This is a genomic window from Chelatococcus caeni, assembly GCF_014196925.1.
Lineage (GTDB): Bacteria > Pseudomonadota > Alphaproteobacteria > Rhizobiales > Beijerinckiaceae > Chelatococcus_A > Chelatococcus_A caeni.
Map to the genome: position 1 here is coordinate 56,049 of NZ_JACIEN010000001.1, position 56,544 is coordinate 112,592.

Consider the following 56,544-nt stretch of genomic DNA (forward strand, 5'->3'; position numbering starts at 1 on the left):
GTTCCGTGCGTGGTGTCAGAAGCCAGCGCCGATGTTCTGATCGACGAGGTTTCGCTTGCCGAGAATATCGAGCGCGCACCCCTGCATCCGCTCGATCAGTTCCGCGCCTTCCAGGCCATGCGGGAAAAGGGCATGACCGAGGAAGCTATCGCTGCCGCCTTCTTCGTGGATGCCAAGGTGGTGAAGCAGCGCCTGCGTCTGGTTTCTGTCTCACCGGTCTTGCTCGACGTCTATGCCGAGGACGGCATGATGCTGGAGCAGCTCATGGCCTTCAGCGTCAGTTCCGACCATGCCTGGCAGGAGCAGGTCTGGGAAGCGATCAAGGATGGCTGGCAGAAAGAACCCTACCACATTCGCCGCTTGCTGACCGAAACCACGGTCCGCGCCGCCGACAAGCGGGCAGTGTTTGTCGGAATTGCCGCCTATGAGGAAGCAGGCGGTTGCGTGTTGCGCGATCTCTTCCAGCAGGACGATGGCGGCTGGCTGCAAGATCCGGTGCTGCTCGACCGGCTGGTGAGCGAAAAACTCAAGGCCGAGGCCGAAGCCATCGCCGCCGAGGGTTGGAAATGGATCGAGGTCGCCATCACCTTTCCTTACGGTCACGATCATGGCCTTCGCCAGATTGTCGGCACCACGGTCGATTTGAGCGAAGAGGAACGCGCCACCCGGGAGGCATTGCGCGATGAATATGACCGGCTTGAAGCCGAATATGGCGAGGCTGACGAACTGCCGGACGAGATCGACGCCCGCCTGGGGGAGATCGAACAAGCGCTGGAAGCGTTCGAGCGCCGCCCGATGACCTTCGAGCCGGACCAGATCGGCATGGCCGGTGTCTTCATCAGCATCGATGCCGATGGCGCATTGCTGATCGAACGCGGCTATGTTCGCGCCGAGGATGAAACGCCTGCGGAACCAGATGCTGAGATCATTGACCCGGAAACCGGCGAGGTGATCCAGCGGGCAGAACCGGCAAGCAGCCATCAGCGTGCTGTCATTACGCTGGGCGGCCAGGCAGTCGAAACCGAGGAGGAAGACGAGGCCGACACTATCAGGCCGCTGCCCGATCGCCTGGTCAGCGAACTGACCGCGCATCGCACGCTGGCGCTGCGGGATGCGGTGGCCGTGAACCCGCATGTCGCCATGACGGCACTGCTGCACAGGCTGGTCATGGATTGCTTCATGCCGCATTCCAGTCGCGGTTGCCTGGAAGCACAGGTTCGTGAGGTCCATCTGCCCGCACAGGCCGAAGATCTGCGTGATAGCTTGTCCGCCAAGGCCATCGCTGACCGGCACGAACGCTGGGGCGATCATGTCCCGGCAGACGATGCCGCCCTTTGGGATTGGCTGACCGATCTGGACGATGGGTCACGCATGGATCTGCTCGCCCATTGCGTCAGCTTCGGTGTCAACGCGCTCTATGAAAAGCCCAACCCCTATAGCGGCGCGGGCGTCAGTCAGCACGGGCTGGACATCCGCCTGTCGCAGGCTGACCGGCTGGCCCGTTCGACCGGCCTCGACATGGTGGCCGTGGGCTGGCGGCCGACGGTTGGCAATTATCTTGGCCGCGTGACCAAGCCGCGTATCCTTGAAGCCGTGCGCGAAGGCGCCGGCGACCGGGCTGCCGATCTGATCGGGCACCTCAAGAAGGGCGACATGGCCAAGGAGGCCGAACGCCTGCTGGCCGAGACCGGCTGGCTGCCTGAGCCGCTGCGCATGGTGGACGATGGTATCGAAGTCGATCCGGCATCGGGCGCTGCGGCGGAAGCCGACGATCTTCCCGATTTCCTCTCCGGCGATGGTGAGGACGACCCGGCTGACGACGAGGAAGAACAGCATATGGTCGCTGCTGAATAGCACTCAGCGGGGCGGCTTCGGTCGCCCCGTTTATCACCCTTCGCTTCCGCAACTCGCCCGGTCCTTGTGATCGGGCTTTTTCTTTTGAGAGCCGCCATGGTTGCCAGCATCAGCATTGACGAAATCTTCGCCCAGGATCGGGAGAACCATCCGAACGAACGCACGCTGCCTTGGGAAGAAACCCGCGACGGCATCACCGTCGTCGTCGAGCCAAAGCCCCATTGGGCCGAGAACATGCGCGTCTTCCGTCTCGATGCCCGTGAATATTGCCGCTACGCCGAGTGGACTGCCCATGGCGGTCGTGCGCGCTTCTATGCTCATATCGACACATCGGGCGACGATGTGATGATGAAAGCACGTGCGATGATCGCCCACGAAATCGCCGATGGGCTTTGGAGTTGAAGACCCGATCGCAGGGTGTCGCGCGGTGAGGATGGGAGGTCTGCACCGGACAGGGGCAATCCGGCTTGACCATGCAACCCGCCGTCCCCGTCAGGGCAAGCGGCAGCCATCTCTGGCCTGATGAGAACACGATCCTGATGCCAGCATGGTGGCAAGGCTGGCGCGGCAGAGCATCTGCGACGGGTATCCGGCATCCTGTCAGATGCGAAAAACCACCCCCGCTTCCATTCGCAAACCTTGGTCCGATCCGTCTCTTTGGCATTCAACCCCGAAGGGGTCGGCTTACGCGCGCGTGCCGCCCTCGGGGATTCGGAAAAAGTCCGAACGCCCTCGGGTGATTGCAGATCCGGTCAGACACTTCGGGCGCCTGTCGCGCGGGGGATGGTCCCCCGCCTCCCAAGACAGGAGCCGGAACCCATGTCCTATGCAGATGCCACCGCCTTCGCCGCCAGCCTCGCCACCACGCTGATGGTTTCGATCATCGTGTTCCAGGCCGGAGACGGCACCCACGCCGCTTGCCCCGCCGCCGAGTTCGACGGCGACGACGACATGGTGAAGCTGGAGCTGGACCCGTGGGAGTAAGGCGCGCAAGCGCCTCATCCCCGACGGCCCGAGCGCGACACTCGCGATCGGGCCTTCAGCCTTGCGATGATCCCCATCGCCGGCAGCGGAACCGGGAACAAGCCCGGTCAGAGAGGAAGAGTGCGGGCCGTTCGGCCGTGACGGGTTGAGTGTCGGAGAGAGAGGCTCACCGGCGCCCGTCATGGAGTAATCCCGATGACCTTTGCCCGTTCCGAAACCTTCCGTTCCATCGGTCACATTCTGGCTACCGATGTTCTGCCCGCGCTTTATCGGTCGCAAAAGCTGCCGCTGCGCATCTCTTGCCTCGGTGTGGCCAGCTATGACGCCAGTGAGGCGGTGAACAGCTTCGACCGTGTGATACCGCTTGGCGAATGCCCGTCACCGGAAGAGGCCATTCAAGCCGCGGCCTTGCGCCTATCGTGCGGTGATATTTGCACGGGGCCGAATAGCTTTCCGTATTTCCAGCCGCGCATCATGCTCATTCAGGACCGCGATCAGCGTCTGGTCCTGGGCGGCGAAATCCGCGCCGGAATTATCCTCTGGCAACAGCCGGTCACATCCGATGCCGAGGCACGCAGGATTGTGACCGAGGCCAGTCGCCTGCGCGGTATGGCGTTCCGGGCCTTGGATCCCGGGGACGCGAGACGGCTGCGTTACCGCGCCGCTGCGCTGGAGGCTCGGTTGGTTGATCCCTTCTGGCGCGAGACCGCGGCCGATCTGCTCCGCCTGCCACAGGCCGCATGAGCTTCACCCTTTCCATCCCATTCGGCCCGGTGTCACGCCGAGCCATGTCATGCCCGGAGACCGTCATGGCCGACTATTTCACGCACTTTTCTTGCCTGCTTGACGTGGGCACCCCCGAAAACGCTGCCCGCGCACTCGATCTCTACAACGCTCTGGCGGATGACAATGCAGCCGAAGATCCGCCATCAGACGGCTTCCTGCTCTCCATCCAGCCTGAACATGGTGGCACTCAGCTCTGGATACGTGATGACGTCACCGGCGATCCCGAGCATGTCATCCAGTTCGTCAAACGCTGCGCCACCGAGTTCGGTCTGACGGGTCTATGGGGCCTTCAATACGCAAACAGTTGTTCTCGGCCGAGAATCGACGGCTTCGGCGGCGGCGCGCATGTCCTTGATCTTGCTACCGGCGAAACGGTGGACTGGATCTATACCGATGGCTGGCTTTCCACCGTTCTGGAGGGAGGCAATCCCTATGAGTGAGGTCATCGAGATCACTGTCTATCGCCTCGGAGAGCTTTCCGATGCAGCCAGGGACAAAGCCCGAACTTGGTATCGCGAAGGTGGCTTCGACCATGACTGGTACGACGCCGTCTATGAGGATTTCCAGCGCGTCGCCGAAGTCCTCGGATTGAATCTCAAGACCCGAAGCGTCCGGTTGATGGGCGGCGGCACACGGCAAGACCCCTGCATCTGGTTCCGGGGCTTTTCCTCGCAGGGGGACGGTGCCTGCTTTGAATCTTGGTATTCCTACCGGAAGGATGCTCCGCGCCTTATCCGGGAGCACGCACCACAGGACACCGAATTGCATCGCATCGCCGATGCCCTTCAGGCGATCCAGCGTCGAAACTTCTATCAGCTTCGCGCCGAGGCCAGCCATCGCGGCCATTATTATCACGAATACTGCATGTCGATCTCGGTCGAGCGCGACAGCCCGACCTGGCAGGACATGACCGCCGATGCCGAAGAGACGATCATCGAGGCGCTGCGCGATCTGGCCCGCTGGCTCTACCGCCAGCTTGAGCGCGAATATGATTATCTGTCCTCGGACGAAGTGGTCGATGACACCATCGCCGCCAATGAATACACTTTTACCGAAGCCGGTCACCGCTTCGGATGATTCAGAGAAGACACTGACAAGCGCCCCGCCGTCCGGTCGGGGCGCTTTTTTCATGTTGTCTTATTCAGAGTCAGAGAGGGGCCGGGACGGGTTGAGCCCCGGCGGTTGAGAGAGAGCGCCGTCCGGGCTTGTCCCTCCCGCTCTCCGAGGATCCCCGACATGAACATCTCGTCTCAAGTGACCGATCCGGTCACGCCGCTGGCGGCCGCGCCCGCGATCCTGGCTGCCGCCCATCTCATCCTTCCTCATCTCGAACGCGGTCAGCGCGTCGATGCTGCGATCCTTCGCAACGCCATGGAAACCGCTTTCGGCGCATCCGATGCTACCGGCGCCTGGGACTGGAAGCTGGCCTATGAGGCCTGCGAAGTCGCCACCGTTCTCTTCCTGCGCAAATACGGAAAGGCGCTTTTCCGTAAAGCCGCGTCTCCGGCTGCACGGATTTCCGTGCTGGCAAAGATCACGGGGCTGTTGCCCACGCAGACCCGGCGCTCCGAGGAAAGTCAGAACTTCCAGCAGTTCAGCACGCCTTTGCCATTGGGCCTTGCCGCTCTGACCGCGGCTGCGATCACGCCTGATGACAGGGTGCTGGAGCCATCGGCTGGTACCGGCCTTCTGGCGATCCTGGCGCAGACCATCGGCGGTTCGCTGATCCTCAATGAACTCGCCGATACCCGCGCTGATCTGCTGGCCCAGCTCTTTCCGGCCTTCGCCGTCACCCGGTTCGATGCCGCCCAGATCGACGATCATCTGGCCGCAGATGCCGTCCCGTCCGTGGTGCTGATGAACCCGCCATTCTCGGTCATGGCCAATGTCGAGGGACGGATGGCGGATGCAGCGTATCGCCATGTTGCCTCGGCGCTGGCCCGTCTTGCCCCCGGCGGCCGGCTGGTGACGATCACCGGCGCTGGCTTTGGCCCCGAAGCTCCGGCATGGCGGGACGCGTTCATCCGCTTGCAGGCCCGTGGTCGCGTGGTGTTCAGCGCCGCCGTCGATGGCGCGGTCTATGCAAAGCACGGCACCACGATCGACACGCGGCTGACCGTGATCGACAAATTGCCCGCCGAATATCCGGCGAGTTTTCCGACCTCACCGGGAATCGCCCCCGATGTAGCCACGCTGATCGGATGGATCGAGGCGCTGGTCCCGCAGCGCCTGCCGGTATCATTACCGAAGATCGTCTTTCCCGCTTCGACCGCCGCGCCGAAAACCGTGCGGGGCTATCTGGCCCGCGCGACTGCTGCTCGGCCTGTCGCTGCTCCCGCCAAAGATCCCGAGGGCGTCGAACTCGCCTATGAGACCGTGGACTGGACGCCACCCGAAGGCGCTCGCCTGTCCGACGCGATCTATGAGGAATATGCGCTGCAATCGCTGCGCATTGCTGGCGCGCAGCCGCATCCGACCAAACTGGTGCAATCCGCCGCCATGGCCTCGGTCGCACCGCCGAAGCCCTCCTACCGGCCCATGCTGCCCGCTGACATCTGCGCGCGTCTGTCGAACGCCCAGCTTGAAACGGTGATCTATGCCGGTGAAGCCCATGCCGATCATCTCGCCGGCGCATGGACCGTGGACGAGCATTTCGACAATGTGAGCGCTGCGCCCGAGGATGCTGCGGGATCAATCCGCTTTCGCCGGGGCTTCATGCTCGGTGATGGAACCGGCGCTGGCAAGGGACGCCAGTCCGCCGCCATCATTCTCGACAACTGGCTGCGCGGTCGGCGCAAGGCGATCTGGATCTCCAAATCCGATAAGCTGATCGAGGACGCGCAGCGCGACTGGTCGGCGCTCGGCATGGAACGGCTGCTTGTCACGCCTCTGTCACGCTTCCCGCAAGGCAAGCCAATCACGTTGTCGGAAGGCATCCTTTTTACCACCTATGCCACGCTACGCTCCGACGACCGGGGCGAGAAGGTTTCGCGCGTCAAGCAGATCGTCGAATGGTTGGGGTCCGATTTCGATGGAGCCATCATATTCGACGAGAGCCATTCCATGCAGAATGCCGGTGGCGGAAAAGGAGAACGCGGTGATGTCGCCGCCTCGCAGCAAGGACGTGCGGGCCTGCGGCTTCAGCACGCGCTGCCCGACGCCCGCGTGGTTTATGTCTCGGCGACCGGCGCCACCACAGTTCACAATCTCGCCTATGCGCAGCGCCTTGGCCTCTGGGGCGGTGAGGATTTTCCGTTCCAGACCCGCGCCGAGTTCGTTGAGGCGATCGAAGCCGGTGGCGTTGCGGCCATGGAAGTGCTGGCCCGCGATCTGCGATCCCTCGGCCTCTATACCGCCCGCTCGCTCTCCTATGATGGCGTTGAATATGAACTGATCGAGCATCAGCTCACGGATGAACAGCGCCGCATCTATGATGCCTACGCCGGGGCTTTCGCCGTCATTCACAACAATCTGGACGCGGCAATGGAAGCCGCCAACATCACCGGCAGCGAGGGAACGCTGAACCGGCAGGCCAAATCCGCCGCCCGTTCGGCCTTTGAGAGCACCAAACAGCGCTTCTTCGGCCATCTGCTGACTTCCATGAAAACCCCGACCCTGATCCGGTCCATCGAGGCCGATCTGGAAGCGGGCCATGCCGCCGTCATCCAGATCGTCTCGACCGGCGAAGCCCTGATGGAACGGCGGCTTTCCGAGATCCCGACCGAGGAATGGAACGATATTTCCGTCGATGTCACCCCGAGGGAATATGTTGGCTCGTATTTGCAGCATTCCTTCCCGGTACAGCTCTATGAGCCGTTTACCGATGGCGAGGGGAACCTCTCGTCACGCCCCGTCTTCCGCGATGGTCAGCCGGTCGAAAGCCGCGAAGCCGTAGCGCGGCGCGACGAGATGCTGGAGCAGCTGGGTTCGCTTCCCCCCGTGCCGGGGGCGCTCGATCAGATCGTCCAGCGCTTCGGCACGGATATGGTGGCGGAGGTCACGGGCCGCTCGCGCCGGATCGTGCGCAAGGGCGACGGGGCATCGGCGCGTTTGGCGGTCGAGAACCGTGCACCTTCTGCCAATCTTGCCGAGACCTCGGCCTTCATGGATGACCAGAAGCGCATCCTCGTGTTCTCGGATGCGGGTGGCACGGGGCGCAGCTATCACGCCGAACTCTCAGCGAAAAACCAGCGGCTGCGCGTGCATTACCTCCTGGAGCCGGGCTGGAAGGCAGATGCCGCCATTCAGGGGCTGGGCCGCACCAACCGCACCAATCAGGCTCAGCCGCCGCTGTTCAGACCCATCGCCACGGACGTCAAGGCCGAGAAGCGCTTTCTCTCTACCATCGCCCGCCGCCTCGACACGCTGGGCGCGATCACCCGCGGCCAGCGCCAGACCGGCGGTCAGGGGCTGTTCCGGCCCGAGGACAATCTGGAATCCGCCTATGCCCGCGATGCGTTGCGCCAGCTCTATCTGCTGATTGTGCGCGGTAAGGTCGAGGGATGCTCGCTGGAACGGTTTGAATCCGCCACCGGCCTGAAGCTGATGGACAGCAATGGTGTGAAGGACGAACTACCGCCGATCACCACCTTCCTCAATCGCCTGCTGGCGCTGACCATCGAATTGCAGGGCATCCTGTTCTCGGCCTTCGAACAGCTCCTGCAGGCGCGGATCGACGGGGCGATTGCATCCGGCACCTATGACATGGGACTGGAAACGCTGAAGGCGGAAAGCTTCATCGTCACCGACCGGCAGGTGATCCACACCCATCCGGGCACCGGCGCGGAAACGCGGCTCCTGACGCTCACCGAGCGCAAGCGCAATCAGCCGGTCACGCTCGATGCAGCCCTGGCGGAACTGGATGATCCCCGCGCAAGATTGCTCATCAACGAGCGATCCGGTCGCGCCGCCGTGCAGATCCCCACCACCAGCGTCATGCTGGATGATGGCGAGATCGAGCGCCGCGTGCGGTTGATCCGGCCGATGGAAGCGGTGAGCATCCCCATGCGGACAATGGATGAGACCCATTGGAGCGAGGCGGACCAGGCTTCCTTCGCCACGGCCTGGAACGCGGAACTGGCAGAGGTGCCGGAGTTCACCGACAGCATCCTGCATATGGTGACTGGGCTTCTGCTGCCGATCTGGAAGCGCCTGCCGCAGGACTCCTCCCGGGTCTATCGGCTCCAGACCGACGAGGGCGAACGCATCATCGGTCGCCGGGTCTCGCCGGCATGGGCTACCAATGCTTCGACCAGTGGCGTCACCAGCAGCCTGACGCCGGATGCCGCTTATGCCGCGTTGATCGAAGGCTGCACGATCCTTGATCTCACCGAGGGGCTGCAACTGCGACGCGTCCGGGTCATGGGCGCCAACCGGATCGAGCTCACCGGCTTCACCGATACCATGCGCGATCGGCTGCGAACCTATGGTCTCTTCAGCGAGATCATCTCCTGGAAGCTACGATTCTTCGTGCCGGTGGGCGCATTGGGGCCGGAGATCATCGGCAAACTGCTCGACCGCTTCCCCGTCGAGCGCATCTCCGAGCGGGTGGCTGCGTGATGGCGCGTCTCAACGCTTCCGAACTGGCGCAGCGTCTCGGTCGCCAGGCCGAGGCGGTGTGCCGCCACTATCTCTCGAATGGGCGCAAACAGGGCAATTACTGGCAGGTTGGGGATGTACGGAACACTCCCGGCCGTTCAATGTTCGTCCGTCTGACCGGGCCAGAGGCTGGTAAAGGTGCGGCTGGAAAATGGACCGATGCCCAGAGCGGCGAGCATGGCGATCTGCTCGACGTTATCGGCGAAACCCTTGGCCTCACCGACTTCGCCGGCATTGCCCAAGAAGCCCGCCGCTTTCTCAGCCTGCCGCATCCCGAACCGGAGCCAAAGTCCCACCGATCCCGAACACCGCAAGCACCACCCGGATCGTCCGAGGCGGCCCGACGGCTCTGGCGCATGACGCAGCCGCTCACCGGCAGTCTCGCAGAGACGTACTTACGGCAACGCGGCATTACGGATTTACGCGGAACCGCAGATCTGCGTTTTCACCCGACCTGCTATTGGCGCCCCGAGGGCGATGGTCCCACCGAAACCTGGCCCGCCATGATCGCCGCCGTCACCGACCTCGACGGCAAGATCACCGGCGCGCATCGCACCTGGCTCATGCGTGACGGCTCCGGGAAAGCGCCGGTCGATCCGCCGAGGAAGGCAATGGGCGACCTGCTCGGACATGCAGTGCGTTTCGGTTGCGTGAGGGACGTCATGGCGGCGGGGGAAGGTATAGAAACCATCCTGTCGCTGCGTCAGGCTCTGCCCACCATGCCGATGGTCTCCGCACTCTCGGCCGGGCATCTCGCCGCCATCCAGCTCTCCCCGCATCTGCGCAGGCTCTATATCGTCCGCGACAACGATCCGGCAGGCGACGCCGCACGGGACAGTCTGGTGGACCGGGCCATCGAGGCCGGGATCGAGGCCATCACGCTTTCGCCCATGCTGGGAGATTTCAACGACGATCTCGTCAGCTTCGGCCTTGAGGCGCTTCGGGCGCAGATCCGGGTGCAGATTGCCCCTGAGGACGTCAGCCGTTTCATGTCGTGCGCGCCATAGCCAGAGAGGGCCTTGATCGGGGATAACCGATCCCGCCATGGGCAAGGGGTTGGGGCACCTCGGCAAGGGGACCGCGCCTTGGCCTTCTTGAGAGGGCGAGCGGCCCACAAACGCTCCGGCCCGGCAATGGCGGCGCCCGACTGATTTCCGTCGGCGGGCAAGCCCGCCTTTACAGCGCGAAGCAAATCAGCCGGGCTTTGCCATCAAGACCCTCGCAAAGGGCTCGGGCTGCCAGGCCGGAGCGCCCGTGGGCTTGTCGTCGCCATGAAGGCCGCGACGGTCGCGGTCCCGCCGAAGGACACATCCCATGTATGCCCATGACGAATTCGAACCCGATCACAGCACGTCTCCCACCGGCCATGTCATCGAAGAGCTCGAACTCTATGGCTACCGTCCCGCCGAGGGCGAGGCCGACCCCCGGATCACGCCCGAGGACAACGCCATCCAGGGCGCGGTTGCCGACATCTTCGATGCCCTGATCTCCACCATGGCCGACACCAGCCTCGATTTCGACCTAGACGAGATCATGTGGTCCACCGTCAACACCTTCCACCGCGCCGTCGAGCGGATCGAACGCAAACTCGACGATAACGAGCAGGCTCAGAAGCGCCTTCAGCGCGAACAGGACGGAAGCGAGGTGAAATCCGTCCAGTTGGAGACCCTGATCGGCATCGGACAAAACCTGATCGAGCGCCGCGACAGCATGGAGACCTTCCGCGACACCGCCGCCGACCTCTTCCTGCGCACCACCGGCACGCCTTGGTCGCCGCGCTCCGGCTCACGGGTCAACCATCGCCAGATGACCTCGGCCATGATCGACAGCCGTGACTTCATCGCCGCAAAACGCCGGGCCGACAACGAGGTGCTCTTGCCCGCCGGGCCGAAGATTGCCTTCTCGGGCGGGGAGACGACCGACCACCGGCTGATCTGGGACAGGCTCGATCAGGTCCATGCCAAGCACCCCGATATGGTGCTCCTGCATGGCGGATCGCCGAAAGGTGCCGAACGTATCGCCGCCACCTGGGCCGACAATCGCAAGGTGCCGCAGGTCGCCTTCAAGCCAGACTGGGTGAAACATGCCAAGGCCGCGCCCTTCAAGCGCAACGACCGGATGCTCGACACGATGCCGATCGGGGTCATCATCTTCCCCGGCACAGGCATTCAGGACAACCTGGCCGACAAGGCCCGCAAGCTGGGCATCCCGGTCTATCGCTTCGGGACCGGCAGCGCGTGAGCGCTGCCTTCCCATCTCATCATGAGCATGACGACACCGCCCGCCGATCATTACATGTCGCACAGACAGGCATATTCGTGCTATATGTCGCGGTGCGCCATGGTGGTGGTGGAAGGCGCAACCGTCCAACCTTTTGCACGGAGACACCACCATGATCGTTCTTGGAATCCTCGTTTCCATCGCAGCCATCGGCACCATGTGCTGGTTGCTGTTCAATCTCGCCGTATTCGCCCTGCCGTTCTTCATCGGCCTGAACGCAGGCACATGGGCCTATGGCACAGGGGCTGGCTGGCCCGGCGGCATCGTTGTTGCTCTTCTAGCCGCCGGTCTGACACTCGCTATTGGTCAGGGCCTGCTCATGCTGGTCCGCCCGATCTGGGCGCGTCTGCTGATTGCTCTGGCCTTCGTTGCTCCGGCGGGGATGGCCGGGTTTTACGCGACGCTCGGTATCGTAAAGCACATGATGCCGTCCGAGACATGGCAGCTCATCTTCTCGGTGATCGGGGCGGTGGCGGTGGGCGTGACGGCGTTCCTGCGCGTTGCAGGCATGGCGGCAACCGACCAGGCGAACGACGGCTTTGCACGCACCTGAACCACAATGATCCGTTGATGGCGACCAGAAGCGGATGCGGATTATCTTCCATCTTCGTCAGGAAAATGGTGGCAGACAGCGACCAGGCATCGGATCAACTTGAGGCACAGACGCGGTCCATAGGAGCGCAGAACCTTCAGCGCCAGCGTTGTGGACTGACCAGAACTCGGTTGGGGGCAATGCCGGTAGAACAGGCCCGAAAGAGAGATGCGTATGGCCTGGGACGCAGGGCGACAGGCAAGGCCGGTGTTACCCGTCTGGTCATCATGATAGGCCTCAAGATTGCCACGTCTCCGTTCAGCCCCCGTGTCTCGACCGCTCCAAACGGCCTCTTCAATGGCCTGATCTGGCCGAAGAACAGCGCGATGCGCTTCGACCGCTTTAGCGCAACAGCGTCGTCACAACTTTCTTCCCCTGACGGCAAAGCCGCCATTCCGCGCGGAACAAGAAAGTTCCTCCTGTGCTGTCCAGCCCCAAGGGGGGTGCGCCAGCGTTCGTCTCCGGCCGGTCGATCGCCATCGAGGCCGCAATGGTGCGGGCTCGGAAACGGAAAACGGAGACTTAAAATGGCAACCATCGGCACCTTCAAGAAGACCGGCTCGAACGAATTCACCGGCGACATCGTCACCCTCAGCGTCCAGGCCAAGGGTGTGCGCATCATCCCCGACCTGCGCACCAACGGCGAGAACGCCCCCAGCCACCGGGTCCTGGTCGGTCGCGCCGAGATCGGCGCCGCCTGGTCCAAGCGCTCCAACGAGGGCCGCGACTATCTGGGCCTCAAGCTGGACGATCCGAGCTTCAACGCCCCAATCTACGCCAACCTCTTCGATGACGAAGAAGGTGAAACCTTCTCCCTCATCTGGTCCCGCCCCAACGGTCGCCGCGGCGACTGAGGCGCGGCACAAAGGCTCCGACCGCAAGGTCGGGGCCTTTCTCATGCCCACGAGAAAATCGTCACGCCCACTGCAACCGCTACACCCGGTTCTCGACCCGCACGCCAGGCATGTGAACAAACTCCTTCACATTGTTTGTTACCAAGATTGACCCTTCGCTGCGGGCGTGTGTGCCGATCTGTATGTCGTGTGGTCTGCAAAGTGTGCCTGCACGCTCCAACTCGGCGGGGACACGCCCATAATAGATGGCCGCCTCGTCGATGATCGGCAGAACGCCCACTCGGCTTCGAATACTGACACGGGAATGCCGTCAGGGCATCTCCCGTATAATGCCCAACAGTGCTAGTGAGAGATTGTCGAATGAATTTATCGGGTTAAGAGATACACTTATCTCGTTAGACTCGCTACTGCAAAACCATTCGATACCGCAGCCTTTTCAGGCCGGACGTGGCCTTGTGCCGTCCGGCTTTGGGAGGACGCGCCATGCAGAGCATAAATTGGCGTACTCCGTCGGCATATAGACACGTCAAAGACCTTCCTGCCGCCGGTTTCGCCTGGGAATATCTTCGTCGTAACGAAGACTATCGCAAAGATGTCGAGCGCTTCAATCGGACGGGAGCGTTTACGGCAGAAGAGTTGGATACCTTTGCCAGCCGATGGGGGTTGCGATTTCGCACACGACCCCGACGCGCAGCCTGACGGCGCACCGCCTTTCTGGTCGCCGCATTTCAATCCGCGGGCCATTATTCTGTCACCTGCCGAGCAGAGTGATACCGGTAGCGGGCGGCTGTTCGCTCTCGCTCATCTCGATGGCCTGATCCTGCGCCGCGCGCCGGATGGCTGGCACGCAATCTGGCATATCGGTGGGATGGAGCATCAATTCTGGTTGCAACAGGGCGCGATCGATGCGGCAGCTTTCTATGCTGCAATCCTGCCCATGGACGAGTTCATGGAATTACGCGCCCATGCGGCCCGCCGTCTCTGGCGGTGCCTGACAGGCCGCTCTCCGGGGTCGGATATTCGCACCATGCCAGCACAACTTCGGCAATGGCACCTTCTGTCGCTGCGGGCGCTGGACGCACGGCTGCATGGCGAAAGCTATCGCGCCGTTGCCGAAGTCCTGCTCGGTTTCCGTGGCAACAAGGAAGATTTCGAGACTGATCCGCGCAAGAACAAGGCACGTCGTCTTGTTGCCCACGGCATCAGGATGATGCGCGGGGGCTATCGGCTGCTTTTGCATTATCCGGTCAAGCCGATTCCACGATCAAAAGGCGACTGAGGCGATCTCACCGATTCCTGTTTGCCGCAGCCTGTTCCAGTATTTGCCTGTAACCTTCCCGCGACAGCCATTGGGCGCGTTCCAAATGGCTCTGCCAGCATCGCCGGGTGCGCATCTCATCTGATGCCGGATCGCGGTGCAGAACTATTCGCGCCACTTCCTTCCAGTCGGCTTCCTCGGACTTGGCGTCCAGAATACGCAGATAGGTCACAAAGTGCTGCTCGTCATAGGCGGTGATAACATGGCCGGACGGGGCCAGATCATCCACATCGGGGTCAAGTTCGACGGGTGCTTTCACGGTCATTCTCCTTCTTTCAGAAGAGTTTCTGCGGTTCGCCCCCGCAATAAAACTCTCTGACTCCTGGTGATCGGGGAGTTAGTAACCGTGACTAGACGGCCCCATGGCCTTTAGCTGGAAAGCCTGTTGCATACGCCACAGGCTCCCCGACCATAGGGTCAAGGAGTATGGTGCCGTCACGGCCGACACCAACCGCTAGTCAGGGGTTACTACGCCCCCGGAGCAGTGCGTCTGCTCCATCTGTATTCATAGCCGAACTGCGCGCGGATGTCTTGAGCGAATCCGCATCGGCCTCCCTGAGTTGCTGAAATTTCACGTCTTTTCGCGCTGGCATAGCCCCTTTCGGGGGTGCCGTCTGCGCATAGACGCAAATGCGGCACGCTACACGCCGCCGATCACTTCCCATGGTTCGCCATAGCGCGCCGCCGTCTCCGGCAGCCGCATCAACCTGACGAACCGGAGGTGATCTCATGACCGAGCGCCGCAACACGGAAATACCACCGCGCATGCTGCGCACTCAGGAAGCTGCGCGTTTCCTTGGCATATCTCTTCGCACACTGGAAAAGCACCGGACCTACGGGACCGGCCCGACCTATCGCAAAATCGGTGGCCGGGTTCTCTACACGGTCGAGGATCTTCAGGCCTGGGCCGACATCGGCGCACGCAAATCCACCAGTGACAAGGACGCCGGCACGGTCTTTCCGGCGCGCCCCCTGACGCCTGAAGAGCGGAGCAAGCTCTGAATGCGGCGCGTTGATCACCCTGACGCCCTGCGGCGAGAAGGCGGCAGCGAGCGCAACCACCTCGATCCCTTCGTGGTCGCAACCGGCGATGCCAGTCCACGCGATCAGCGCGATCTAATGGAACGGCCTTTCTTCTCGCTGGCGAAGACACCGCGCACGAAGCCCATCCTCTACAAGACCGCCGATGTCGAGGTGCAGGTGTTCGGGATGCCCGAACATGGAATGGCGACGATCTGGGATGCCGATGTGTTGATCTGGGCCGCGAGCCAGATCGTCGCCGCCGAAAACAACGGCATCAAGACATCCCGATTCTTCCGCTTCACGCCCTATCACCTGCTGCGCGCCATCGGGCGCGACACCGGCAACCGGCAATATCTGCTGCTGAAGGCAGCGCTTGCCAGGCTGCAATCTACTGTCGTCGCCACAACGATCCGTAACGGCAAGCATTGGCGCCGCCGCCAGTTCTCCTGGATCAACGAATGGGAAGAGATGACCACGCGCGACGGTCGCGTCGAAGGCATGGAGTTTGTCCTGCCTGAGTGGTTCTACAACAGCGTCCTTGACCGTTCTCTGGTCCTGACCATCGACCCGGATTATTTCCGTCTGACAGGCGGTATCGAGCGCTGGCTCTACCGTGTCGCCCGCAAACATGCCGGACATCAGCCGCATGGCTGGCTGTTCGAGGTTGCCCACCTCCACCAGAAATCCGGCAGTATGGCCCGGCGATCGGACTTTGCGCTGGACCTGCGCCGAATTGCGGCCCGCCAGCCGCTGCCCGGCTACCAGCTCAAGATCCTGCGCGAAAATCGCCGCGAACTGCTGCGAATCCGCCCTGAAAATCCATCCACAGTGCCTGTGGATAACATTGTGCATGCCGTCGGTACATCAGGCGCAAAGGGTATCGGTACATCAGGCGCAGCACTATCGGCACATCAGGCGCACGAACCCCAGTTAAGCCTATGGAACGAAAAGGAGAATCCGACTTCTAACTTAGAATCTAACATAGAATCTAACTTTTCTTCTTTGACGCGCGCGCATGAAAGGCACGGTGCCAGTGCCACTTCCCGCCGACCTGGGCGGGGTACGCCATGATCGTCGCGCTCCTCAATCAGAAGGGCGGCGTTGGCAAGACCACGCTGGCGCTGCATCTTGCCGGAGCCTGGGCTGCGCAAGGCAAGCGGGTCATCCTGATCGATGCCGATCCGCAAGGCTCCGCACTTGATTGGTCGCAGCGGCGCGGCCATGAAGGGCTGCCGAGGCTGTTCAGCGTCATCGGCCTTGCCCGTGATACCCTGCACAGGGAAACGCCGGAGCTGGCGCGTGACGTCGATCATGTCGTCATTGATGGTCCGCCCCGTGTCGCTGGGCTGATGCGCTCTGCGCTGCTTGCAGCCGATTTGGTGCTGATCCCGGTGCAGCCATCCCCCTTTGACGGCTGGGCCTCGGCCGAGATGCTCGCCCTTCTGAACGAAGCACGCATCTATCGCCCTGAGCTGTCCGCCCGCTTTCTGCTGAACCGATGCGCTGCGCGCACCGTCATCGCCCGCGAAACGGCCAAGACACTGGCTGACCATGATCCACCCCTGCTGGGTACAACGGTCGGCCAGCGTGTCGCCTTCGCCGACGCCGCACAGACCGGACGGCTGGTCTCCGAGACCGATGGCGGCGAACGGGCCGCACAGGAGGTCACAGCGCTGGTGGCCGAGATCGATGGCTTCGGTATCGGGAGGATCGTGCCATGACACGTCCGCCCGTCAAATCCGGCTTTGCATCGCGTCCGGGCAATCCCGATACCTGGGTCAGAGCCGCCGATGCGCCGACAACCGGCAAGACGGCGACGGAGGCGTTCACCGCCCGTCTGACCATCGACATCACGCCCGAACTGCGCGGGCGCATCAAGGTTGCCGCTTTCCGGCGCGGCGTCACCGTCGCCGTGATGCTGCGCGAGCTGCTGGTCCGCGAGTTTCCACCCACCGAAGGAGATCAGCCATGACCGGCAAAACCGCGCGTGCAGCGCATGAACATCTGTGGCCGACCGGGCCAGCTGCGTTCACCACATTGGTCGAACTGACCTTCCAGAAGAAGAAGGTCGAGCGCTGGATACGCTTCGGCCGCAAGAGCTTTGAGCAGATCATCGACCGCCGCCGCAGTCTGATCGGTTTTGCGCCCGAAAGCATCTTCGCCTTCGTCCGCTGGGCCTCCAACGATTACGGCACCATCGTCTCGCGGCTCGACATCCTGCGCGCTACCGGGCGTGGCGAACCGTACCAGACCGTGCCTTTCGTTCGTCCTGGCGGTGAGATCCTGCTGCGTATCGACGGCTGGCCAAAGGTCCAGCGGGTGCTGGCCCTGATCGATGCCGTGGACGCGCTTGGCGTCGATCCGGCGGATGTTGCGCCGGATCATTGGCGACACGTTCACAACCGTTTGAGCGCCGGTCAGGAACCCAATCCCTACACCCCGGAGCGCCATGCCGCGTGGGTCAGCCGCCGGAGGATCGCACCATGAGCCGCCGTCATATCCTTGCCGTGTCGATGCTGGCTGTCGGCACACTTGTCGCCACGGCTGTTGCCGATCTGCCAACCCGGCTGATCTGGAATGCAACCGCCAGCGCGCCCATCGGCTTCTACACAGTTGCTCCCGCCGATGCGCTCGAAGTTCCCGAACTGGTCGCCATCATGCCGTCCGAACCGCTGGAGCGATTCATGGTTGAGCGTGGCTATATCGAACGCGGCGTACCGCTGCTGAAGCGCGTCCTCGGCCTGCCAGGACAGCGCGTCTGCCGCAACGGTGCGACCATTACCGTCGATCATGTCGAAATGGGGGACGCGCTGGAGCGCGACCGCATGGGCCGCGATCTGCCGGTCTGGCAGGGCTGCCGCATCATCGGCGACGGTGAACTCTTCCTCATGAATTGGGACATCCGGGACAGCCTCGACGGCCGTTACTTTGGACCTGTTCCAGCCAGTTCCGTCATCGGCCGGGCGCTTCCGCTGTGGACCGATGGGGAAGGCGATGGCCGCTACGAATGGCGGGCGGCCACGCATTGAACCCACGCCAAACCCACCAACACAGGAGACATACCATGCCACAGATCGGTCAATTTGCGCGTGACGCATCCGGCTTCGCCGGTCAGCTCGTCACGCTCACCATGAAGCGCGATCTCGTCATCGTGCCCGCTGAACATTCCGATGCGGAGAATGCGCCGGACTATCGCGTCCATTACATTGAACATGACGGGCCGGAAGTCGGTGCTGCATGGAAACGCACCGGCGAAAAGGCTGGCGAATATCTCTCAGTGTTGCTCGACGATCCCGCCTTGCCGCAGCCGATCCGCGCCAACCTGTTCCGCGACGATGATACAGGCTCGTCATGGTCGCTGCACTGGAGCCGCCCGCGGCCCCGCGAAGATCGGGACTGAGATCATGCGATCCCGCGCCCTTCTTCTCTTCACGGCCGTTCTGTCGGCTGGCAGTGGATTGACGCCAGCGATTGCGCAGGTCACGCCGCAACCCGCGCCTGCTACCGCGCATCCCCATGCTGCTTTCATTGCAGAGGCGTCACAGCGTTTTGGCATTCCAGAGCACTGGATTCGGGCCGTGCTGCGTGTGGAGAGCGCGGGCGATGTGCGCGCCATCTCGTCGGCGGGTGCAATGGGACTGATGCAGGTCATGCCCGATACCTGGGCGGGCCTGCGCAGCCGCCATGGCCTCGGGCGCGATCCTTACGATCCGCGCGACAACATCCTCGCAGGTACAGCGTATCTGCGCGAGATGTGGGATCGCTATGGCAATGTCGCGGCCATGCTTGCCGCCTACAATGCCGGTCCCGGCCGCTATGACGAGCATCTGGCGACAGGTCGCACTTTGCCCGCAGAAACACGCGCCTATGTCGCCACGCTCGCACCTGTTCTCGGGCATGCGGCTGCGCCTGATGTGCCGACGATTGTACCGCCGCCACCGCCGGATTGGCGCGAAGCTCCGCTCTTCGTTGCGCAATCCAGCGGCAATTCGGCGGCGGCCAATCAGCCGTCGGGCGACGTCCGCGCAACCGTTCCTCTGCGCGATTCCGGCGATCAGGAGCCGCAGGACGGCGGCATATTCGTGGCCCGTGCGAGCAATGGAGATGCGCCATGAGCATTGCGTCTCCACGCGCTTTTGGTCCGCTTCCGGTGTGCAGTCAGGCAAGGGGTCGCCTGGCTGCATTCCCGGCAGGAAGGGCAAAAAGGGCAGGGAAGGCGGAGGGCAAGATAAAGGAAACCGGCACTACGCTGGCCGGATTTCTGAAATTGTTGTTGTCTGCACACTGGTTAGGGGAGCCGCAAGCGGCACCCCGTTTTTGGATGTCGCGAGCCGCGATTTCGTGCAAGGCCTTGGATTTTCTGGGTTTCGGCCGGCACCATGGCCGCCGAACACCCGATTTCATGCGATTTTTGCCGGAGGCGCGTCCATGAGCGCCGACGACAAAAACCGCTTTCGTCCCAAGCCAGGTCGGATCAAATCCGACGTCCCGAAGGCGGGCAAGGCGAAGAGCTTTTTGACGCAGGCGAAGAAACTCGCCCGCCAGCACAGCAACAGCCCGTCGCGGTCATTCGCATCATCCTCGCCACGCTCCAGATCGTCAGCCACCACCAAGGGCGGCAAGGCATCGCGAACGAGCGGCGGGCCGGGCCTCAAGCGCGGGCGTGGGGCGGCCTTCACGCGCGCCCGCACCTTGTCGGGCGGCTGGAAGCACAGCGCGCCGGGCATGCGCCGCGTCGTGGTCAAGACTCGCTACGTCCAGCAGGCCGGAAAGAACGGCAAGGCCGCCGCCCATCTGCGTTACATCCAGCGCGACGGCACATCGCGCGACGGCGAGCGCGGCCAGCTCTATTCCGCGACCGACGACCGGGCCGAGCCGCAAGCCTTCGTTGATCGCGGCAAGGACGATCGCCACCAGTTCCGGTTCATCGTCTCACCGGAAGACGGCGCGGACCTCACCGATATGACTGCGCACACCCGCGACCTCATGCGCCAGATCGAGGCCGACCTTGGCACGAAACTCGATTGGGTCGCGGTCAATCATTACAACACCGGCCATCCCCATGTGCATGTCATCGTCCGCGGCAAGGATGACCTGGGTGAGAATCTGGTCATCAACGGCGACTATCTCGCCAACGGCATCCGCGAGCGGGCGAGCGAGTTGACCACGCTGGAGCTTGGTCCCGTCACTGAGATCGAACAGACCCGCAAGCTGTCCGCCGAAGTGGATCGGGACCGTTTCACCCGCATCGACCGGGCCATGGCCGAGGAAGCCGATGAACGCTTCATCGACCTGCGCCATGAACCCGACGATCCGCGTCGCCAGTTCGACCGGACGCTGCGCCTGCGCCGCTTAGGCAAGCTGGAGCAAATGGGCCTCGCCAGGGAACACGCACCGGGCGTTTGGGAGTTGAGCGAGCACATGGAGCCGACCTTGCGCGAGTTGGGCGAGCGCGGCGACATCATCCGCACTATGCACAAGGCGCTGAAAGCGGATGGGCTGGAGCGCGATCCGATGACGTTCCAGCTTCATGATGCCGCGCCCGAGACGTCCATCATCGGCCGCGTCGTGGACAAATATCTCACTGATGAGATGGGCGAGAACCTGACCGTCGTGGTGGACGGCATCGACGGCCGGACGCATCATGTTCCGGGCATCGACCCGGCCCGCGTCGAGGATGCGCGGATCGGCAGCGTCATCGAGATCGGCCCGGCCGACACCGCAAGCCGTCCGTCCGACCGCGCGATAGCGGCCATCGCCGAAGACGGCATCTATCGGCCGAGCCGCCATCTGGAACAGGCGAAGTTCGAGGGCCGCGTTCCGGGCGGCGACTATGAGGGCTATGTCGATGCTCACGTCCGGCGGCTGGAGGCGTTGCGCCGTGCCGGGATCGCCGAGCGGATCGACACCGACCAATGGCGCATCCCAGAGGATTTTGAGAGCCGCACCGCCGCCTATGATGCCGGCCGCAATCGGCAGGCCAGCGTTCGCGTCCTTTCGACCCTCAATCTGGAAAGCCAGATCGGGTCCGATGGCGCGACCTGGCTCGACCGGCGGCTGGTGACGCCTGACGCATCGGATCTCGCTCCGGCCGGTTTCGGCCAGCAGGTGCGCGACGCCATGGACCAGCGCCGCGAACATCATATCGAACAGGGCGATGCCACTCGAGCGCGGGATAGTCGCATCTTCTACCGGCGTAGCCTTCTCGCCACGCTGCGCAAGCGCGAAGTCGCCCGCGTCGGCGCGGAGATGGCCGAGAGCAAGGCGCTGCCATTCCGGGCGGCGGCGGACGGCGAGAACGTCAGCGGCAAGTTTACCGGGACCGTGAAGCTATCGAGCGGGAAGTTCGCCATCGTCGAGAAAAGCCACGAGTTCACGCTTGTCCCTTGGCGGCCCGTCATCGACCGCCAACTCGGTCGTGAGGTCATGGGCGTCGTGCAGGGCGGATCGGTGTCGTGGCAGTTGGGGCGGCAGAAAGGGTTGGGGCTCTAAAGTTCAAGCCAATTTGCCCACCCCAGACAGCACACGCCGCAGCCGTTACCCGACGGATTTGACGGATGAGGAATGGCGCTTCATCGCGCCGTTTCTCCCTCCTTTTCCGAAGCGCGGTCGCAAGCCGACGACCGACCTTCGCGATGTGCTCGACGGGGCACGCTCTCCGAGGCGGTTTCGTCGCTGTTGGCGGGTCGAGTTCCGCAGATCCTTTCCGATCAGGACCTGCGGGATGCCAGCAGCTTGCGCAAGGCGGAGAGAACTCCGACGCCGAGCGTCAGGCTGCTGCCGAGGTTTTCAATGCGATGGCCGGCGGCATTGAAGAGCTGCGACACGCCTTGCGTGTCCGCCACGATAGTGTCGAGTGCAGCCGCCTCCATCTCCTCCAGCGCCTGCAATTCCGGTGAATGCGGCTCGCGCAATGTGTAGGCGAGGAGGACAAGCGCGCAGACAGCATACAGACCGGCAATCACCAGTGTCGCGCCAAGTGCGCTGAGGGAAGGCACGAACGCGAGAAACATCGCATACGTTGCCAGCCCGGCAGTGACGATGAACGCGGCCACGGCGAGCGCGCCGGCGATTGCGCGTCGGATCAGTTGCCGGACAAGAACTTGGCGGCGCAACAGCGCTACACGGCCATAGAATTTCGCGGAATTGAACGTGGACATGGCTGACCTTTCGGGCGGGGCGGCAGGTTGTTAGCGAAGCTGGCGTCCGATCACGATTCCGGCGGCCAGTCCGACACCTAGGGCGGCCAGTGCCGTCAGCCGTGGGAACCTGTCCAACTCATCGGCAAACTCGTCGAGCGTTCCGTTTATTTCCTTCAGGAGGGTTTCGACATCGTGCGGCTCCGATACGCGGTCCGCTGGCGGCTCCTGGGCTGCGGAGGACACCGCCGGACCTTCGTCTTCATTCACGGACGACGCTTTGCGGGCGAGGGCCTGGGACTCTTCGCGCAGCGCTTGGATCTCACTCATCAGACTCATCTACCTTCTCCTTGAAACCATGCCGGAGGCGGGATTGGGGCGGACCGCCGCCTCCGGCCCATAGGGACTATTTCGTTGCGTCCTCTATGGATTTGCGGATCGAGGCGTAGTTGTCGAGGAAGAGCTGCTGAGCATCGGCATAGCCCTTCTTCGTCGTCTCCCATGCCTCTGCCGAGGCATCCTGAAGCCGCCCAATCCGGGCGCGCGCCTCGGCCCTGTCTTTGTCGATCCTGGCGTTCAGGTCGGTGATCCTGGCATCGATCGCCGCGCGCTGATCGGCTGCGAGCTTCGCGGCGTCGGCTTTGAGCCGGTCGATCGACGCCTGCCATGCTTTCTGACGGGCTTCGAGCTCGGCCTCCAAGATCGCTCGGCGGGTGGCGATATCCGTCTTGGCTGCTTCGAGATAGTCGTCGCGCGCGGTCTGGAACGCGGTCCAGTCCTCGTCGAGCGACTTGCGCGCCTCGGCAACCTGCGCGTCCGTCCAGGATCTGGCGTTGGCCACGGCCTCATCCGCCTTGGCGCGGTAGGCGTCGCGCCGCTCGCGAAGCGTCTTCAGCGCCTCCTCCGCCTGCGCCCTGGCCTCACCCTGAAGCCTTGCCGCATCCCTTTCCAGGATCGAGATGCTGACGTCGAGTTCGGCCAGCCGGTCCTGCGACCATTCGATGGCCTGCCGTGCAAGCGAGGGATCGTCCCAGGTTGCCGGCTGGGTTTGCGATGCCGCATCCTGCGCAAATGCTGCCGGCGCTGCGAACACTGCAGTCTGGGCCAGCAGCGCCAGCGCGACCGCGGATAGTCGGAGTTTCATTTCCTGCTCTCCTTGAGCTTAGGGAAGTAAAGGTTGGAAGCGCTCCGGTCACAGCAGCTTCGAGAAGGCGTCCTTGATCTTCTGGATCGTGCGGTCGTGAACCGCCCTCGCATCGGCAAGGCCGGCTTTTACTGCCGTCCAGGATTCGTCACCGGCGTCCTTGGCGTCGCCGATACGCGTCTGGAACTTTTCGGCCTCGTCCGAAACGCGCTTGATCGCAGCGTCGAACTCGCCACGAGCCTTGTCGACGGTATGCGTCACCTGCTCGCGCATTGCCTTCCGGGCATCCTCCCAGGACTGGCGCTGCGCTTTTGCCCGCGCGACGACCACGTCGTGAATAGAGTCCGCCTGATCCTGTGCTGCCTTCAGAAAGGCCTGAAAGGCGGTTTCCGCCTCGACCCATTCCTTCTCGACCGATTCCTGAACGTCTTCGATATCGTCCCTGATGGCGTCCGCCCGGGCGCGCAGATCACGTTCGAGTTTGAGCAGAGCTTCGCGCGAAGCCTTGAGACGGGCGAGCGCCGCATCCCCTTCTTCACGGGCCGAGGCCTGCAGCTTCTCGGCGGTCTTCTCCGCCTCCGATATCATCGTGTCCGCATCGTCGAGGCGCTGTTTGAGCCAGGCGAGCGTTTCATGGGCATAAGAGTGATTGCTCATCGAAGTATTCCATTTCTGTTGGTGAGTGGGTGTGAGATGAATCGCGGCCCAGACCTTTCGTCTGTTCCGCGGGTTACTGGGAAAGCCGGACAGTGACGAAATCGCCGCGGCAAAGCTCGCGGACCATCGCCTCGATCTGTCCGATGCAGCCGGTCTGAAACTGTTCCCAATCCATGCTGCGCAAGGTGATGCCGCGCAGAAATCGGAAGCTGATGATGGCGGTCACGATCGAACTGATCCGCAACCGCACCGCTTCGTCATCAAGAGACGGGCTGGAGAAGCCGCCGGCGGCGCAGACCAAGGCTTCGATCAGGGGGGCGATCGCCTGATCGTAGATCAGTGCGAAGGCCTCATCGTTGTCATAGCAGCATCGCGCAACGAACGGCGTCCACGACGCCGACTCGGCATCTTCAAGCATAATGTGCAGAAGCTTGACCAGCGCCTCCTCGAAACGGAGGGATGCCTCGGCCGAGCCGCCAACCTCCAGAACGGAAACCGCCTCCGCGAACCGGTTGTCAGCGTAATCGGCGATCACCTGTGCCGCAGCGAGGTACAGCTCCCTCTTCCCCCCGAAATGATAGGGGATGGCCGAAAGGGCGGTGTTCGCGGTCTTGGCCAGAATGCGCGTGCTGGCACCCTCGTAGCCGACAGCCCCGATCACCTCGATGGCCGCCTCGACCAGTTGCGTGCGGGTCTTCTCGCTCCGGGACTCGTGCCCGCTTTGGGGGATCAAATGGGTGCTCATTGACGCGTCTCCTTCCTTCAGCAAATATTTAGGTCGTTCGACCGAACTTTGCAATTGATCTGTGTCAACGCATGCATTATTTCGAACTTAACGAACGTTCAGAAAGCCACTGGAGGCGCTCGATGCACCCCGCCGACACGCGAACCGCAATCCTTGAGACATCCGCGCGCCTCTATGCCGATCTGGGCTATAGCGCGGTGTCGATGCGCGACGTCGCCAGCGCCATGGGCATGACGCCCGCAAACCTCTACCACCATTTCAAAAACAAGGACGACCTCGTTCGCGAAACGGTGGCCCATGTCTTCGCCGAGAAGACCGAACCGATCGCGGAAATGCTCGAAGCGGAGAGCCGCGATGCCGATCGGCTCGACCTGTTCATCGATCATTTCGTCCGGCTGCTGACCGGGGATCGCGTCTTCTTCCGCTTTCTCGTGCGTGAACTCGTCGATGGTGATGAGGGGCGTCTCGACGATCTCGCCCATACGGTTCTCGAGCGCCCGTTCCGCCTCGTCAGCGGCCTCGCCGACATTCGGCAGCCTGAGGAAGAACGGTTTCTAGCAACGGTATCGATGATCGGCGTGATCCTCGGTCACGCCCTTCTGGCACCGCTTCTTCCCCATCTGCCAGGCGGCCATGCCGGCTTTGCCGACCCCACTTCGATCACCAACCACATTTCCGCGGCGCTCCGACACGCCGCCGCTTCCGACCTGGAGACCAAGTGAATGCGCCGCACCCTCCGTACCGCCTGGTTTCTGGGGCTTGTCCTGACAGCCATGACCTCATCAGGCGCATCCGCCGAAGATCCTGCCAACGCGTTGCCCGCGGGTCACGCGGCAACGGTCAAACGCGTCACAGTCCCGATTACCTATACTGTTCCGGGCAGTGTGATTTCGGATGGCCGGATCGAGATCTCCTCGCGGGTGGTGGGCTTCATCGAGCAGCTCGATATGCGCGAAGGCCAGAAGGTCTTGCGTGGTGACCTGCTGGTACGCATCGATCCAACCGATATCGAAGAGGCCATCCGCCAGGCCGAGGCGGGCGTGCAGGCCGCAGAAGAAGACCTGCAGGACGCCGAACAGGATGTCCGCAAGTACGACGGCCTTGCCAGGAAAGGCGTGGTCGCGACTGAGACGTTACGAAAGGCCAAGGTCCGGGTCGATGTCGCAAAGGCCAAGCTCGATCAGGCGCGTTCGGCTCTGGCCGCCGCCGAAGCGCAGAAGACCTATGCCACGATCACCAGTCCGGTCGACGGCGTCATCGTGTCTGTCGCGAAGCGCAGCGGCGAGATGGCGACGGCGGGCACCACCATTCTGACGGTGGAATCCCACGAGGTGCTCCTGTTCAAGGCCTTCGTCTCGGAAAGCAGGCTCGCGACAATCGATCCGAGCCTGCCCGTGACGATGCGGATCGACTCTCTTGGCGGAGCTGGCTTCGAGGGTCGTGTGCGGGGCATCGTCCCGTCCGGCGACGACATCACCCGTCGCTATGAGCTCAACGTTATCCTGCCGAAAGACCCGCGCCTGGTTCCGGGCATGTTCGGGCGTGCGGATATCACCCTCGGCTCCCGGGAAGTCACCGTCATTCCCCGCACGGCCCTTGTGAATCGCGGCGGCCTCGACGGTGTCTTCGTCCTCGACGGTGCAATCGCACGTTTTCGCTGGCTGCGCATCGGACGGGAGTTCGGCGACAGTATCGAAGTGGTCTCCGGATTGTCGGAGGGAGAACGGATACTCGCCGCCGCGACCGATGCGGTGCGCGATGGCTCCGCCGTGCGCAGGATGGAGGAGGCGCAATGAGCGACGTCCCCCTGAATTTCGCCGGCCGTCTCGCGCAAACTTTCATCACCTCGAAGCTGACGATCGTCTTCATCATCGCCGTCGCGCTGATGGGCGTCGTGGCCGTTCTGCAGACGCCGCGGGAGGAGAACCCACAGATCATCGTGCCCGCCGCGGCAGTTTCCGTCACGCTGCCCGGCGCCTCGGCGGCGGAGGTCGAAGCGCTTCTGCTCACGCCGCTTGAGGGCATCCTGAAGGAGATCCCCGGCGTCGATCATATCGACAGCACAGCACAGGATTCGCTTGCGATCGTGCAGGTGCAGTTCAAGGTGGGCGAGCCGAAAGAAGACTCGTTGGTCAAACTCTATGATCGCGTTCTGGCTAGCCGCAGTTGGCTGCCCGCGGATGCCGGCACACCGTTCGTCCGGAGCGTCGACGCAGACGATGTGCCCATTGTGACCTTCACCCTTGCCTCACCGCATTACAACGACTACGGCCTTCGGCGCGTCGCGGAGCGGATGGCCGAACGGTTGCGCAGCACCGAGGACGTTTCCGTAGTCAGCATCAAGGGTGGCCACGAACGCGAGATCGCCATCGAACTCGATCCGGACCGCCTGCAGGCCTTTGGCGTGACCTTGAGCCAGGCCTATTCTGCCTTCACGGCAAGTAACCTGTCGGCACCTCTGGAACCGACGGTGCGCGACACTAAGGTCGAGACCATCAGGCTGGCGGCATCCTTCACCTCAGCCGAAGACGTCCGTAATCAGATTGTAGCCGTTCACGACGGCCGCCCCGTATATGTCCGCGATGTCGCCACGGTGACCGATGGCCCGCCCTCCGAGATCGCCACCTTCAGTCGGTTTTCCTTCGGACCGGGCGCCGCGCATGACCAGGACACGGCCTACGCGGACATGCCGGCCGTCACCATCGCCGTCGCCAAGAAGAAGGGCGCAAACTCCGTCGTGGTGTCGCAAGCGGCAATCGATCGCGTCGAGCGCATGCAGGCGGCCTTCGTCCCTCAGGACATCCAGATCATCGTGACACGCGACGACGGCGAGAAAGCCAACGCCGCGGTTAATCTCCTGCTCGAACACCTCCTGATCGCATTGGGGACGGTCGGCCTCGTGCTGATCTTCTTTCTGGGGTGGCGTGAGGCCATGATCGTCATGGTAACCGTGCCGCTCATTCTTTCCCTGACCCTGCTTGCCGACTTTCTGGGTGGCGTCACCATCAACCGGGTGACGCTCTTCGCCCTGATTCTCGCGCTCGGGCTCCTTGTCGATGCGGCAATCGTGGTCATCGAGAACATCCATCGACACTATGCGACGACCCGTTTCCGGAAGACGAAGGCGGAGGTGACGGTTCTCGCCACCAACGAGATCGGCAACGCCACCAATCTCGCGACCTTTGCCGTCATGCTGGTGTTTGCGGCCCTGTTTCTCGTCACCGGCATGGCCGGTGACTATTTCTACCCAATCGCATTCAATGTGCCGATCGCCATGGCCGCGTCCGTCGTCGTTGCATACATCGTCACGCCCTGGGCGGCGAACCGCTGGCTGCACCGCCACGACGTCCAGGAGGAAGAGGCGCATGACCATGAGGTCTCGCACGGCGAGCCGGGACGGCTTGAGCGCCTCTATCTCCGCCTCGTCACCCCGCTCCAGCGGTATCACGTCGCCAGGATCGCATTCGGTGCCGGAATTGTCCTGCTGATGGCAGCGTCCGTCATGCAGGGCGCCTGGCAGTTCGTCCGCCCGGCGGGTGTCGGCGGCGCCGTGTCGACTCTCGGCGTGCCGGTCGGCTTCCTGCCGAAGGACAACAAAAACACTTTCAACATCGTGATCGCCATGCCTGAGGCCTCTCCGGTCGAGGAGACCGACAGGTTCGTGCGCGAGATCGCGGCGCTGCTCGCGCACGAACCCGAGGTCGTCAACTACCAGACCTGGATTGGCCAGGCGGGGGTGGAAGATTTCAACGGTCTCTTCAAAGGGACCGCGGGCCGCACCGGCAACAATGTGGCTGAAATCCGCGTCAACCTGACCGACAAGCATCACCGGTCGCAAAGCTCGATCGACCTCGTGCGCGAATTCCGGCCGAAGGTCGAGACGATCCGTGCCGCCTATCCCGGCGCCGAGGTCTCGCTCGTTGAAGACCCGCCCGGACCGCCGCTGCGATCCACGGTACTGGCTGAACTCTATGGCCCGGATTCGGAGGGGTTACGCGCACTCTCGACCGAGGTGCGCAACGCGTTCGAGGAGACCTATGACACCGTCGACGTGATCGACACCGAACCCGTCGATGTACTCGAGCATCGCATCATCCCGGACAAGGAGAAGGCGGCGCTCTCGCATGTCTCCACGGCGCAGATTGCCGAGGCGCTCTCCCTCGTCTACGGCGGCACCACGCTCAGTCGCGCCCATCTTCCCGACGAGCGCAATCCGGTGGATGTGCGGGCCTTCGTCCCGCGGCGCTTCGCGGTCGATCCAACTCGCCTCGACCGTGTCTTCGTCGACAATGCCGAGGGCGACGCCGTGCCGATGTCCGAACTGGTCACGATCCTACCGGCGGCGGCCGACCGACCGATCCTGCACCGCGACAACGAAAAGGTCACCTTCGTCGGCGCGGAGCTTTCCGGGTCCGTGCCCTTCTATGCCGTTCTCGATCTGCAGCGACGCCTCGACGGCATCACGGCGCCGGACGGCCGACCGCTGCGGACCGGCAATCTCGGTTTCCAGAAGGACGTTCCCGACACGATCGACGGCTATCAGCTCCTCTGGGGCGGTGAGATGCGCATGACCCTCGACGTCTATCGAGACATGGGACTCGCGCTCGGCGGTGCTCTGCTGGCGGTCTATTTCCTGCTCGTCGCCTACTACCGCTCGTTCATGATCCCGGTTATCGCCATGTCGTCCGTACCGCTCGGCATCATCGGCATTTTCCCGGGCCATTGGCTTCTCGGTGCCGACTTCTCGGCAACTTCTATGGTCGGCATCATCGCCCTCTCCGGTGTCGTTATCCGCAACTCCCTGCTGATCATCGATTTCATCCAGGATAACCTCCGGCACGGGATGCCGCTCGACGTAGCGGCCCGGCAGGCGGGCGCTGTGCGATTGCGCCCGATCCTGCTCACCACCCTCGCCATCATCCTCGGCTCGGCAATCATGGTGACCGACCCGGTCTTTGGCGGCCTTGCCATCTCGCTCATCTTCGGGACAGTGATCTCGACCGCGCTCACCGTCTTCGTCGTCCCGATACTCTACGAGCTCGACGCGAGGAGGAGGCTCCGGCACGCGGTGGGTCAGCCTGGGGAGTCCACCGCATGACGGTCGCAGAGGGCATCATGAATATCAAAGCGACCGATGAAAACGCGAAGGCAAGCCATGAAAAGGTCAATCGATCCTACGGCGGATTTGAGCCTCTGTTATCTGCCAACATAGTTCGTACTGCGCTGGCCTTCATGAGCGGCACGCAGGCGGCGGCGCACTATGGCAAAATCCTGGCTGGGGCTCGCTGCGATGCCATGGTTCGGTTTCAACATGGTCGGCGGCGGCCACCTTGCAGAGGTTGGGTCGTCAAGTGCGGGGTGCGCGAGAGCGCCGGCCGAACAAGACAAAGGGCGAGAAGGGAGTGAAATCATGCACCATCCGATTCTTGCTCAAATATGCGCGGGACAGCCTCGGAACGACATAGCTGACCGATCCGTACGACTTGACATCGCAACTGAGCTCTTTCGCAAACGAGCAGACCTAGTAGATTCAAGACATCATGGTGTCAGCCAGCCAGTCAATAAAAACGCGCGTCTTACACGGAACAAGCGGACCGGAGATGCAGACTGCGACCGTCTTGCTGTCATCACCGAGATGCCAGATCGGATGCGACGCGAGCCGCGAAGACCCGATGCAGTCGTGGTTGGTAAGGTCGGAAGGATGCGCATCTGCTTGCTCACCGTTCGCGAAAAGCCATCGGCTGTGTCGGCGATCGATGTGTAGGCGGCACCTGCATGCGGCGGCGAAAGCGGAGCGAATATGTCGGTGAGGCGATCACCTTGTCCTCTTTGCGTGGTGGTCGTTTCCCAATGATCGTCCTCGTTCAGACGCTCGCTGTCGCTGAATATCTCAGCTTTCACCGTGCCGCTCTGGCGCTCGGCGTCAGCCAGTCCAGCGTCAGCACTAGAATAAAGGCGCTGGAGGAAGACCTTGGCATCACTATATTCGACCGCAACACGCGCGGCGTCCGCCTGACTGAAGCCGGACGCCGCTTCGTCGATCAGGTCGATGAGGCCATGGGCATCCTCGACCGCGCCATCAAGATCGCCGGGATGCAGGCGCGCGGCGAGGTCGGAGAGCTTCGCATCGGCGTGCATGCGCTCACCCCTGGCTGCTTTCTCGACCGGCTATTGGAGCGGTTTCACACCGACCATCCCGGTATCCGGCTGCAAGTTGCCGAGGGAACGGCGCGAGACGCCCAATTCATGATCCGCGAAGGCAGGCTCGACGTCGCCTTCATGGCCTGCACCCATCAGACCCCCGACCTTAATTCCCGCGTGATCTGGCGCGACCGTCTTGTGATTGCGCTGCCAGTCAAGCATCCTCTGGCGGCACAATCGGATGTGGAATGGCGTCACCTTGCGGACGAAACTTTCCTCGTCCGCCATAGCGGCACTGGCCCGCAGGTTCACGACCTGATCGTGGCGCGGGCAGTCGGCAAATGGCTAACGCCAACAATCCTGCGTTTTGATGTTGAGCGCAGCACCTTGCTGTCCATGGTAGCGATCGGACACGGCATCTCGCTTTTCGTCGAGGAAGGAGCAGCGGACAGCACGGCGAATGTCGCTTTCCGGCCGATCCGGGACGAGCCTGAAACCATCCCATTTTCGGCTGTCTGGTCGCCGTCCAATCGCGCGCCGGCGCTTCTCAAGTTGCTCGCGCTCGCGACGAACATGCGCTGATCTTTCCGCTGACCGAATCGCAACCAATCCACCAGCACAGTGCCGGAAGAGTGCCGCGACAACCCGTCCTATTTGCCGCCGATAGTATCCTATAGCCCTCTCGCAATGCCTTTGCTGTTGCAGACCCGATGATTGCCTATTCTCTGATCGGCTCCGTCTCTCTTGCCGATTGGAGCCTGTATGCGTGGAGGCCGAATACTCTGGGGGCAAATCGCCGTCGTTTTCATTATCGTTCTGGTGATGACCTGGGCGGCCACGCAATGGACGGCGTGGCGGCTTGGATTCCAGCCCCAACTTGGAACCCCGTTGTTCGAGCTGGCCGGTTGGCCGTTTTATTATCCCCCAGCCTTCTTCTGGTGGTGGTTCTCCTTCGACGCCTACGCGCCCGCGATCTTCGTCGAGGGCGCGATAATCGCCACGTCCGGCGGCATCCTCGCCATCGCCGCCGCCATTCTCATGTCGATCATCCGGGCGCGGGAAGCCCGCAACGTCGCCACTTATGGCTCGGCACGATGGGCCGAAGACAAGGAAATCCATGCGGCCGGACTGCTCGGTCCCGATGGCGTGCTGCTTGGCCGCTATGATCGCGACTATTTGCGCCATGACGGCCCCGAACACGTCCTATGTTTCGCCCCGACCCGCAGCGGCAAGGGCGTAGGCCTCGTCGTGCCGACGCTGCTGACCTGGCCAGGAAGCTGCATCGTTCATGACATCAAAGGAGAGAACTGGACCCTGACGGCCGGGTTCCGGGGGAAGCATGGCCGCGTTCTCCTATTCGATCCGACCAATACGAAGTCGTCCGCCTACAACCCGCTGCTGGAGGTGCGGCAGGGCGAATGGGAAGTCAGGGACGTTCAGAACATCGCGGATATTCTGGTCGATCCCGAAGGCAGCCTCGACAAGCGAAACCATTGGGAAAAGACCAGCCACAGCCTGCTGGTCGGCGCGATCCTCCACGTCCTCTATGCCGAGAAGGACAAAACCCTGTCGGGCGTCGCCAACTTCCTGTCCGATCCCCGCCGCCCGGTCGAAGCGACCCTTCGCGCGATGATGGACACGCCGCACCTGGGCGAAGCCGGTGTTCATCCTGTCATCGCGTCGTCGGCGCGCGAGCTGCTGAACAAGAGCGAGAACGAACGGTCGGGCGTGCTTTCGACTGCCATGTCGTTCCTCGGCCTCTATCGCGATCCCGTCGTGGCCCGCGTTACAGACCGTTGCGACTGGCGCATTGCCGATCTGGTCGGCAGCCGCCGTCCGGTCACGCTCTACCTTGTCGTCCCGCCGTCCGACATCAACCGCACGAAACCGTTGATCCGGCTTATCCTCAACCAGATCGGCCGCCGGCTGACCGAGGAACTGACCCTATCCGGCAAGCGGCATCGCCTGCTCATGATGCTGGACGAGTTTCCCGCATTGGGCAGGTTGGATTTTTTTGAGTCCGCGCTCGCCTTCATGGCCGGCTACGGCCTTAAATCCTTCCTCATCGCCCAATCGCTCAACCAGATCGAGCGCGCCTACGGGCCGAACAACAGCATCCTCGACAACTGCCATGTGCGAGTCGCCTTTGCGACAAACGACGAGCGTACTGCCAAGCGCGTGTCGGACTCGCTCGGCACCGCGACCGAAATGCGCGATTCCACCAACTACGCCGGTCATCGTCTCGCTCCTTGGCTCGGTCATCTGATGGTTTCGCGGCAGGAGACTGCGCGGCCGTTGTTGACCCCCGGGGAGATCATGCAGCTTCCGCCCGCCGACGAGATCGTCATGGTAGCGGGAACCCCGCCGATCCGGGCGAAGAAGGCTCGCTATTTCGAGGATGCGCGATTGCAGGAGCGCATCCTGCCGCCACCCGAACTGCTATCCCTTCCGGTGACCACGCAGGCAACCGACGACTGGACGAGCCGCATCATCGTAGCGGCGGACAGGCAAGTGACGACCTCTGCCAGTGGCCCGGAGGGCGATCCCGACAATGCCGGCATCCGCCGCGAGCCGGAGTTACCGAGCCAAGAGGAGATCATCCCGCCGCCGCCGCCGGCCCAGGAATTCGACATTCTGGACGACGAGCCGGACGTGGACGCGGCCAAGTCCCGCGCACTGCGCTCGCGAATGCGAATGATCGCCCGTCAGGCGTCGATGAACCCCGATGACGGTATAGAGCTTTGAAAGGCTGCCCATGACGACGCGCACCCGCATGAATGTCTACTTCGATCCCGCTCTGCTGAAACAGGTGGAAGCGCTGGCCTTGCGTCGCAATGTCTCGAAATCCGCAGTGATCGAGGCTGCCGTGGCATCCTTCATGTCCGGCGATACGACTGAACGGCTGGAAGCCGCCATGTCGCGCCGCCTGGACAAGCTTGGCCGTCAGTTCGACATACTGGACGAGGATATCGCCGTGCTGGGCGAAGCCCTTTCGCTATTTATACAATTCTGGCTGACCCTCACGCCGCCGCTGCCCGACAGTGCAAAACAATCTGCGCGCATCAAGGGAAACGAGCGCTTTGAGGGGTTCATGCAGTCCCTTGGCAAGCGTCTCGCTAACGGTGACAGGTTCCTCAAAGAAATATCGCACGACATGGCTGCGCTACACGACACCCCACCGGGCGGTAAAACCGAAGGTGATGGCGATGGGATCTAGGATTGCAACCCGTCCTATTCACCGCCATGCCCCGCCGATGGCCGCACGCGCGTAAACACCTGTTGAAACAGCCCAAAATCAGGTTCTTTTAATCGACCCCGATCCGGGGTCCGTCTTTTGCGCGCCCCGTCATGAACGGGGCCGCTATGACTGCATCATATCAGAAACCGGAAACGATTGCCCGTGGCGCGCGGATGCTGCGCACCGCGCTTGGGGCTTCCATCGCCGGGTTTTTGGAAGATCCCGGTGTGATCGAGGTGATGCTGAACCCGGATGGCCGTATCTGGGTGGACCGTCTGTCCGAAGGGTTGGCCGATACGGGGGAGAGGCTGTCCGCCGCCGATGGCGAACGGATCGTGCGTCTCGTCGCCCATCATGTCGGCGCGGAGGTTCATGCCCGGTCGCCGCGCGTCTCGGCAGAGCTACCCGAGACCGGCGAACGGTTCGAGGGCCTTTTGCCGCCCGTTGTCGCCGCGCCCGCCTTTGCCATCCGCAAGCCCGCCGTCGCGGTGTTCACGCTTGATGACTATGTGACCGCTGGGATCATGACCAGCCTTCAGGCGGAGGTGCTGCGTCTGAACGTCGCCACACGCGCCAACATTCTTGTGGCTGGCGGCACCTCCACCGGCAAAACCACACTGACCAATGCGCTCTTGGCCGAGGTAGCGAAGACCTCGGACCGAGTGGTCATCATTGAAGACACGCGCGAGCTGCAATGCGCCGCGCCCAATCTCGTGGCCATGCGCACGAAGGACGGCGTTGCCACGCTTTCCGATCTGGTGCGCTCCTCGCTGCGCCTGCGCCCTGATCGTATTCCGGTCGGTGAGGTCCGCGGTTCCGAAGCCCTTGATCTGCTCAAAGCCTGGGGAACAGGCCATCCCGGCGGCATCGGCACCATCCATGCCGGTTCCGGCATCGGTGCGCTGCGCCGCCTCGAACAGCTCATCCAGGAAGCCGTCATCACCGTCCCGCGCGCGCTGATCGCCGAGACCATCGACCTTGTTGCTATCCTCGCCGGACGCGGATCGTCGCGCCGGTTGGTCGAACTTGCTCGCGTCGATGGGCTGGGACCGGACGGCGACTACGCCCTTACCCCCGCTACCACCTCGAAAGGAGATCCTTCATGATCCGCACGATTTCGCGCGGCTGCCGCATCATGGCAACCGCCGCTGCCACTGTTTCCATCAGTCTGATGCTGGCGCCCGCCGCTCATGCCTCCGGCTCGTCCATGCCGTGGGAGGCGCCGCTTCAATCGATCCTTCAGTCGATCGAGGGGCCGGTTGCCAAGATCATTGCGGTGATCGTCATCATCGCTACCGGGCTGGCGCTCGCGTTCGGCGATACCTCGGGCGGTTTCCGCCGTCTGATCCAGATCGTCTTCGGCCTTAGCATCGCCTTCGCTGCAAGTTCGTTCTTCCTGTCGTTCTTCTCGTTCGGCGGCGGGGCGCTCATCTGATGGCGGGCGGCCTCGAACAGCTCGACGCGGTGCCGGGATTTTCGATCCCGGTTCACCGGGCGCTGACCGAGCATATCCTGCTCGGCGGCGCTCCGCGTTCAATCGCCATTGTGAACGGCACGCTGGCCGGGGCCGTCGGCCTTGGCCTTCGTCTCTGGCTGGTTGGCATCGCCATCTGGGCCATCGGACACTTCCTCGCGGTATGGGCAGCCAAACGCGATCCGCTCTTCGTCGAGGTTGGACGCCGGCATCTGCGCATCCCCGGTCATCTGTCGGTGTGAGGGCGAGAGTATGATGAACCTCACCGAATATCGCCGCACCGCTGCTCGGCTTTCCGACTATCTGCCATGGGCAGCCTTGGTCGGTCCCGGCATTGTGCTGAACAAGGATGGCAGTTTCCAGAGGACCGCGAAGTTTCGTGGGCCGGATCTGGATTCTGCTGTCGCCGCCGAACTGGTTGCGGTTGCCGGTCGCATAAACAACGCCGTGCGCCGTCTTGGCTCCGGCTGGTCGCTCTTCGTCGAGGCACAACGCTCGGAGGCCGCGACCTATCCCGACAGCCGTTTTCCAGATGCGGCTTCTGCACTGGTCGATGCCGAGCGCAAGGCCGGGTTCGAGGAAGCGGGCATGAATTTCGTGTCGGGTTATTTCCTGACCTTCCTCTGGCTGCCGCCCGCGGAAGACGCCGCCCGTGCCGAGACCTGGCTCTATGAGGGCCGCGAACAATCCGGCGTCAATCCGCATGAACTGATGCGCGGCTTCATCGACCGCACCGACCGCGTACTGGCGCTGCTTGACGGCTTCATGCCGGAATGCCGCTGGCTGGATGATGCTGGCACGCTGACCTATCTTCATTCGGCTATTTCCACGAACGGTCATCGCGTCCGCGTGCCCGAAGTGCCGATGCACCTCGATGCGCTGCTGGCCGACCAACCGCTGACCGGCGGACTGGAACCGCGCCTGGGCAATCAGCATCTGCGCGTCCTGACCATCATTGGCTTCCCGACAGTAACCACGCCTGGCCTGCTCGACGAGATGAACCGGCTCGCGTTCCCGTATCGCTGGTCAACCCGCGCCATCCTGATGGACAAGACGGACGCGACGAAGCTGCTGACCAAAATCCGCCGCCAGTGGTTTGCCAAGCGCAAATCCATCGCCGCGATCCTGAAAGAGGTGATGACCAACGAACAATCGGCGCTGGTGGATCCCGATGCGTCCAACAAGGCGCTTGATGCGGACATGGCCTTGCAGGAACTCGGCGCTGACGTTGCGGGAATGGCCTATGTCACGGCGACCGTCACGGTTTGGGATAGTGATCCGCGTATTGCTGACGAAAAGCTGCGTCTGGTCGAGAAGATCATTCAGGGGCGTGACTTCACGGCCATGCCCGAAACCGTCAATGCCGTCGATGCTTGGCTGGGTTCGATCCCCGGACATGCTTACGCCAATGTCCGGCAGCCGCCGATCTCGACGCTCAATCTTGCCCACATGATCCCTCTATCGGCCGTGTGGGCGGGCGCGGCGTGGAACGAACACCTCGGAGCGCCCCCCTTGCTGTATGGCAAGACCGAAGGTTCGACGCCGTTCCGGCTTTCCCTTCATGTCGGCGATGTCGGCCATACCCTCGTCGTCGGCCCGACCGGCGCAGGCAAGTCCGTGCTGCTGGCGCTGATGGCGCTGCAATTCCGCCGCTATGAACGCAGCCAGATCTTCGCCTTCGATTTCGGGGGGTCGATCCGGGTATCCGCACTCGCCATGGGCGGCGACTGGCATGACCTCGGCGGCGGGTTGACCGAGGGATCGGAGGTTTCCGTCTCCCTGCAACCGCTCGCGCGCATCGATGATGCTTATGAGCGGTCATGGGCCGCTGACTGGATCGCTGCAATCCTGATGCGCGAAAGCATGACCATCACGCCGGAGGTGAAGGAGCATATCTGGACGGCGCTGACCTCGCTGGCATCGGCACCCGTCAGCGAGCGCACCATCACCGGCCTTGCGGTCCTGCTGCAATCCAATGACCTGAAGCAGGCGCTGCGGCCCTATTGCATCGGCGGCGCCTATGGCCGGTTGCTCGACGCCGAGGCCGAACATCTCGGCCACGCCGATGTGCAAGCCTTCGAGATCGAGGGCCTGGTGGGCACGGGCGCAGCGCCGGCTGTGCTGGCCTATCTGTTTCATCGGATCGGCGACCGGCTCGACGGTCGACCGACGCTACTCATCATCGACGAAGGCTGGTTGGCGCTGGATGACGAGGGGTTCGCCAACCAGCTCCGCGAATGGCTGAAGACGCTCAGGAAGAAGAACGCCAGCGTCATCTTCGCCACGCAGTCGCTCTCGGACATTGACGGGAGCAATATCGCACCCGCCATCATCGAAAGCTGCCCAACGCGGCTGCTCCTGCCGAACGAACGGGCCATCGAGCCGCAGATCACCGCGATCTATCGACGTTTCGGTCTCAATGACCGGCAGATCGAGATCCTCGCACGGGCGACACCCAAGCGGGACTATTACTGCCAGTCACGTCGCGGCAATCGCCTATTCGAGCTGGGCCTTTCCGAAGTCGGGCTCGCGCTCTGCGCTGCATCATCCAAAACTGATCAGACCCGTATCGCCGATCTTGTCGCCGAGCATGGGCAGGCGGGCTTCCTCGCCGCCTGGCTGCGCGATCGCGGCGTCGAATGGGCGGCGGAGCTGATACCCGATCTCACCAATCTTGCCGAACGGCCCGAGCCCGCTCAGCCGAACAGGCCAGCTTCAATTCACCCCGACGACATCCAGGAAGAGGAGACCTTGTCATGATCCGTATCCCCATTTCGCGTTTTGCCAATGCATCCATGTTGGCGCTGACCCTCGCCATGCCGGTCGTACTATCGCCAATCCTGACAAATCCGGCTCACGCCTTTGGCTTCGGCCGCATCGTCTATGATCCGACAAACTATGCCCAGAACCTTCTGACCGCCGCGCGCACGCTGGAGCAGATCAACAACCAGATCACCTCGCTTCAGAACGAAGCGCAGATGCTCATCAATCAGGCGCGCAATCTGACCAGCCTGCCATATTCCTCGCTCCAGACCTTGCAGCAGAATGTGCAGCGCACGCAGCAGCTCCTGAGCCAGGCCCAAAACATCGCCTTCGACGTGCAGAACGTCGATCAGATCTTCCAGACCCAATACGGCAATGTCTCGCTGTCGGCCACCGACACCCAGCTTGTCGCGGACGCCCGTTCGCGCTGGCAAAATACTGTCGGCGGCTTGCAAGACGCCATGCGTGTGCAGGCCGGCGTAGTGGGCAATATCGATGCCAACCGCGCCGAGATGTCCGCCCTTGTCGGCCAGAGCCAGAATGCCACTGGCGCATTGCAGGCCACGCAGGCGGGCAATCAGCTTCTCGCCCTCCAGTCGCAGCAGCTTTCCGACCTGATCGCGCTGATGTCGGCCAATGGCCGGTCCGAGGCACTGATCGAGGCCGAGCGTGCCACCGCCGCCGAACAGGGCCGCGTCCAGCGCGAGCGCTTCCTGACGCCGGGATCGGGCTACCAGCCCGGCAATGCCCGAATGTTCGGCAACGGCAACAACTGACCGGACAGGAGGGGCGCGACATGGACGGCAAGATGCTGGCACGGCTGGGCGCGATCATATTCGTGGCTATCGCCATCACCGCCACGGTGATCGAAATGACCCGCGAGAATGAACCGGCGCAGAACCGCACGGCTCCATCGCTTCAGCCCTCTGCCGATCCGCTGCGCCAGAGACTGCGCCGTTGCCAGCAGTTAGGCGAGGCCGCCGTGAACGATCCCGGCTGCCTCGCCTCCTGGGCCGAGAACCGCGATCGGTTTCTCGGCCGGACGCCGGTGCCCGCCGCCCCGCATCAGAACGGGGGAGAGTGAACCATGGGCGGCACCGGCGTCATCGACAATTTCCTGGGTGTATTCACCAGCTATATCGACAGTGGCTTCGGTCTGCTTGGAGGTGAAGTCGCCTTCATCGCCACCACGCTGATCGTCATCGATGTGACGCTGGCGGCGCTGTTCTGGAGTTGGGGCGCGGACGACGACATCATCGCCCGGCTGGTCAAGAAGACGCTGTTCGTTGGCGTCTTCGCCTATCTGATCGGCAACTGGAACAATCTCGCGCAGATCATCTTCGACAGCTTCGCCGGTCTGGGCCTGAAAGGGTCGGGCACCAGCTTTTCTGCTGCCGATCTGCTGCGTCCCGGCAAGGTGGCGCAGACCGGCCTCGATGCCGGTCGGCCGCTGCTCGAATCCATATCCGACATGATGGGCTATTGGTCCTTCTTCGAGAACTTCATCCAGATCGCCTGCCTGATGTTCGCATGGGCTCTGGTGCTGCTCGCCTTCTTCATTCTCGCAGTGCAGCTCTTCGTCACCCTGATCGAGTTCAAGCTGACGACACTCGCAGGCTTCGTGCTGATCCCCTTCGGCCTCTTCGGCAAGACCGCCTTCATGGCTGAGCGGGTGCTGGGCAATGTCGTTTCCTCTGGAATCAAGGTTCTGGTGCTGGCCGTTATCGTCGGCATCGGCTCAACCCTGTTCTCGCAGTTCACGGCGGGCTTCGGCGGCGCAACACCGACCATCGACGATGCCATGGCGATCGTGCTGGCGGCCCTTTCCCTTCTCGGCCTCGGAATATTCGGTCCCGGCATCGCTTCTGGTCTGGTTTCCGGCGGGCCGCAGCTTGGCGCAGGTGCTGCCGTTGGAACCGGCCTTGCCGCAGGCGGCATGATGCTTGCCGGTGGTGCCGCCGTAGGCATGGCCGCGAAGGGAGGAGCAGCAGCGCTCTCTGGTGGAGCCGCTGCCGTGCGGGGTGGTGCTGCCGCCGCAGGTGCGGCGAGCGCCGCCTACAGTGTCGGTTCGCTTGGCCAATCCGGCGCTGCCAGTGTTGCCTCCGGTCTGGGTGGTGTTGCCCGTGCCGCAGGTTCCGCCGCCGCATCGCCCCTGAAACGTGCTGCCTCGAAGGCATCGGAGGACGTCAAATCCAGCTTTTCCGATGGAGCGCGTGCCGCTTTCGGCGTCAGCGGCGGCTCTTCGACGGCTGGGACAGCCGGAGGCGCCAGCGAGGCTGCAAGCGCTGCCCCGTCACCCGCCGCGCAGGCTGGCGGCTCTCCGGAATGGGCAAAGCAGATGCAGCGCAAACAGACACTCAACCACGGCACGTCGATGGCCGCCCATGCCGTGCGCTCCGGCGACAGCCATGGCGGCGGCTCCTCCATCAATCTTTCCGAAAGTGACCGCTCATGAACATCTTCAAACGTCCATCCGCCCATTACGGCAAATCGCCCGAGCCTGAGACGCCCTATCAGAAAGCTGCCCAGGCCTGGGACGAGCGCATCGGTTCGGCTCGCGTGCAGGCAAAGAACTGGCGCATCATGGCCTTCAGCTCGCTGATCCTCTCTGCCGGTTTCGCCTCGGCCCTTGTCTGGCAATCGGCGCGTGGGACGGTCGTGCCCTGGGTGGTGCAGGTCGATAATCTCGGCCAGTCGCAGGCCGTTGCGCCCGCCGTGGCTGACTATCGCCCGACCGATCCCCAGATCGCATTCCATCTCGGCCGCTTCATCGAGCAGACGCGCTCGATCCCGTCCGACGCCATCATCGTGCGGCAGAACTGGCTGCGCGCCTATGAGTTCACCACGGATCGGGGTGCGGCAACCCTCAATGATTATGCTCGCGCCAATGACCCGTTCACCAAGGTCGGGCGTCAGCAGATCGCGGTCGAGGTGTCGTCGGTGATCCGCGCCTCGAATGACAGCTTCCGTGTCGCCTGGACGGAGCGCCATTACGAAAACGGCCAGCTCTCCACGACCGAACGCTGGACGGCAATCTTGACCATCGTGATCCAGACGCCGCTCGATGCTGAACGCCTGCGCGCCAATCCGCTCGGCATCTACGTCAATGCAATTTCATGGTCGCGGGAGATGAGCCAATGACCCGCACAATGGTTCTTATTTCGGGCTTGCCGGTTTTCCGTAAACCCGCTTTGGCGGCTTTGTTGCTGTCCGCCACCATCCTGGCCGGTTGCGCAACCAACCGCACCCCGCAGTTCAGCTATGATGACGATGTGCCGTCGCTTCCTGTCGTACCGGCAGCCGTTCCCGATGACCGGCCCCGGCCTTTGCACACACCCCCGGCATGGACTGTGGCGCGCGGCGGGACCGTTGCCGCGACGCCGACTGGCCGCGTCGAGAATGCTAATGCCGCCGCCCGTGTCGAACCGCGGCGTGAGGGCTACTACAACGCCATCCAGATTTATCCGTGGTCGGAAGGGGCGCTGTTTCAGGTCTATGCTGCACCGGGGCAGATCACGACAATCGCGCTTGAACCCGGCGAAAGCCTGACCGGCGCGGGGCCGATTGCTGCGGGCGACACCGCCCGCTGGATCATTGGCGATACCGAAAGCGGATCGGGTGCAAGCCGCCGCGTCCATATCCTCGTCAAACCGACCCGTGAGGATATTTCCACCAATCTTGTCATCAGCACGGATCGCCGCGTCTATCTCATTGAGCTTCGCGCCCGTGCGGCGCTCTATATGCCGGCTGTGGCCTGGGCCTATCCCGCGCTACCTGCCGGTCAGCGTGTGACCGTTCCCGCCGCGCCCATCATCCCTGTCGAGACGGCCCGCAACTATCGCTATGGACTGACGGGCGATAGTCCGCCGTGGCGTCCCATCTCTGTCTTCGACGATGGCCGCCATGTCTATGTCGTCTTCCCGCGCGGCATCGTGCAGGGCGAGATGCCGCCGATCTTCGTCATAGGCTCCGAGGGCGAAACGCAGATCGTCAACAGCCGCATTCACCAGAACATCCTGATCGTGGATCGTCTGTTCGGTGCTGCCGAGCTGCGCCTTGGCAGCGGCGATCGCCAGCAGACCGTCAGGATTGTCCGCATTGAACAAAGGCAGGCGGCCCAGCTCGCAAATACCGGGGAGAATCCGTCATGAGCGAAGAGACTACCACCAACTCAGCCCCGATGCGTCTGCGGGCCGAGCCGCCGCGCGTCACCCGCCTGTCGCGCAAGATGCTGGCCGGTGTGGGCTCCGTCGCGCTCCTCGGCATTGGTGGCGCATTGATCTATGCGCTCCAGACCCGCGACATGAGTGGAAATGGCGAGGAACTCTATTCAACCGAGAACCGCCCCACAGCCGAAGGGCTGGCCGGTCTGCCGCGCGATTATACCGGCCCCGTCCTGGGACCAGCTTTACCGGGAGACCTCGGCGGCCCGATCCTCGACGCCCAGAACAGGGGGCAGCCCGTTACGCCGCCCGCTATGGCAACACCAGCTCGTGATCCTGCCGAGGAGCGACGTCTCGCCGAGGAAGAAGCCGCACGTCTTAGCACCGTGTTCTTCCAGTCGGGGCAGAGGATAACGACAACACCGGGTTCCAATATGCCGGGCCTAGCGGGGCTTGACCTTGGCGGTCAGCCCGCAACGCAGGACCGACACACAGCATTCCTGAACGGGCCGGTGGACCGTCAGACCGTCGCCATGGATCGGATCATGGCACCAGCGTCACCCTACATCCTTCAGGCAGGGGCCGTGATCCCGGCTGCTATGATTACCGGCATCCGTTCGGACCTTCCCGGCCAGATCACCGCGCAGGTCACGGAGAATGTCTATGACAGCCCGACCGGCGGCCTGCTGTTGATCCCACAGGGAACGCGGATCATCGGTCAATATGACGCCGGTGTGCAATTCGGCCAACGCCGCGTGCTGCTGGTCTGGAACCGCCTGATCCTCCCCAATGGCCGCTCCATCGTGCTGGAGCGCCAGCCTGGCGCGGACGCTTCCGGTTATGCCGGTCTGGAAGATGGCGTCGATTACCACTGGTGGGATCTGATGAAAGCGGCGGGCCTGTCCACGCTGCTCGGCATCGGCACGGAACTGGCGACCGACGACGAAGACCGCCTGATCCGCGCCATCCGCGATGGGGCACAGGACACCATCAATCAGGCCGGACAGCAGATCGTCCAGCGCCAATTGCAGGTTGCCCCAACGCTGACCATCCGACCGGGTTATCCGGTCAGGGTCATCGTCACCCGAGATCTCGTACTCGAACCTTACAGGAATTGACCATGACGAAGCTGAAACTTGGACCGCTTGTTGAGGACAAACCCGTCAAAGTGACGGTGGAGCTGCCGGGCGCGCTCCACCGCGATCTGATCGCCTATGCTGAGGTGCTGGCCCGCGAAAGTGGCCAGCCCGCGGCCGATCCCGTCAGGCTCATCGTGCCGATGCTGGAGCGTTTCATCGCCACAGATCGCGGGTTCGCAAAGGCTCGACGTCTGGAGAACTAATTCGCTTCGATGTCGTGCAAGGCACCATTTGCGTGTGCTTCTCGGAGCGAGGTCATATACACGAAGACTTCGCATACGGCAGATGTGCTGTTCTGTTTACATGAGTAGGGCGGGAGGTTGAGGGTTCTTGGGGATAAATGTTTACGCCAACAAGACGGTGATTATCGACCACTCCCATCAAGAACTCGTGGATACCTCCATCGAAGGAAATCCGACAGAGGGCGCGATAGACGGGCTGCGGATTCAATATGTCTTCCGCCGCAAGACTACGAAGGGGCATGACCGTGACGGCAATCCGCTGGTTTACGCGCTGAAACAAATGAATGGCTACCGTATGCAGCCAATGTACCACCAGATGCTCTACAAGCGTGCTGATGAGATCCTCGCCGTTTTCGTCGGCGATCTGGATGTCGATGCTCTCGTGGATGTCCCGTCGAGTAAACCCCTATGCCGATTGTTTGCAACGCGCGTGGCGGAGGTGTCGGGATTGCCACTCGTAGAATCGAACTTTCTGCGCAAACGGACGGTCGGTGAGGTTCTGGACGCCATTGACGCCAGCTTTCCGCAGTTCACGAAAGATCGTGATGAGAGAGCTTTCAAGGCCGAACTCGGCCAACTGAGGAGGGCGAAGCGGGACACGGATTTCCAGATGAAGGAAGTTGCCAAACCGATGCGGCGCTTTTTTCAACCGTTTACCGTAAGCGGAGAAGTCCCGGCGCTGGCAGGGCAGAGGATTGCCCTGATCGATGATCTTGTGTCATCGGGAACATCGATTATCTCTGTGGCGGAATGTCTGCGAGAGCAGGGTGCGATCGTAGAGCGTGGGGTCTGCCTGCTGAGCGACTTGAACGCGGTGCGACCGTCATCATGATTGACATTCGAGGCCTGTTACGCTATTTCTCCACCCATCAAGACAGACCGTGCCTATGCCTCACGGTCTCAAAACATCAAGCACGGCGACGTGCAGGTCCGAGCGGCGCCCGAGGTGGCCATCCTGTAAGGGGAAAAAGCCTCACGATCAGGCATCGGCTGATCAGGTTCAGGAAGCCGTCACGCTGCGAAGTGTGGCGGCTTTTCCTTTTTGGTCCATCTTTGTCGATGAATTCCGGGCCTCCTTGATGCTCTTTTGGCGACCGCAGGCTTGTGCGTTGCGCCCCTGTCAGAGCCGCGCTGAACTGATTAGACAGCAATTTGGAGCGAATGTCGGTATCGGTAGTTGCGTGCCCCCGCAACCAACGATACCCACAAAACCCGCCGCTCCAACGGCGGGTTTTGTCGTTGCACCCAGCCCCCCATCACCCTTCACCATCAATCCAATCAAGGTGCGTAAACCGAAGGCTATAGAGAATCGCATCGATCTCGCCGCGCCTCGAGCCCGGCCGAAACACGATCTTCTCGATTCCTAAGCGAAAGGCTCCCGGCCGACGCCGCGCAGCGAATAGCGGCCCCCAGCATCCGCAAGAGATCAGCCGATATAACAGCGACCTCGGCCGGCGAGCGCCGTGCAAGACCGCTCTTCTCCTGATGCTCGCGCACCGCTCCGGTGATGTTGGCATATTTGTCCGCGATCACGCCCTGGCGCGCGCGGACGGCTTGCCGGAGTTCGTCATGCACGACGTGCAGTTCGGGAACGTCCTTGACGAGCCGGCCGCTTCAAAGATCCTTGCATCGCCGAGTTCTATCGAAGCAATGATCGATCCGAGAGGCACCGCCAGCAGGTTCAGTCTGCTCAGATCCGTTCGTGATGCTCATCGCCCCATCCATCGGCAGGTGGAATTGCGGCTTCGCTCGATCGAAATTCGCGCGGTCCAACGCCGGTCGCCTTTCGAAAGGCGCGCGCGAAGCCGGCAGGAGAAGAATATCCCAGCTCTGCCGAAATATGGGTGATCGAACCGTTCGTGTGTCGCAGCAGTTCGGTTGCTCGCTGGATCCTCACCGTAGTCGTGAGGCTGCGAAAGTCGGTGCCGGCGCGGTGGATCTCACGCTGCAGCGTCCGAACGCTGGTGTCCATCGATCGCGCGACATCGTCGAGCGATACGCTGCCGGCGAAAACCTGTGTGCGAACCTGCTCGATAACGACATCGAGGAGGCTTCGTGGCGCCGCGCCCGGTCGGTCGCGCACCACATCCGCCAGGGTGATGAGGGGCTGCGATATGTGCTTCGACGCGGCCGTCAGGTGATGTCGCTCGAAGACGACTGCCACGGCGGGGGCGTTGAAGATGACAGGGCATTGAAACGTGTCTTCGAATATCGAGGCGCGGCGCGGCGCCTCGATATCAAGTTCAATGCGCAACGGTCGCCAACTTGTGGGCAGATATGCCCGGATCAGGCTCAGCAACTCGCCTGCAGCAGCGCTTGCGATGGGGGCATAGCCCTCGGAGCGGGCCAAGGCGAACGTGTAGCTATATCGGACTTCATCGGCGGAGACCGTGATCGCCATTCTATCGCCGGTACTATGGCAATGAAGGGCCTCGATGCTGCGGTTGATGGCGAGGCCCAGATTACCGGCGCCGAAGACGTAGCGTCCGAAGCTGCCATATCCGGCCGCATTCATGCCGGGAGCTATCAGGAGCCCGAGATCGGGCTCTCCCGCCGCCCTTCCTATCGCGTTGATGAAGGCGACCACCGCGCGTTGCGAAATGAAGCAGTTCCGCCCCTCGATCAGCTCGACATCGAACCCCGCCGCGCGATTGGCCCTCTGCAGAGCGCTCCCCCCGATCTCGTTCCGGACGAAGGCGGGCAGGCCCTGCAGGACATAGCTGGAAATGACCGGGACTGCCGCCATACGAGGATGCTCCTGAACCTGGCACGTGGCGTAAAATGGGTGGTTTCGATAACGAGTACTACCTAGCGTAGAAGAATGTGTCCGCTGAACTTATCGCCGGATGGTTTTGCGTCAAACGACAGGAACGGCGGATGCTCAACCAGGCTCTGTCTGGGGTACGGGGAGAGTTCGCGGTTGCTGGGGGGCTGGCTTCGGCACGCCGCTGCGAAAGGGTATGCCGTTCATGCGCAGCGGAGCCTGCCGCGTGTCCTCGGGCGAGTGGATCGGGAGCCGGACCGATGGTTCATCTCATCGTCCATTGTTGCCCGCATGAAGTCGCTCGTCATCATCGGTTTCGACGCCGTTGCCGCTGCTGCAACACGTGGCGGCGCCGTGTATCGATTTCTGCTGCTCCAAGTAGCGACAAGTGCATGGCGTCCATGATATCTTTGCACCGGAGCTTAAAGGCAACCGTCCACGGCTGGGCGACGGCGCTCATTAAAGTGGTGCTGGGACAGGCAACGGCCGCTCGCCCGTATCGATGTTCAGTATTTGGAACTCCGTCGCGTGCATGCGCATGCGATGGCCAGTCGTTCATCAGATCGTCTGAATAACCAATACAGGAGTCGAGGCGATGTCGAGGTTACGTTCCGCAAAACGTCATGGAATTGCCCAAGCTGCATGCGCCGCCATCCCTCTTGTCGCCATCCCGTTCTTCTCTGCCATGGCGCAGAGCGCGCCGGAGCGTAAGGCGTTTTTCGGCGAGACGCATGTCCACACGAGCTGGTCCTTCGACGCCTATATCTTCGGTAATCACGTAACCGGCCCGGCGGACGCCTACAAATACGCCAAGGGAGAGACGATCAAGCATCCTCTTGGCTACGACATCAAGATCACGACTCCACTCGACTGGATGGGCGTCACCGACCACTCCGAATATGCCGGGGTCGTCCGGCTTTCCAATGATCCCAGCTCTCCGATCAGCAAGTTGCCGATCGCAGACAAGCTGAAGGTGCGGGATGCCGCCGACATCCAGCGCCTCTATCTCTGGCTCGGCACGAGCATGATCAAGGAGAAGCCGATCGAGGCGCTGGTGCAGCCCGAGATCTCGGACACCGTGTGGAAGGCCAACAACGCGGCCGCCGACGCTGCCAACGAGCCCGGCAAGTTCACGGCGTTCTGCTCCTATGAATGGACGTCGAACCCCGACTACCGGAACATGCACCGCAACATCTTCTTCAAGGATTGCGCGAAGGTCCCGAACCACCCCTTCAGTTCGCTGGAATCCCAGGCGCCGGAGGACCTGTGGAACTGGATGGACGGTCAGCGCAAGGCGGGTAACGAGCTTCTTGCGATTTCGCACAACGCGAACCTGTCCGGCGGGCTCATGTATCCCACGGAGGTCGATTTCAAAGGGCGCCCGATCGACCAGGCCTGGGCTGAATCACGCAACCGCAATGAGCATCTCACCGAGATCAAGCAGATCAAGGGCGCGTCCGAGACGCATCCGCTGCTCTCGCCGAACGACGAGTTCGCCAACTACGAGATCCTCAACTATCTCCTGGGCGATCCCCAGGGGCAGTTCATCACCATCGGCGGCAGCTATATCCGGCAGGCTCTGAAGGATGGCATCGCGATGCAGGAGGCACGCGGCTACAACCCCTTCAAGACCGGTGTCGTCGGCGGATCGGATTCGCACAACACGGCCGTCCCTTATCGCCAGGAAAATTTCTTCGGCGGCCATGCCCGGCTCGACGGGACCGTCAAGGAACGCATGGGCGGACACAACTTTGCCGGCCTCGACGTACGCTTCGAGAATCCGGCCGGCCTGACGGGGCTGTGGGCCGAGGAGAATACGCGCGAATCCCTCTTCGAGGCGATGAAGCGCAAGGAAACCTTCGCCACGAGCGGCCCGCGCATCACGCTTCGCTTCTTCGGCGGCTGGGACTACGCGGCAGATGCCGCGGAGCGCAGCAACTGGGTCGAGGTCGCCTATGCCGGCGGCGTGCCAATGGGTGGCGATCTTCAGCCGCGCGCCGGCGAGAAGGCGCCGACGTTCATGGTGTGGGCGGTCAAGGACCCCACCTCGAGCAACCTCGACCGCATCCAGGTCGTCAAGGGATGGTCGAAGAACGGGCAGTCCTTCGAGAAGGTCTACGACGCGGTGTGGGCCGGCGACCGGGCGCCCGATGCCGTAACCGGCAAGGTGCCGCCCATCGGGTCGACCGTGAATATCGCGGACGCCAGCTATACCGACACGATCGGCGCCGTGGAGCTCAAGGGCACGTGGACCGATCCGGACTTCGATCCGGCCGACGACGCCTTCTACTATGCGCGCGTCATCGCTATCCCGACCCCGCGGTGGACCACGATCCAGGCCAAGGAACTCGGCGTGCCGCCGCCGGAGGTCGTTCCGGCGACGGTGCAGGAACGCGCCTGGTCGTCGCCGATCTGGTACACGCCGACGAACGAGATGCGTGTTGCCGCCCAGAAGGGCCCGACGGAGGCGGATCTCAAGGAGCAGGGTGCCGTCATGCTCGACGAGGCGGCGCTCAAGGACTTGCTCGTCGGCAAGTACACCTGGATCCGCAATCACGTCACCGGCGGCGTCTTCAAGGTTCAGTGGGGCGAAAACGGCCAGATGCTGGTCATGAATGTCGACCCCCGCATTCCCCAGCCGTCGGAAGTGGGTGACGTGGTGCGCGCCTCCTACCTTGGGGACCCGGGCGACTATTCGATCCGGAATGGCAAGGTCGCGACCTGGTTCGGCAACCGGGAGTACGAGTTCACCGTCTACAAGCTGGAGGGGGGCGCGAAAGACCTCCTGACGAAGGGTGACACATACGTTGCCGCGCGGAGCAATGAGTTCGGATACGCGAACTACGAGTTCGTTCCGACGCCCATCTTCCTTGGAACGGAGGTCAAGGACGCGACGGTGCCGACAGGGGCATCGGCGCAACAATGAAGTCGATCCGAAGGCATGGCCTGGCGCTTCTCTGGGCGCTGGCAGTGCTGCTGGGTGGTGGCTCCGGCCATGCCTTCGCCTGTGCGATCTGCCTGTCAGCGGTCTCCGTCACGACCGGGCAGCGGCTGGATGCGGCCGATCAGATCGTCCTCGCCGTGCCCACCGACGATGGGCAACGCTTTCGGGCCGTGGAGATCGTCAAGGGAGACGTTCTGCCCGGTGCCATTGTCGAGGCCAGCGCCGATGCCGCCGAACCGGCGGAGCCGCGGGGCGGCAAGCCGCATCTGCTCGCCCGCAATGGTCTTTCGGGACGATGGACGAGCTACGGCGTGATCGGTTTCGGGCATGCAGGCTGGTTGCGGGAGTTCGTCGAGACCAACGACGGGCCTTCGAAGCGGCCGCCCCGCGCCTGGCCCCTGACGAGCGCCCTCCAGGCCGTCGACACCACCAACTGGTCCAAACGGATCTTTCTCATCGCACCATATCTCGAAAGTGAGGACCCGCTGGCCGCCGAAATCGCCTTCGGCGAACTCTCGCGGGCTCCCTACGAAGCGATGCGTCTGCTCCGGCCCACCATCGATGCGGACAAGGTTCGCGGCTGGATCGAGAATCCCGTGCTGTCCCCGCGTCACGATGCCTACCTCCTGCTCCTGGGCATTGCCGGCAACGCCGATGATGCGACGAAGCTGGAGCGGCGCCTCGCCGAAGCCAGGGCCTCGCAGGATGCGACCTATCTCGCCGCCATGCTCGCGGCCGATCTGGAACTGAACGGCCCGTCCCGTGTGGCGTGGGTCGAAGAGAACTATCTGGCCGATCGCAGCCGCTCCGTGCCGGAGATCGAAGCAGCCTTGCTGGCCCTCAGCGTTCACGGAGGAGCCGTCGGTGCCATTTCCCGCCAACGGATCGTGGACGCCTACCGCAGGTTCATCCGCGAGCGCCAGCCGATGGCCGGGTTCGTCGCGCCCTATCTCAGCGAGTGGCGGGCGTGGGATGCCGTGCCCGACTACGTCGAGGTCCTGCGATCGAATGCGGTGAAGGACCCGGCCGGGCAATTCGCGATCCTGGTCTATCTGCGGGACAGCCCGGACACCGTGGCACGATCGGCGGCAGAAGCCTTCACGGCACACGCGAACTGAGCGGGCGATCCATCATGAGCAGCCTCACGGAAGACGACAGCCCCGCCGAAGTACCTTCAACAGCAAGCGCAGCGGAGCGCACCCTTATCGAGCGGCCGAGCTGGATCGGTCGCGCCATGCGTGAGCCTCTCGTCCATTTTGTCGTGCTCGGTATCCTGGTCTTCGGGGGCTACAAGCTCGTCAATCACCAGCCGCAGGCGTCCGGGGACAGCCAGCGCATCGAGATCACCAAGGACGACCTGCGTCAGATGACGGTGGTTTGGCTCGCGCAGGGGCGCGAGAAGCCGACGCCCGAACAGTTGCGTGCGCTCATCGACCACAAGGCCACCTCGGAAATGCTCATGCGCGAGGCAATCGCACTCGGCCTCGACAAGGACGATGAGGTCATCAAGCGCCGGCTCGCGCAGAAGATGGATTTTCTCATCGCCGATGTCGCGACCCTGGCTCTGCCGACCGACGAGGAACTGGCAGCCTGGTTCGCCCAGAACAAGTCCGAGTTCACGAAGCCACCGCGGATCCGCTTTCAGCATCTCTACTTCTCGTTCGACAAGAGAGGCCAGGGCACACGCGCGGCTGCGGAGGCGAGGCTGCCGCTTGTCGCCGGCAGGTCACCCGCGAACCTTGGAGCAACGGATGCCGCCGATCCGTTCATGTTCCGCGATTACTACGCCGACGTCACTCCGGAGCAGATGGCGAAGGAATTTGGCGTGATCTTTGCGAATGCGATTTTCGAGCTTCAACCCGGCGATTGGCGAGGCCCTGTCGAGTCCGGCTACGGCTGGCACCTGGTCTGGGTCGAGTCGCGCGAGGCGCCTCGCGTTCCGACGCTCGAGGAAATCAGGCCGACCGTCCTCCAGGCATGGCAGGCGGAGAAGTACCGCGAGGTCAAGCAGCGAGCGTTGGACGAGATCCGGTCGCGGTACGAGGTCGTCGTTCCGCCGCTCGATACCCTCGACATCGATGACCTGACCATCGTGTCGTCGGGTCAAAGCCGCCGGTCCGCCGAATGACAGCCGCGCTTTCCGGCCGGTCGACGGCGGTGCGGCTGCTCGCCGCGCTGGTTGTCGCTATTCTGGGCTGGGTCGTCCCCGCAGCGGCGCACGAGGTCAGGCCCGCCTATCTGCAGATCGACCAGACGGACGACAGCCATTACACCGTTCTCTGGAAGACGCCGCTTCTCTCGGGAATGCCGCTGCCGGTCGTCCTCAGGCTTCCGGATGACGTGAAGCATGTGGTGGAGCCGCTGGAACGGCCGCTGCCGGGCTCCATCCTGCAGAAGCGCGTGATCTCCGCGCCCGCTGGCCTGGCGGGTCGCCAGATCGCGTTCGTCGGCCTCCAGGCGACGATTACGGACGTCCTCGTGCGGGTGACGTGGCTGGACGGAAGGCAGGCGAGCGCCATCGTGCGTCCGTCGCAGCCATGGTACCTGGTGCCGGCCGAGCAGAGCTTCTGGTCGATCGCCTGGGACTATACCGCCCTCGGCATCAACCACATCCTCTATGGTCTCGACCACCTGTTGTTCGTCGCCTCGCTCATGCTGATCGTGCGCGACTGGCGTGTCCTGGTGAAGACGATCACGGCCTTCACCATCGCCCATTCGGTGACCCTCGCGCTCGCCACCTTCGGCCTCGTCACGCTGCCTCCGCCCCCGGTCGAGGCCATGATCGCCCTCAGCATCCTGCTCGTCGCCGCCGAGGCGGTGCGGATGGAGCGCGGAAAGGTGAGCCTGACGATCACCTGGCCGTGGGTGGTCGCCTTCGGCTTCGGCCTGCTCCATGGCTTCGGCTTTGCAGGCGCTATGGTCGATCTCGGCCTTCCGCAGCGGGATGTTCCGCTTGCGCTCCTGTTCTTCAACGTCGGCGTCGAAATCGGCCAACTGATGTTCATCGCCGCGATCCTGGCGGTCGCCTGTTCGGCGCGGCTCATCTTCACATCGGGGCGGTCCATGCGGATAGCGGCCGCCTATGGCATCGGCGCCATCGCCGCCTTCTGGGTGGTGGAGCGCCTCGACGCGATCTTTCTTTAAGGGGAGGCTGACGTGGCAGGGAGCAAATTTGGCGCCGTGGGCGCAGCGATCTGGTTCTTGGCGGTCGTTGCCGCCGGATCCGCCCTCGGGCACACGGGCGACGACCATGGGGGAGGGGGCTTCTCGAGCGGGTTCATGCATCCGCTTCTCGGGCCCGACCACGTGATCGCGATGGTTGCCGTCGGGCTGTGGGGCGTGTTCCTCGGCGCGCCGGCAATTTGGGTTCTGCCCATCGTCTTTCCGCTGGTCATGGCCCTCGGTGGCGCATTCGGCATGATCGAGGTGCCGCTTCCGGCCGTCGAAACGGGTATCGCCCTGTCCGCGGTCGTTCTTGGCCTGTGCGTCGCTTTCGCCCTGCAGCCGCCGCTCTGGGCGGCGGCTCTCATCGTCGGCGCCTTCGCCATCTTCCATGGATACGCGCACGGGACCGAGATGCCGGTCGCATCCGATGCGCTTTCCTACGCGCTCGGCTTTGTCGTTGCGACAGGCCTTCTGCACCTCTGCGGCATTGCCTTCGGCAACCTGGCGCGCTGGCCGGTCGGCAAGATGGCCGTCCGCGCCGCCGGCGTCGTGATTGCGCTCGCGGGTGGCGCCTACCTGTCCGGGGTGGCGTGACCCTTCGCCGTTTCATCCTTTTGGGGGGAGGCCTGTCGTGGCTGATGCCACAGGAGGCCTTGGCGCATGGCGTTCTCAAGGGCGTCGGTGATTTCTATGCCGGGCTTCTCCATCCCATCGTCGTTCCCGCGGAGCTGCTTGCCATCGCGGCCATGGGACTGCTGGTCGGCCGGTCCGGTCTCGCGACCTGCCGCCGGGGCATCCCGATGCTCGCCGCCGGCGTGGCGGTGGGCCTGGGTCTCGCATCGGTCGTCACGACATCCGGCACGACGACACCGCTTGTCGTGGCGGCCCTCGTTGCGGGCGCCATCGTCACTGCCGACCAGCGCGTGCCCCCGTGGGTCGCAGCCGGGCTGGCTGCCCTCGCGGGAACGGCCCTCGGCATCGATGCGGCACCGGAAGCGAAGTCGCATATCGCGGCCGTCACGAGCGGCGTGGCAACAATCGTCGGGAGCACGGCGCTTGCCACAATCATCGCGGCCCTTGCGCTTCGGGTGGAGAAGCATTGGCAGCATGTCGCAGCGCAGGTCGCGGGCTCGTGGATCACCGCCTGGGCCATGCTCTATTTCGCCTATCAGCTGGCCTTGCTGAGCCGGTGACCCAAGCCAATGCCAATCCCCGGCGGCAGGCCGACGATGAAACTGACATCGCCTTCGGAGTGCGTTCCATGAGCGAGCGGAAGTGGTTGCTCACTAATGCGGAACTGCGAATGAACGATATTGGGGGGAGATTGAAGGCTGCCAGGATGCAGGGCGGCTACGCGAGCGCCGCTGTCGCAGCGCGCACGTTCGGTTGGAGTGAGGTCACCTACCGCGCCCATGAAAACGGAACGCGCACGGTGAGTGTTTCCATGGCGAAGATCTATGCTGATGCCTTCGGGATCGATATTGGCTGGCTTCTTCTGGGGGCCGGCAGCGGCGCTTCCTCGTTGCCCGACGGGGCATAGATTTGACCGCATGGAGCCCGGGTGCGGAGCGATCAGCTTCGCGCCGACTATATGGCTCCGGGCTGCGAAGGAACCTTCAAGCTCGTCGTGGACCTGATGCTCGAAGTTATATTCTCGGGCACTCGAAAACGTACGACAGGGCGACCGAGGTCGAGATGGCGCGAAATGGCAAGTTCGACCGGCTGGTCCGGTTTACTGTCGGCACGATCGAAGCGGCTGCGGACCTCGGGCAACGCAGGCAGCACGTTGCGATGCACCTTGAGCGTATCACTTACGTTCGACATCATTTTCGCGCCGTCCTGGGAGAGGTTGCGAGAGGCGAATAATGGTCATCATACTCGTCACCTACCTCGTCCTGGTCTGGCTCTTGTTCTTCAAGCTGAAGCTGTTGCGGCTGACCTGGATAACCGGGGCGCTGGCCACATTGGTCGGCCTCTTCATCCTCGCCGTCTTCGCGGCACTGATGAACACGCTCACGCCGACCGGTCGCTTCGTGGTCGGATCGCGCGTGGTGGAGGTGACGCCCAACGTCAGTGGCGAGATCATCGCCATTCCAGTCAAACCCAATGTGCCGATCACGACCGGTACGGTTCTCTTCCAGATCGACCCTGCTCCGTTTCAGTACAAGGTTCGCGCGTTGGAAGCGGCACTGGTCGCCGCTCAGCAACAGGCCAATGTGCTGCAGGACAACTACAAGCAGGCGAGCGCGAACGTCGCCGGTCTCGAGAAGCAGGTCGAATTTCATCAGCAGCGGCTGGCGGACATCGCCAGGCTGGTGAAAGGCGGCGCGGCCACGCCATTCAGCGAGGAGGATACGCGGGAGGAACTCGATATCGCCACGGCTCAATTGGACGCTGCGAAGGCGCAACAGCTGAGCGCACGCGCGACGCTCGAATCCTCCATCAACGGCATCAACACGGCGGTTCTGCAGCATCGTGCGCAGCTGGACGACGCGAAGTGGGAGCTCGAGCAGACGACGGTCAGGGCACCGTCCGACGGCTATGTCAGCACCCTTGCGGTCGCCGTTGGAGCGCGCGCTCCATGCAAGGGCAGCGATGTCCTTCATCGTGGAGTCCGACCTCACAATCGTCGGCACTTTCATGCAGAACGGATTTCGAACAATCCGACCTGGCGCCAGAGTGCGATTGTTCTTTGATGTCGATCCGGGGCGCATCTACGAAGCCACCATCACCGAAATACCGAAGGGGGTCGGTCAGGGCGAGATCGCCGTATCGGGCACCTTGGCGCCCGTCGGATCCATTGGAGGGACGCTGGCCTATCCAGCGGTGATCTCGATCCCGCAGGACGCCGACCGCAACATCCTGCGTCTGGGGACGTCCGGAACCGCAACGGTGTTTTCCGAAAGCGCCGGCGTCATTGGATTGATCGCGCGCATCCTGCTCTGGGTCGGATCCTTTGCCGCGTACCTGTGATACTCCGCAGGCAAGGATGGGATCACCGGGTGTTCCCGTCGACTTCCGTCCGGCTGAGGCTGAGAGAAGCGTAAGCTACGAGGACGGCAATCCCGCGCGACCCGAGTTCGAAGGTGACGCTGTCGCTGCGGTCCTTGATGATGGACGTCCGTCATTCGATCGACCGGCTGTCACTTGCTTCTGAGCTCTTCCCCGTCCAGGCCAGGGGAAGGCACTTCAGCCTGAAGAGGACGGCTGTTGCCTCGGTCGCCTGCCGTCGGTGGGGGCGGGCCCATTGAAACGGCAGACTGCAGCGCGTTGCCCAGGCGCTCGAGCTCCAGTGTGAAGCAGTACAGACAAAACAGCGTTGCGAGCAGGATCGCTATCCTCGGAACGAGGATAAGCGCACCTTCAGTCAGTCCTGGCGTATGTCGCAGGAAGAAGAGACTGAACAGTGCCGCGCCGAAAACAAAACTCAGGCGGCCGACGAATCCGACGATATGGCCGAGGACGACATTCCGCCATTTCGGGATCTCAACCCTTGCGAGCCGATACCAGTAGGCCGCCTGGAATGCGCAAATCGCC

At 62.9% G+C, this 56,544-nt stretch carries 58 protein-coding genes (2 of these 58 running past the window's edge); 50 read left to right on the top strand and 8 right to left on the bottom strand.

What is annotated here, in order from left to right; genetic code table 11:
- The 13 genes from GGR16_RS00310 to GGR16_RS00365 all read left to right on the top strand — a co-directional run.
- Window positions 1-1,854, top strand: partial view of a ParB/RepB/Spo0J family partition protein gene (locus GGR16_RS00310; protein ID WP_183315355.1) — the 3' portion only. Its footprint begins 285 nt before the window's first position; 1,854 of the gene's 2,139 nt are visible here — the last part of the coding sequence; its start codon lies off the left edge, out of view; its stop codon occupies window positions 1,852-1,854.
- A gap of 96 nt (window positions 1,855-1,950) precedes the next feature.
- The gene (locus GGR16_RS00315; RefSeq protein ID WP_183315356.1) at window positions 1,951-2,256 is read left to right on the top strand and encodes a hypothetical protein; all 306 of its coding nucleotides are present in this window, start codon (window positions 1,951-1,953) and stop codon (window positions 2,254-2,256) included.
- A 417-nt stretch (window positions 2,257-2,673) separates the two neighbouring features.
- Window positions 2,674-2,838 carry a hypothetical protein gene (locus tag GGR16_RS00320; RefSeq protein ID WP_183315357.1) on the top strand — a complete coding sequence of 55 codons (165 nt, stop codon included), beginning with the start codon at window positions 2,674-2,676 and terminating at the stop codon, window positions 2,836-2,838.
- Between the two features lie 195 nt (window positions 2,839-3,033).
- Window positions 3,034-3,582 (top strand): hypothetical protein, encoded by a 549-nt coding sequence (locus GGR16_RS00325; protein ID WP_183315358.1) that lies wholly within the window; start codon window positions 3,034-3,036, stop codon window positions 3,580-3,582.
- A 65-nt stretch (window positions 3,583-3,647) separates the two neighbouring features.
- Window positions 3,648-4,064, top strand: coding sequence for a hypothetical protein (locus GGR16_RS00330; protein ID WP_183315359.1), 417 nt, complete (start codon window positions 3,648-3,650; stop codon window positions 4,062-4,064).
- The gene (locus GGR16_RS00335) at window positions 4,057-4,701 is read left to right on the top strand and encodes an antitoxin of toxin-antitoxin stability system (protein ID WP_183315360.1); all 645 of its coding nucleotides are present in this window, start codon (window positions 4,057-4,059) and stop codon (window positions 4,699-4,701) included. The genes GGR16_RS00330 and GGR16_RS00335 overlap by 8 nt, the downstream gene beginning before the upstream one ends.
- A gap of 159 nt (window positions 4,702-4,860) precedes the next feature.
- Window positions 4,861-9,183 (top strand): strawberry notch-like NTP hydrolase domain-containing protein, encoded by a 4,323-nt coding sequence (locus tag GGR16_RS00340; protein ID WP_183315361.1) that lies wholly within the window; start codon window positions 4,861-4,863, stop codon window positions 9,181-9,183.
- The gene (locus GGR16_RS00345) at window positions 9,183-10,229 is read left to right on the top strand and encodes a DUF7146 domain-containing protein (RefSeq protein ID WP_183315362.1); all 1,047 of its coding nucleotides are present in this window, start codon (window positions 9,183-9,185) and stop codon (window positions 10,227-10,229) included. Before GGR16_RS00340 ends, GGR16_RS00345 begins: the two co-directional genes overlap by 1 nt.
- Window positions 10,230-10,536: 307 nt before the next feature.
- A complete protein-coding gene (locus tag GGR16_RS00350; protein WP_183315363.1) occupies window positions 10,537-11,463 on the top strand; it encodes a DUF2493 domain-containing protein in 927 nt (308 codons plus the stop codon).
- Window positions 11,464-11,614: 151 nt separating this feature from the next.
- Complete coding sequence (locus tag GGR16_RS00355; protein WP_183315364.1) at window positions 11,615-12,055, top strand: hypothetical protein; 441 nt, start codon at window positions 11,615-11,617, stop codon at window positions 12,053-12,055.
- Window positions 12,056-12,621: 566 nt separating this feature from the next.
- Window positions 12,622-12,948 carry a DUF736 domain-containing protein gene (locus GGR16_RS00360; protein ID WP_183315365.1) on the top strand — a complete coding sequence of 109 codons (327 nt, stop codon included), beginning with the start codon at window positions 12,622-12,624 and terminating at the stop codon, window positions 12,946-12,948.
- A gap of 483 nt (window positions 12,949-13,431) precedes the next feature.
- Window positions 13,432-13,647 carry a transcriptional regulator domain-containing protein gene (locus tag GGR16_RS26120; RefSeq protein ID WP_246372743.1) on the top strand — a complete coding sequence of 72 codons (216 nt, stop codon included), beginning with the start codon at window positions 13,432-13,434 and terminating at the stop codon, window positions 13,645-13,647.
- Window positions 13,595-14,227, top strand: a complete 633-nt coding sequence (locus GGR16_RS00365; RefSeq protein ID WP_425486547.1) for a DUF2285 domain-containing protein — start codon at window positions 13,595-13,597, stop codon at window positions 14,225-14,227. The genes GGR16_RS26120 and GGR16_RS00365 overlap by 53 nt, the downstream gene beginning before the upstream one ends.
- Before the next feature lie 7 nt (window positions 14,228-14,234).
- Here GGR16_RS00365 and GGR16_RS00370 read toward each other — a convergent pair whose 3' ends face one another.
- On the bottom strand, window positions 14,235-14,525 hold the full coding sequence (locus GGR16_RS00370) for a DNA -binding domain-containing protein (RefSeq protein ID WP_064323241.1): 291 nt from the start codon (window positions 14,523-14,525) through the stop codon (window positions 14,235-14,237).
- Between the two features lie 470 nt (window positions 14,526-14,995).
- Here GGR16_RS00370 and GGR16_RS00375 point away from each other — a divergent pair, with 470 nt between their 5' ends.
- From GGR16_RS00375 to GGR16_RS00415, 9 genes are all read left to right on the top strand, one after another.
- Window positions 14,996-15,268 carry a helix-turn-helix transcriptional regulator gene (locus tag GGR16_RS00375; protein ID WP_183315366.1) on the top strand — a complete coding sequence of 91 codons (273 nt, stop codon included), beginning with the start codon at window positions 14,996-14,998 and terminating at the stop codon, window positions 15,266-15,268.
- A complete protein-coding gene (locus GGR16_RS00380; RefSeq protein WP_183315367.1) occupies window positions 15,269-16,360 on the top strand; it encodes a replication initiator protein A in 1,092 nt (363 codons plus the stop codon).
- Entirely contained in the window at window positions 16,357-17,010 is a 654-nt protein-coding gene (parA, locus tag GGR16_RS00385) for a ParA family partition ATPase (protein WP_183315368.1), read from the top strand. The genes GGR16_RS00380 and parA overlap by 4 nt, the downstream gene beginning before the upstream one ends.
- The gene (locus GGR16_RS00390) at window positions 17,007-17,261 is read left to right on the top strand and encodes a hypothetical protein (RefSeq protein ID WP_183315369.1); all 255 of its coding nucleotides are present in this window, start codon (window positions 17,007-17,009) and stop codon (window positions 17,259-17,261) included. The genes parA and GGR16_RS00390 overlap by 4 nt, the downstream gene beginning before the upstream one ends.
- The gene (locus GGR16_RS00395) at window positions 17,258-17,776 is read left to right on the top strand and encodes a DUF2840 domain-containing protein (RefSeq protein ID WP_183315370.1); all 519 of its coding nucleotides are present in this window, start codon (window positions 17,258-17,260) and stop codon (window positions 17,774-17,776) included. The genes GGR16_RS00390 and GGR16_RS00395 overlap by 4 nt, the downstream gene beginning before the upstream one ends.
- The gene (locus GGR16_RS00400; RefSeq protein WP_183315371.1) at window positions 17,773-18,318 is read left to right on the top strand and encodes a S26 family signal peptidase; all 546 of its coding nucleotides are present in this window, start codon (window positions 17,773-17,775) and stop codon (window positions 18,316-18,318) included. The genes GGR16_RS00395 and GGR16_RS00400 overlap by 4 nt, the downstream gene beginning before the upstream one ends.
- 35 nt (window positions 18,319-18,353) lie before the next feature.
- Window positions 18,354-18,689: a DUF736 domain-containing protein gene (locus GGR16_RS00405; protein ID WP_038146343.1), complete on the top strand. Its 336-nt coding sequence runs from the start codon at window positions 18,354-18,356 to the stop codon at window positions 18,687-18,689.
- Window positions 18,690-18,693: 4 nt separating this feature from the next.
- Window positions 18,694-19,404, top strand: a complete 711-nt coding sequence (locus GGR16_RS00410; RefSeq protein WP_183315372.1) for a lytic transglycosylase domain-containing protein — start codon at window positions 18,694-18,696, stop codon at window positions 19,402-19,404.
- A 1,144-nt stretch (window positions 19,405-20,548) separates the two neighbouring features.
- Complete coding sequence (locus GGR16_RS00415) at window positions 20,549-21,781, top strand: DUF3363 domain-containing protein (RefSeq protein WP_183316284.1); 1,233 nt, start codon at window positions 20,549-20,551, stop codon at window positions 21,779-21,781.
- A gap of 218 nt (window positions 21,782-21,999) precedes the next feature.
- Here GGR16_RS00415 and GGR16_RS00420 read toward each other — a convergent pair whose 3' ends face one another.
- The 5 genes from GGR16_RS00420 to GGR16_RS00440 form a co-directional block, all read right to left on the bottom strand.
- On the bottom strand, window positions 22,000-22,449 hold the full coding sequence (locus GGR16_RS00420; protein WP_183315373.1) for a hypothetical protein: 450 nt from the start codon (window positions 22,447-22,449) through the stop codon (window positions 22,000-22,002).
- Between the two features lie 30 nt (window positions 22,450-22,479).
- The gene (locus GGR16_RS00425; protein WP_183315374.1) at window positions 22,480-22,767 is read right to left on the bottom strand and encodes a hypothetical protein; all 288 of its coding nucleotides are present in this window, start codon (window positions 22,765-22,767) and stop codon (window positions 22,480-22,482) included.
- A 67-nt stretch (window positions 22,768-22,834) separates the two neighbouring features.
- A complete protein-coding gene (locus GGR16_RS00430) occupies window positions 22,835-23,572 on the bottom strand; it encodes a sll1863 family stress response protein (RefSeq protein WP_183315375.1) in 738 nt (245 codons plus the stop codon).
- Between the two features lie 48 nt (window positions 23,573-23,620).
- Entirely contained in the window at window positions 23,621-24,160 is a 540-nt protein-coding gene (locus GGR16_RS00435) for a BAR domain-containing protein (protein WP_246372744.1), read from the bottom strand.
- Between the two features lie 142 nt (window positions 24,161-24,302).
- Window positions 24,303-24,974, bottom strand: a complete 672-nt coding sequence (locus GGR16_RS00440; protein ID WP_183315377.1) for a CerR family C-terminal domain-containing protein — start codon at window positions 24,972-24,974, stop codon at window positions 24,303-24,305.
- 122 nt (window positions 24,975-25,096) lie between these two features.
- Between GGR16_RS00440 and GGR16_RS00445 the strand changes: the two genes are divergently transcribed.
- The 19 genes from GGR16_RS00445 to GGR16_RS00535 all read left to right on the top strand — a co-directional run bounded on the left by GGR16_RS00445 (window position 25,097) and on the right by GGR16_RS00535 (window position 44,966).
- The gene (locus tag GGR16_RS00445) at window positions 25,097-25,696 is read left to right on the top strand and encodes a TetR/AcrR family transcriptional regulator (RefSeq protein ID WP_183315378.1); all 600 of its coding nucleotides are present in this window, start codon (window positions 25,097-25,099) and stop codon (window positions 25,694-25,696) included.
- Window positions 25,697-26,770 carry an efflux RND transporter periplasmic adaptor subunit gene (locus GGR16_RS00450; protein WP_183315379.1) on the top strand — a complete coding sequence of 358 codons (1,074 nt, stop codon included), beginning with the start codon at window positions 25,697-25,699 and terminating at the stop codon, window positions 26,768-26,770.
- Window positions 26,767-30,072 carry an efflux RND transporter permease subunit gene (locus tag GGR16_RS00455; protein WP_183315380.1) on the top strand — a complete coding sequence of 1,102 codons (3,306 nt, stop codon included), beginning with the start codon at window positions 26,767-26,769 and terminating at the stop codon, window positions 30,070-30,072. Before GGR16_RS00450 ends, GGR16_RS00455 begins: the two co-directional genes overlap by 4 nt.
- Window positions 30,069-30,380 carry a hypothetical protein gene (locus GGR16_RS00460; RefSeq protein WP_183315381.1) on the top strand — a complete coding sequence of 104 codons (312 nt, stop codon included), beginning with the start codon at window positions 30,069-30,071 and terminating at the stop codon, window positions 30,378-30,380. Before GGR16_RS00455 ends, GGR16_RS00460 begins: the two co-directional genes overlap by 4 nt.
- A gap of 444 nt (window positions 30,381-30,824) precedes the next feature.
- Window positions 30,825-31,697, top strand: coding sequence for a LysR family transcriptional regulator (locus GGR16_RS00465; RefSeq protein ID WP_183315382.1), 873 nt, complete (start codon window positions 30,825-30,827; stop codon window positions 31,695-31,697).
- Window positions 31,698-31,877: 180 nt separating this feature from the next.
- Window positions 31,878-33,860 carry a conjugal transfer protein TraG gene (locus tag GGR16_RS00470; protein WP_183315383.1) on the top strand — a complete coding sequence of 661 codons (1,983 nt, stop codon included), beginning with the start codon at window positions 31,878-31,880 and terminating at the stop codon, window positions 33,858-33,860.
- Between the two features lie 10 nt (window positions 33,861-33,870).
- Entirely contained in the window at window positions 33,871-34,332 is a 462-nt protein-coding gene (locus GGR16_RS00475; RefSeq protein ID WP_183315384.1) for a ribbon-helix-helix domain-containing protein, read from the top strand.
- Between the two features lie 146 nt (window positions 34,333-34,478).
- Window positions 34,479-35,459, top strand: a complete 981-nt coding sequence (gene trbB / locus GGR16_RS00480; protein WP_183315385.1) for a P-type conjugative transfer ATPase TrbB — start codon at window positions 34,479-34,481, stop codon at window positions 35,457-35,459.
- Window positions 35,456-35,788 carry a TrbC/VirB2 family type IV secretion system protein gene (locus tag GGR16_RS00485; protein WP_009450539.1) on the top strand — a complete coding sequence of 111 codons (333 nt, stop codon included), beginning with the start codon at window positions 35,456-35,458 and terminating at the stop codon, window positions 35,786-35,788. Before trbB ends, GGR16_RS00485 begins: the two co-directional genes overlap by 4 nt.
- Window positions 35,788-36,069 (top strand): VirB3 family type IV secretion system protein, encoded by a 282-nt coding sequence (locus GGR16_RS00490; RefSeq protein WP_140903596.1) that lies wholly within the window; start codon window positions 35,788-35,790, stop codon window positions 36,067-36,069. Before GGR16_RS00485 ends, GGR16_RS00490 begins: the two co-directional genes overlap by 1 nt.
- 10 nt (window positions 36,070-36,079) lie before the next feature.
- Window positions 36,080-38,587: a conjugal transfer protein TrbE gene (gene trbE / locus GGR16_RS00495; RefSeq protein WP_183315386.1), complete on the top strand. Its 2,508-nt coding sequence runs from the start codon at window positions 36,080-36,082 to the stop codon at window positions 38,585-38,587.
- A 35-nt stretch (window positions 38,588-38,622) separates the two neighbouring features.
- Entirely contained in the window at window positions 38,623-39,366 is a 744-nt protein-coding gene (gene trbJ, locus GGR16_RS00500; protein WP_425486565.1) for a P-type conjugative transfer protein TrbJ, read from the top strand.
- A 20-nt stretch (window positions 39,367-39,386) separates the two neighbouring features.
- Window positions 39,387-39,674 carry a putative entry exclusion protein TrbK-alt gene (trbK-alt, locus tag GGR16_RS00505; protein ID WP_183315388.1) on the top strand — a complete coding sequence of 96 codons (288 nt, stop codon included), beginning with the start codon at window positions 39,387-39,389 and terminating at the stop codon, window positions 39,672-39,674.
- Between the two features lie 3 nt (window positions 39,675-39,677).
- Window positions 39,678-41,045 carry a P-type conjugative transfer protein TrbL gene (gene trbL / locus GGR16_RS00510; RefSeq protein ID WP_183315389.1) on the top strand — a complete coding sequence of 456 codons (1,368 nt, stop codon included), beginning with the start codon at window positions 39,678-39,680 and terminating at the stop codon, window positions 41,043-41,045.
- Complete coding sequence (gene trbF, locus GGR16_RS00515) at window positions 41,042-41,731, top strand: conjugal transfer protein TrbF (RefSeq protein WP_183315390.1); 690 nt, start codon at window positions 41,042-41,044, stop codon at window positions 41,729-41,731. The genes trbL and trbF overlap by 4 nt, the downstream gene beginning before the upstream one ends.
- Window positions 41,728-42,741 carry a P-type conjugative transfer protein TrbG gene (gene trbG / locus GGR16_RS00520; RefSeq protein ID WP_183315391.1) on the top strand — a complete coding sequence of 338 codons (1,014 nt, stop codon included), beginning with the start codon at window positions 41,728-41,730 and terminating at the stop codon, window positions 42,739-42,741. The genes trbF and trbG overlap by 4 nt, the downstream gene beginning before the upstream one ends.
- Window positions 42,742-42,770: 29 nt before the next feature.
- Window positions 42,771-43,871, top strand: coding sequence for a TraB/TrbI/VirB10 family type IV secretion system protein (locus tag GGR16_RS00525; RefSeq protein ID WP_425486566.1), 1,101 nt, complete (start codon window positions 42,771-42,773; stop codon window positions 43,869-43,871).
- Window positions 43,872-43,873: 2 nt separating this feature from the next.
- Window positions 43,874-44,095, top strand: a complete 222-nt coding sequence (locus tag GGR16_RS00530; protein ID WP_183315393.1) for a DUF2274 domain-containing protein — start codon at window positions 43,874-43,876, stop codon at window positions 44,093-44,095.
- A gap of 127 nt (window positions 44,096-44,222) precedes the next feature.
- On the top strand, window positions 44,223-44,966 hold the full coding sequence (locus GGR16_RS00535) for a type I phosphoribosyltransferase (protein ID WP_183315394.1): 744 nt from the start codon (window positions 44,223-44,225) through the stop codon (window positions 44,964-44,966).
- 858 nt (window positions 44,967-45,824) lie between these two features.
- Here GGR16_RS00535 and GGR16_RS00540 read toward each other — a convergent pair.
- A complete protein-coding gene (locus tag GGR16_RS00540; RefSeq protein ID WP_019403501.1) occupies window positions 45,825-46,880 on the bottom strand; it encodes a helix-turn-helix transcriptional regulator in 1,056 nt (351 codons plus the stop codon).
- Window positions 46,881-47,583: 703 nt separating this feature from the next.
- Between GGR16_RS00540 and GGR16_RS00545 the strand changes: the two genes are divergently transcribed.
- The 9 genes from GGR16_RS00545 to GGR16_RS26130 all read left to right on the top strand — a co-directional run bounded on the left by GGR16_RS00545 (window position 47,584) and on the right by GGR16_RS26130 (window position 55,980).
- A complete protein-coding gene (locus GGR16_RS00545; protein WP_183315395.1) occupies window positions 47,584-49,824 on the top strand; it encodes a DUF3604 domain-containing protein in 2,241 nt (746 codons plus the stop codon).
- Window positions 49,821-50,960 carry a hypothetical protein gene (locus GGR16_RS00550; RefSeq protein ID WP_210289396.1) on the top strand — a complete coding sequence of 380 codons (1,140 nt, stop codon included), beginning with the start codon at window positions 49,821-49,823 and terminating at the stop codon, window positions 50,958-50,960. The genes GGR16_RS00545 and GGR16_RS00550 overlap by 4 nt, the downstream gene beginning before the upstream one ends.
- A gap of 14 nt (window positions 50,961-50,974) precedes the next feature.
- Entirely contained in the window at window positions 50,975-51,970 is a 996-nt protein-coding gene (locus GGR16_RS00555) for a peptidyl-prolyl cis-trans isomerase (RefSeq protein WP_183315396.1), read from the top strand.
- A complete protein-coding gene (locus GGR16_RS00560; RefSeq protein ID WP_183315397.1) occupies window positions 51,967-52,986 on the top strand; it encodes a HupE/UreJ family protein in 1,020 nt (339 codons plus the stop codon). The genes GGR16_RS00555 and GGR16_RS00560 overlap by 4 nt, the downstream gene beginning before the upstream one ends.
- A 12-nt stretch (window positions 52,987-52,998) precedes the next feature.
- Window positions 52,999-53,601, top strand: a complete 603-nt coding sequence (locus GGR16_RS00565) for a HupE/UreJ family protein (protein ID WP_425486548.1) — start codon at window positions 52,999-53,001, stop codon at window positions 53,599-53,601.
- 44 nt (window positions 53,602-53,645) lie between these two features.
- Window positions 53,646-54,200 (top strand): HupE/UreJ family protein, encoded by a 555-nt coding sequence (locus tag GGR16_RS00570; RefSeq protein ID WP_183315398.1) that lies wholly within the window; start codon window positions 53,646-53,648, stop codon window positions 54,198-54,200.
- 68 nt (window positions 54,201-54,268) lie between these two features.
- Window positions 54,269-54,547 carry a helix-turn-helix domain-containing protein gene (locus GGR16_RS00575; protein ID WP_019403508.1) on the top strand — a complete coding sequence of 93 codons (279 nt, stop codon included), beginning with the start codon at window positions 54,269-54,271 and terminating at the stop codon, window positions 54,545-54,547.
- Window positions 54,548-54,872: 325 nt separating this feature from the next.
- Window positions 54,873-55,703 (top strand): HlyD family secretion protein, encoded by an 831-nt coding sequence (locus tag GGR16_RS00580; protein ID WP_040405123.1) that lies wholly within the window; start codon window positions 54,873-54,875, stop codon window positions 55,701-55,703.
- On the top strand, window positions 55,693-55,980 hold the full coding sequence (locus tag GGR16_RS26130; RefSeq protein ID WP_019403510.1) for a hypothetical protein: 288 nt from the start codon (window positions 55,693-55,695) through the stop codon (window positions 55,978-55,980). The genes GGR16_RS00580 and GGR16_RS26130 overlap by 11 nt, the downstream gene beginning before the upstream one ends.
- A 170-nt stretch (window positions 55,981-56,150) precedes the next feature.
- Here GGR16_RS26130 and GGR16_RS00585 read toward each other — a convergent pair whose 3' ends face one another.
- A protein-coding gene (locus GGR16_RS00585) for a hypothetical protein (protein ID WP_183315399.1) crosses the window boundary here: on the bottom strand, window positions 56,151-56,544 show its 3' portion. It continues 149 nt past the right edge of the window; 394 of the gene's 543 nt are visible here — the last part of the coding sequence; the start codon falls outside the window, past its right edge; its stop codon occupies window positions 56,151-56,153.

Coding starts and splice junctions, on each gene's coding strand:
- GGR16_RS00460 (WP_183315381.1), top strand. CDS start 30,069: ATGACGGTCGCAGAGGGCATCATGAATATCAAAGCGACCGATGAAAAC.
- GGR16_RS00555 (WP_183315396.1), top strand. CDS start 50,975: ATGAGCAGCCTCACGGAAGACGACAGCCCCGCCGAAGTACCTTCAACA.
- GGR16_RS00400 (WP_183315371.1), top strand. CDS start 17,773: ATGAGCCGCCGTCATATCCTTGCCGTGTCGATGCTGGCTGTCGGCACA.
- trbB (WP_183315385.1), top strand. CDS start 34,479: ATGACTGCATCATATCAGAAACCGGAAACGATTGCCCGTGGCGCGCGG.
- GGR16_RS00335 (WP_183315360.1), top strand. CDS start 4,057: ATGAGTGAGGTCATCGAGATCACTGTCTATCGCCTCGGAGAGCTTTCC.
- trbG (WP_183315391.1), top strand. CDS start 41,728: ATGACCCGCACAATGGTTCTTATTTCGGGCTTGCCGGTTTTCCGTAAA.
- GGR16_RS00315 (WP_183315356.1), top strand. CDS start 1,951: ATGGTTGCCAGCATCAGCATTGACGAAATCTTCGCCCAGGATCGGGAG.
- GGR16_RS00540 (WP_019403501.1), bottom strand. CDS start 46,880: ATGGCGGCAGTCCCGGTCATTTCCAGCTATGTCCTGCAGGGCCTGCCC.
- trbE (WP_183315386.1), top strand. CDS start 36,080: ATGATGAACCTCACCGAATATCGCCGCACCGCTGCTCGGCTTTCCGAC.
- GGR16_RS00445 (WP_183315378.1), top strand. CDS start 25,097: ATGCACCCCGCCGACACGCGAACCGCAATCCTTGAGACATCCGCGCGC.
- GGR16_RS00580 (WP_040405123.1), top strand. CDS start 54,873: ATGGTCATCATACTCGTCACCTACCTCGTCCTGGTCTGGCTCTTGTTC.
- trbL (WP_183315389.1), top strand. CDS start 39,678: ATGGGCGGCACCGGCGTCATCGACAATTTCCTGGGTGTATTCACCAGC.
- trbF (WP_183315390.1), top strand. CDS start 41,042: ATGAACATCTTCAAACGTCCATCCGCCCATTACGGCAAATCGCCCGAG.
- GGR16_RS00530 (WP_183315393.1), top strand. CDS start 43,874: ATGACGAAGCTGAAACTTGGACCGCTTGTTGAGGACAAACCCGTCAAA.
- GGR16_RS00560 (WP_183315397.1), top strand. CDS start 51,967: ATGACAGCCGCGCTTTCCGGCCGGTCGACGGCGGTGCGGCTGCTCGCC.
- GGR16_RS00405 (WP_038146343.1), top strand. CDS start 18,354: ATGCCACAGATCGGTCAATTTGCGCGTGACGCATCCGGCTTCGCCGGT.
- trbK-alt (WP_183315388.1), top strand. CDS start 39,387: ATGGACGGCAAGATGCTGGCACGGCTGGGCGCGATCATATTCGTGGCT.
- GGR16_RS00450 (WP_183315379.1), top strand. CDS start 25,697: ATGCGCCGCACCCTCCGTACCGCCTGGTTTCTGGGGCTTGTCCTGACA.
- GGR16_RS00575 (WP_019403508.1), top strand. CDS start 54,269: ATGAGCGAGCGGAAGTGGTTGCTCACTAATGCGGAACTGCGAATGAAC.
- GGR16_RS00390 (WP_183315369.1), top strand. CDS start 17,007: ATGACACGTCCGCCCGTCAAATCCGGCTTTGCATCGCGTCCGGGCAAT.
- GGR16_RS00470 (WP_183315383.1), top strand. CDS start 31,878: ATGCGTGGAGGCCGAATACTCTGGGGGCAAATCGCCGTCGTTTTCATT.
- GGR16_RS26120 (WP_246372743.1), top strand. CDS start 13,432: ATGCAGAGCATAAATTGGCGTACTCCGTCGGCATATAGACACGTCAAA.
- GGR16_RS00415 (WP_183316284.1), top strand. CDS start 20,549: ATGGCCGAGGAAGCCGATGAACGCTTCATCGACCTGCGCCATGAACCC.
- GGR16_RS00360 (WP_183315365.1), top strand. CDS start 12,622: ATGGCAACCATCGGCACCTTCAAGAAGACCGGCTCGAACGAATTCACC.
- GGR16_RS00350 (WP_183315363.1), top strand. CDS start 10,537: ATGTATGCCCATGACGAATTCGAACCCGATCACAGCACGTCTCCCACC.
- GGR16_RS00570 (WP_183315398.1), top strand. CDS start 53,646: ATGCCACAGGAGGCCTTGGCGCATGGCGTTCTCAAGGGCGTCGGTGAT.
- parA (WP_183315368.1), top strand. CDS start 16,357: ATGATCGTCGCGCTCCTCAATCAGAAGGGCGGCGTTGGCAAGACCACG.
- GGR16_RS00325 (WP_183315358.1), top strand. CDS start 3,034: ATGACCTTTGCCCGTTCCGAAACCTTCCGTTCCATCGGTCACATTCTG.
- GGR16_RS00330 (WP_183315359.1), top strand. CDS start 3,648: ATGGCCGACTATTTCACGCACTTTTCTTGCCTGCTTGACGTGGGCACC.
- GGR16_RS00380 (WP_183315367.1), top strand. CDS start 15,269: ATGCGGCGCGTTGATCACCCTGACGCCCTGCGGCGAGAAGGCGGCAGC.
- GGR16_RS00340 (WP_183315361.1), top strand. CDS start 4,861: ATGAACATCTCGTCTCAAGTGACCGATCCGGTCACGCCGCTGGCGGCC.
- GGR16_RS00375 (WP_183315366.1), top strand. CDS start 14,996: ATGACCGAGCGCCGCAACACGGAAATACCACCGCGCATGCTGCGCACT.
- trbJ (WP_425486565.1), top strand. CDS start 38,623: ATGTTGGCGCTGACCCTCGCCATGCCGGTCGTACTATCGCCAATCCTG.
- GGR16_RS00320 (WP_183315357.1), top strand. CDS start 2,674: ATGTCCTATGCAGATGCCACCGCCTTCGCCGCCAGCCTCGCCACCACG.
- GGR16_RS00435 (WP_246372744.1), bottom strand. CDS start 24,160: ATGATATCGGAGGCGGAGAAGACCGCCGAGAAGCTGCAGGCCTCGGCC.
- GGR16_RS00545 (WP_183315395.1), top strand. CDS start 47,584: ATGGCGCAGAGCGCGCCGGAGCGTAAGGCGTTTTTCGGCGAGACGCAT.
- GGR16_RS00465 (WP_183315382.1), top strand. CDS start 30,825: ATGATCGTCCTCGTTCAGACGCTCGCTGTCGCTGAATATCTCAGCTTT.
- GGR16_RS00430 (WP_183315375.1), bottom strand. CDS start 23,572: ATGAAACTCCGACTATCCGCGGTCGCGCTGGCGCTGCTGGCCCAGACT.
- GGR16_RS00355 (WP_183315364.1), top strand. CDS start 11,615: ATGATCGTTCTTGGAATCCTCGTTTCCATCGCAGCCATCGGCACCATG.
- GGR16_RS00345 (WP_183315362.1), top strand. CDS start 9,183: ATGGCGCGTCTCAACGCTTCCGAACTGGCGCAGCGTCTCGGTCGCCAG.
- GGR16_RS00550 (WP_210289396.1), top strand. CDS start 49,821: ATGAAGTCGATCCGAAGGCATGGCCTGGCGCTTCTCTGGGCGCTGGCA.
- GGR16_RS00410 (WP_183315372.1), top strand. CDS start 18,694: ATGCGATCCCGCGCCCTTCTTCTCTTCACGGCCGTTCTGTCGGCTGGC.
- GGR16_RS00455 (WP_183315380.1), top strand. CDS start 26,767: ATGAGCGACGTCCCCCTGAATTTCGCCGGCCGTCTCGCGCAAACTTTC.
- GGR16_RS00475 (WP_183315384.1), top strand. CDS start 33,871: ATGACGACGCGCACCCGCATGAATGTCTACTTCGATCCCGCTCTGCTG.
- GGR16_RS00525 (WP_425486566.1), top strand. CDS start 42,771: ATGCGTCTGCGGGCCGAGCCGCCGCGCGTCACCCGCCTGTCGCGCAAG.
- GGR16_RS00425 (WP_183315374.1), bottom strand. CDS start 22,767: ATGAGTCTGATGAGTGAGATCCAAGCGCTGCGCGAAGAGTCCCAGGCC.
- GGR16_RS00395 (WP_183315370.1), top strand. CDS start 17,258: ATGACCGGCAAAACCGCGCGTGCAGCGCATGAACATCTGTGGCCGACC.
- GGR16_RS00420 (WP_183315373.1), bottom strand. CDS start 22,449: ATGTCCACGTTCAATTCCGCGAAATTCTATGGCCGTGTAGCGCTGTTG.
- GGR16_RS00490 (WP_140903596.1), top strand. CDS start 35,788: ATGGCGGGCGGCCTCGAACAGCTCGACGCGGTGCCGGGATTTTCGATC.
- GGR16_RS00440 (WP_183315377.1), bottom strand. CDS start 24,974: ATGAGCACCCATTTGATCCCCCAAAGCGGGCACGAGTCCCGGAGCGAG.
- GGR16_RS00485 (WP_009450539.1), top strand. CDS start 35,456: ATGATCCGCACGATTTCGCGCGGCTGCCGCATCATGGCAACCGCCGCT.